Annotated in this window: 50 protein-coding genes (1 of these 50 only partly in view); 9 read left to right on the top strand and 41 right to left on the bottom strand. The window is 64.1% G+C overall.

The window, feature by feature from the left end:
* Window positions 1-37: 37 nt before the first annotated feature.
* Window positions 38-1,237, bottom strand: a complete 1,200-nt coding sequence (gene tyrS / locus HMPREF2581_RS17310) for a tyrosine--tRNA ligase (protein ID WP_003113167.1) — start codon at window positions 1,235-1,237, stop codon at window positions 38-40.
* A gap of 188 nt (window positions 1,238-1,425) precedes the next feature.
* Here tyrS and HMPREF2581_RS17305 point away from each other — a divergent pair, with 188 nt between their 5' ends.
* The gene (locus tag HMPREF2581_RS17305) at window positions 1,426-2,865 is read left to right on the top strand and encodes a peptidoglycan DD-metalloendopeptidase family protein (protein WP_003085274.1); all 1,440 of its coding nucleotides are present in this window, start codon (window positions 1,426-1,428) and stop codon (window positions 2,863-2,865) included.
* A gap of 2 nt (window positions 2,866-2,867) precedes the next feature.
* Window positions 2,868-3,959, top strand: coding sequence for an anhydro-N-acetylmuramic acid kinase (locus HMPREF2581_RS17300; RefSeq protein ID WP_003137422.1), 1,092 nt, complete (start codon window positions 2,868-2,870; stop codon window positions 3,957-3,959).
* 53 nt (window positions 3,960-4,012) lie between these two features.
* Here the strand turns inward: HMPREF2581_RS17300 and erpA are convergent, their stop codons facing one another.
* From erpA to argC, 4 genes are all read right to left on the bottom strand, one after another.
* On the bottom strand, window positions 4,013-4,363 hold the full coding sequence (erpA, locus tag HMPREF2581_RS17295; protein ID WP_003085254.1) for an iron-sulfur cluster insertion protein ErpA: 351 nt from the start codon (window positions 4,361-4,363) through the stop codon (window positions 4,013-4,015).
* Between the two features lie 77 nt (window positions 4,364-4,440).
* The gene (locus HMPREF2581_RS17290; RefSeq protein WP_003120826.1) at window positions 4,441-4,863 is read right to left on the bottom strand and encodes a bactofilin family protein; all 423 of its coding nucleotides are present in this window, start codon (window positions 4,861-4,863) and stop codon (window positions 4,441-4,443) included.
* On the bottom strand, window positions 4,864-5,583 hold the full coding sequence (locus HMPREF2581_RS17285; RefSeq protein WP_003137421.1) for a DUF6776 family protein: 720 nt from the start codon (window positions 5,581-5,583) through the stop codon (window positions 4,864-4,866).
* A complete protein-coding gene (argC, locus tag HMPREF2581_RS17280; protein ID WP_003137420.1) occupies window positions 5,583-6,617 on the bottom strand; it encodes an N-acetyl-gamma-glutamyl-phosphate reductase in 1,035 nt (344 codons plus the stop codon). Before argC ends, HMPREF2581_RS17285 begins: the two co-directional genes overlap by 1 nt.
* 290 nt (window positions 6,618-6,907) lie before the next feature.
* Between argC and hemJ the strand changes: the two genes are divergently transcribed.
* The 4 genes from hemJ to HMPREF2581_RS17260 all read left to right on the top strand — a co-directional run bounded on the left by hemJ (window position 6,908) and on the right by HMPREF2581_RS17260 (window position 10,380).
* The gene (gene hemJ, locus HMPREF2581_RS17275) at window positions 6,908-7,330 is read left to right on the top strand and encodes a protoporphyrinogen oxidase HemJ (protein ID WP_003085245.1); all 423 of its coding nucleotides are present in this window, start codon (window positions 6,908-6,910) and stop codon (window positions 7,328-7,330) included.
* A 16-nt stretch (window positions 7,331-7,346) separates the two neighbouring features.
* Window positions 7,347-8,315, top strand: coding sequence for an NAD(P)H-dependent flavin oxidoreductase (locus tag HMPREF2581_RS17270; RefSeq protein ID WP_003137419.1), 969 nt, complete (start codon window positions 7,347-7,349; stop codon window positions 8,313-8,315).
* Between the two features lie 121 nt (window positions 8,316-8,436).
* Window positions 8,437-9,519, top strand: coding sequence for a DUF805 domain-containing protein (locus HMPREF2581_RS17265; protein ID WP_011666538.1), 1,083 nt, complete (start codon window positions 8,437-8,439; stop codon window positions 9,517-9,519).
* A 60-nt stretch (window positions 9,520-9,579) separates the two neighbouring features.
* Entirely contained in the window at window positions 9,580-10,380 is an 801-nt protein-coding gene (locus tag HMPREF2581_RS17260) for an SDR family NAD(P)-dependent oxidoreductase (RefSeq protein ID WP_003085237.1), read from the top strand.
* A 39-nt stretch (window positions 10,381-10,419) separates the two neighbouring features.
* Here HMPREF2581_RS17260 and HMPREF2581_RS17255 read toward each other — a convergent pair whose 3' ends face one another.
* Window positions 10,420-11,901, bottom strand: coding sequence for an AAA family ATPase (locus HMPREF2581_RS17255; protein WP_003121853.1), 1,482 nt, complete (start codon window positions 11,899-11,901; stop codon window positions 10,420-10,422).
* 78 nt (window positions 11,902-11,979) lie between these two features.
* On the opposite strand from HMPREF2581_RS17255, the gene HMPREF2581_RS17250 reads away from it, so the two are divergent.
* Together HMPREF2581_RS17250 and coq7 are read left to right on the top strand one after the other, a co-directional pair.
* Window positions 11,980-12,318, top strand: a complete 339-nt coding sequence (locus HMPREF2581_RS17250; protein ID WP_003085225.1) for a histidine triad nucleotide-binding protein — start codon at window positions 11,980-11,982, stop codon at window positions 12,316-12,318.
* Window positions 12,319-12,417: 99 nt separating this feature from the next.
* On the top strand, window positions 12,418-13,065 hold the full coding sequence (gene coq7, locus HMPREF2581_RS17245) for a 2-polyprenyl-3-methyl-6-methoxy-1,4-benzoquinone monooxygenase (RefSeq protein ID WP_003085224.1): 648 nt from the start codon (window positions 12,418-12,420) through the stop codon (window positions 13,063-13,065).
* A gap of 54 nt (window positions 13,066-13,119) precedes the next feature.
* Here the strand turns inward: coq7 and speD are convergent, their stop codons facing one another.
* Window positions 13,120-13,914 carry an adenosylmethionine decarboxylase gene (gene speD, locus HMPREF2581_RS17240; protein ID WP_003085223.1) on the bottom strand — a complete coding sequence of 265 codons (795 nt, stop codon included), beginning with the start codon at window positions 13,912-13,914 and terminating at the stop codon, window positions 13,120-13,122.
* A 319-nt stretch (window positions 13,915-14,233) separates the two neighbouring features.
* The gene (locus HMPREF2581_RS17235; RefSeq protein WP_003085219.1) at window positions 14,234-14,656 is read right to left on the bottom strand and encodes an OsmC family protein; all 423 of its coding nucleotides are present in this window, start codon (window positions 14,654-14,656) and stop codon (window positions 14,234-14,236) included.
* Between the two features lie 271 nt (window positions 14,657-14,927).
* Between HMPREF2581_RS17235 and crp the strand changes: the two genes are divergently transcribed.
* Window positions 14,928-15,572: a cAMP-activated global transcriptional regulator CRP gene (crp, locus tag HMPREF2581_RS17230; protein WP_003085214.1), complete on the top strand. Its 645-nt coding sequence runs from the start codon at window positions 14,928-14,930 to the stop codon at window positions 15,570-15,572.
* Between the two features lie 61 nt (window positions 15,573-15,633).
* On the opposite strand, the gene trpC is transcribed toward crp, so the two are convergent.
* From trpC to HMPREF2581_RS17065, 33 genes are all read right to left on the bottom strand, one after another.
* The gene (trpC, locus tag HMPREF2581_RS17225; RefSeq protein ID WP_003137410.1) at window positions 15,634-16,470 is read right to left on the bottom strand and encodes an indole-3-glycerol phosphate synthase TrpC; all 837 of its coding nucleotides are present in this window, start codon (window positions 16,468-16,470) and stop codon (window positions 15,634-15,636) included.
* On the bottom strand, window positions 16,467-17,516 hold the full coding sequence (gene trpD, locus HMPREF2581_RS17220; protein ID WP_003085203.1) for an anthranilate phosphoribosyltransferase: 1,050 nt from the start codon (window positions 17,514-17,516) through the stop codon (window positions 16,467-16,469). The genes trpC and trpD overlap by 4 nt, the downstream gene beginning before the upstream one ends.
* A 1-nt stretch (window position 17,517) precedes the next feature.
* Window positions 17,518-18,123: an aminodeoxychorismate/anthranilate synthase component II gene (locus HMPREF2581_RS17215; protein WP_003117978.1), complete on the bottom strand. Its 606-nt coding sequence runs from the start codon at window positions 18,121-18,123 to the stop codon at window positions 17,518-17,520.
* Between the two features lie 418 nt (window positions 18,124-18,541).
* Window positions 18,542-18,772: a hypothetical protein gene (locus HMPREF2581_RS17210; RefSeq protein WP_003118930.1), complete on the bottom strand. Its 231-nt coding sequence runs from the start codon at window positions 18,770-18,772 to the stop codon at window positions 18,542-18,544.
* Window positions 18,769-19,071, bottom strand: a complete 303-nt coding sequence (locus HMPREF2581_RS17205; RefSeq protein WP_003113177.1) for a hypothetical protein — start codon at window positions 19,069-19,071, stop codon at window positions 18,769-18,771. The genes HMPREF2581_RS17210 and HMPREF2581_RS17205 overlap by 4 nt, the downstream gene beginning before the upstream one ends.
* Complete coding sequence (locus HMPREF2581_RS17200; protein WP_003137407.1) at window positions 19,071-20,123, bottom strand: pyocin knob domain-containing protein; 1,053 nt, start codon at window positions 20,121-20,123, stop codon at window positions 19,071-19,073. Before HMPREF2581_RS17200 ends, HMPREF2581_RS17205 begins: the two co-directional genes overlap by 1 nt.
* A gap of 14 nt (window positions 20,124-20,137) precedes the next feature.
* Window positions 20,138-20,848 (bottom strand): hypothetical protein, encoded by a 711-nt coding sequence (locus HMPREF2581_RS32990; protein WP_016254311.1) that lies wholly within the window; start codon window positions 20,846-20,848, stop codon window positions 20,138-20,140.
* 304 nt (window positions 20,849-21,152) lie between these two features.
* Window positions 21,153-24,812, bottom strand: a complete 3,660-nt coding sequence (locus HMPREF2581_RS17195) for a TipJ family phage tail tip protein (RefSeq protein WP_003137405.1) — start codon at window positions 24,810-24,812, stop codon at window positions 21,153-21,155.
* A gap of 58 nt (window positions 24,813-24,870) precedes the next feature.
* Window positions 24,871-25,473: a tail assembly protein gene (locus HMPREF2581_RS17190; RefSeq protein ID WP_003118924.1), complete on the bottom strand. Its 603-nt coding sequence runs from the start codon at window positions 25,471-25,473 to the stop codon at window positions 24,871-24,873.
* A gap of 54 nt (window positions 25,474-25,527) precedes the next feature.
* Window positions 25,528-26,298 (bottom strand): C40 family peptidase, encoded by a 771-nt coding sequence (locus HMPREF2581_RS17185; RefSeq protein ID WP_003137403.1) that lies wholly within the window; start codon window positions 26,296-26,298, stop codon window positions 25,528-25,530.
* Between the two features lie 2 nt (window positions 26,299-26,300).
* Window positions 26,301-26,996 carry a phage minor tail protein L gene (locus HMPREF2581_RS17180; protein WP_003118922.1) on the bottom strand — a complete coding sequence of 232 codons (696 nt, stop codon included), beginning with the start codon at window positions 26,994-26,996 and terminating at the stop codon, window positions 26,301-26,303.
* 7 nt (window positions 26,997-27,003) lie between these two features.
* A complete protein-coding gene (locus HMPREF2581_RS17175; RefSeq protein WP_003113186.1) occupies window positions 27,004-27,345 on the bottom strand; it encodes a phage tail protein in 342 nt (113 codons plus the stop codon).
* Window positions 27,338-29,173: a phage tail tape measure protein gene (locus HMPREF2581_RS17170; protein WP_003137400.1), complete on the bottom strand. Its 1,836-nt coding sequence runs from the start codon at window positions 29,171-29,173 to the stop codon at window positions 27,338-27,340. The genes HMPREF2581_RS17175 and HMPREF2581_RS17170 overlap by 8 nt, the downstream gene beginning before the upstream one ends.
* Before the next feature lie 46 nt (window positions 29,174-29,219).
* Window positions 29,220-29,474 carry a hypothetical protein gene (locus HMPREF2581_RS17165; protein ID WP_003113188.1) on the bottom strand — a complete coding sequence of 85 codons (255 nt, stop codon included), beginning with the start codon at window positions 29,472-29,474 and terminating at the stop codon, window positions 29,220-29,222.
* A 29-nt stretch (window positions 29,475-29,503) separates the two neighbouring features.
* On the bottom strand, window positions 29,504-29,851 hold the full coding sequence (locus HMPREF2581_RS17160; RefSeq protein ID WP_003113189.1) for a phage tail assembly chaperone family protein, TAC: 348 nt from the start codon (window positions 29,849-29,851) through the stop codon (window positions 29,504-29,506).
* An 11-nt stretch (window positions 29,852-29,862) separates the two neighbouring features.
* Window positions 29,863-30,357, bottom strand: a complete 495-nt coding sequence (locus HMPREF2581_RS17155) for a phage tail tube protein (protein WP_003113190.1) — start codon at window positions 30,355-30,357, stop codon at window positions 29,863-29,865.
* A 315-nt stretch (window positions 30,358-30,672) separates the two neighbouring features.
* Window positions 30,673-30,930, bottom strand: a complete 258-nt coding sequence (locus HMPREF2581_RS17145; protein ID WP_003137395.1) for a hypothetical protein — start codon at window positions 30,928-30,930, stop codon at window positions 30,673-30,675.
* On the bottom strand, window positions 30,927-31,289 hold the full coding sequence (locus tag HMPREF2581_RS17140; protein WP_003121852.1) for a hypothetical protein: 363 nt from the start codon (window positions 31,287-31,289) through the stop codon (window positions 30,927-30,929). The genes HMPREF2581_RS17145 and HMPREF2581_RS17140 overlap by 4 nt, the downstream gene beginning before the upstream one ends.
* The gene (locus tag HMPREF2581_RS17135; RefSeq protein WP_003129215.1) at window positions 31,286-31,915 is read right to left on the bottom strand and encodes a glycoside hydrolase family 19 protein; all 630 of its coding nucleotides are present in this window, start codon (window positions 31,913-31,915) and stop codon (window positions 31,286-31,288) included. The genes HMPREF2581_RS17140 and HMPREF2581_RS17135 overlap by 4 nt, the downstream gene beginning before the upstream one ends.
* Window positions 31,916-31,947: 32 nt before the next feature.
* Complete coding sequence (locus HMPREF2581_RS17130) at window positions 31,948-32,937, bottom strand: phage late control D family protein (RefSeq protein ID WP_003137392.1); 990 nt, start codon at window positions 32,935-32,937, stop codon at window positions 31,948-31,950.
* 57 nt (window positions 32,938-32,994) lie between these two features.
* Entirely contained in the window at window positions 32,995-33,201 is a 207-nt protein-coding gene (locus tag HMPREF2581_RS17125; protein ID WP_003101635.1) for a tail protein X, read from the bottom strand.
* Complete coding sequence (locus tag HMPREF2581_RS17120; RefSeq protein WP_003118916.1) at window positions 33,176-34,048, bottom strand: phage tail protein; 873 nt, start codon at window positions 34,046-34,048, stop codon at window positions 33,176-33,178. Before HMPREF2581_RS17120 ends, HMPREF2581_RS17125 begins: the two co-directional genes overlap by 26 nt.
* Window positions 34,049-34,057: 9 nt before the next feature.
* Window positions 34,058-36,295, bottom strand: a complete 2,238-nt coding sequence (locus HMPREF2581_RS17115; RefSeq protein ID WP_003137390.1) for a hypothetical protein — start codon at window positions 36,293-36,295, stop codon at window positions 34,058-34,060.
* A 169-nt stretch (window positions 36,296-36,464) separates the two neighbouring features.
* Window positions 36,465-36,809: a phage tail assembly protein gene (locus tag HMPREF2581_RS17110; protein WP_003085178.1), complete on the bottom strand. Its 345-nt coding sequence runs from the start codon at window positions 36,807-36,809 to the stop codon at window positions 36,465-36,467.
* A 14-nt stretch (window positions 36,810-36,823) separates the two neighbouring features.
* Window positions 36,824-37,327, bottom strand: a complete 504-nt coding sequence (locus tag HMPREF2581_RS17105) for a phage major tail tube protein (RefSeq protein ID WP_003085175.1) — start codon at window positions 37,325-37,327, stop codon at window positions 36,824-36,826.
* A 12-nt stretch (window positions 37,328-37,339) separates the two neighbouring features.
* Window positions 37,340-38,500, bottom strand: a complete 1,161-nt coding sequence (locus tag HMPREF2581_RS17100) for a phage tail sheath subtilisin-like domain-containing protein (RefSeq protein WP_003109051.1) — start codon at window positions 38,498-38,500, stop codon at window positions 37,340-37,342.
* A 42-nt stretch (window positions 38,501-38,542) separates the two neighbouring features.
* Window positions 38,543-39,001 carry a phage tail assembly chaperone gene (locus tag HMPREF2581_RS17095; protein ID WP_003137388.1) on the bottom strand — a complete coding sequence of 153 codons (459 nt, stop codon included), beginning with the start codon at window positions 38,999-39,001 and terminating at the stop codon, window positions 38,543-38,545.
* On the bottom strand, window positions 38,998-41,073 hold the full coding sequence (locus tag HMPREF2581_RS17090; protein WP_003137387.1) for a phage tail protein: 2,076 nt from the start codon (window positions 41,071-41,073) through the stop codon (window positions 38,998-39,000). Before HMPREF2581_RS17090 ends, HMPREF2581_RS17095 begins: the two co-directional genes overlap by 4 nt.
* Before the next feature lies 1 nt (window position 41,074).
* Complete coding sequence (locus HMPREF2581_RS17085) at window positions 41,075-41,608, bottom strand: phage tail protein I (protein WP_003137385.1); 534 nt, start codon at window positions 41,606-41,608, stop codon at window positions 41,075-41,077.
* On the bottom strand, window positions 41,601-42,488 hold the full coding sequence (locus tag HMPREF2581_RS17080) for a baseplate assembly protein (RefSeq protein ID WP_003085151.1): 888 nt from the start codon (window positions 42,486-42,488) through the stop codon (window positions 41,601-41,603). The genes HMPREF2581_RS17085 and HMPREF2581_RS17080 overlap by 8 nt, the downstream gene beginning before the upstream one ends.
* Window positions 42,485-42,811 carry a GPW/gp25 family protein gene (locus HMPREF2581_RS17075; RefSeq protein WP_003085143.1) on the bottom strand — a complete coding sequence of 109 codons (327 nt, stop codon included), beginning with the start codon at window positions 42,809-42,811 and terminating at the stop codon, window positions 42,485-42,487. Before HMPREF2581_RS17075 ends, HMPREF2581_RS17080 begins: the two co-directional genes overlap by 4 nt.
* A 152-nt stretch (window positions 42,812-42,963) precedes the next feature.
* Entirely contained in the window at window positions 42,964-43,521 is a 558-nt protein-coding gene (locus tag HMPREF2581_RS17070) for a phage baseplate assembly protein V (RefSeq protein WP_003085141.1), read from the bottom strand.
* Window positions 43,518-43,895, bottom strand: partial view of a hypothetical protein gene (locus tag HMPREF2581_RS17065; protein WP_003101620.1) — the 3' portion only. Its footprint extends 138 nt past the window's final position; only the last 378 of its 516 coding nucleotides appear in the window; the start codon falls outside the window, past its right edge; its stop codon occupies window positions 43,518-43,520. Before HMPREF2581_RS17065 ends, HMPREF2581_RS17070 begins: the two co-directional genes overlap by 4 nt.

The raw sequence follows: 43,895 nt of genomic DNA, 5'->3' as shown, positions 1-43,895 counted from the left end.
GGAGATAGAAACTGGCGTCAACACTTATTTGAAAGAATTATTCAGCTTTCAGCGTGATGCGCGCGAAAGCCTTCTTCCCTGCCTGGAACACACGGGTTTCACCCAGCGCCAGCATGAAGGTGCGGTCGACGACCTGCCCATCCACCTTGACGCTGCCGGCACCCAGGAGATCGCGAGCCGCAGCCGCATTCTTCACCAACCCCGCCTTATTAAGGACAGAGGCAACGGGCATATCCTCGGGGGACGACAGCTCGATCTCCGGCAGGTCCTCCGGCAGCTCGCCCTCCTTCAGGCGATTGCCGGCCGACTTGTGTGCGCTCGCCGCCGCCTCCTCGCCATGGAAGCGGGCGACGATCTCCTCGGCCAGCTTGATCTTGATGTCACGCGGGTTGGCGCCCGCCTCGACGTCCTTGCGGAAGCTATCGATCTCATCCAGGGAACGGAAGCTGAGCAGTTCGAAGTAACGCCACATCAGCGTGTCAGGAATGGAGACCAGCTTGCTGTACATGACACCCGGCGCTTCCTGGATACCAATATAGTTGCCCAGCGACTTGGACATCTTCTTCACGCCATCCAGCCCTTCCAGCAACGGCATGGTCAGGATCACCTGGGCCTCCTGACCATAGGCGCGCTGCAGCTCGCGCCCCATCAGCAGGTTGAACTTCTGGTCGGTGCCACCCAACTCGACGTCCGCCTTCAGCGCGACGGAGTCATAGCCCTGGACCAGCGGATAGAGGAACTCATGGATAGCGATGGGCTGATTGCTGGCATAGCGCTTGCTAAAGTCATCGCGCTCCAGCATGCGCGCAACGGTGTACTGAGAGGCAAGACGAATGAAGTCAGCCGGGGTCAGCTGGTCCATCCAGGTGGAATTGAAGGCTACTTCGGTCTTGGCCGGGTCGAGGATCTTGAAGACCTGGGACTTGTACGTCTCCGCATTCTCCAGAACCTGCTCGCGCGTCAGGGGAGGACGGGTAACACTTTTCCCACTGGGGTCACCGATCATCCCAGTGAAGTCACCGATGAGGAAGATCACCTGATGCCCCAGGTCCTGGAACTGGCGCAGCTTATTAATAAGCACGGTATGGCCAAGATGCAGATCGGGAGCGGTCGGGTCGAAGCCGGCCTTGATCCGCAAGGGCTGGCCACGCTTCAGCTTGGCCACCAGTTCCGCCTCTACCAGGATCTCGTCTGCACCGCGCTGGATCAGCGCCAGCTGCTCTTCAACCGACTTCATTTACAGGTTCTGCCCAATTGCCAAAATCGAAAGGGAACCAACCATACAAGATCGCAGACTAAAAACAAATTTTGCCGACCGTCAGGGGGACGGAGCCAGGCCAGACGCGACTTTTGGCTTGATTCAAGGAGATTTTGGTTATATTTTAGGCAGTTATTTATTCACAATCCAAAAACACCAATCACGCCATGACGCAATCCGATCAGAAAGCGCCGCCGTATTACCCGAAAAGCCACTTGTTGGCCGCCAGCGGTGTTGCAGCGCTCCTCAGTTTGGCACTACTGGTGTTCCCCTCGAGCGAAGTCGAGGCCAAGAGGACCACGCTCAATCTGGAGCTTGAAAGCAACACCGATCGCCTCCTTCAGGAGAAAGACGACCTCCTGCCGCAATCGGTCACCAATTCCAGCGACGAAGGCACGCCTTTCGCTCAGGTAGAAGGCGCCTCCGACGACAACACCGCCGAGCAAGACTCGGACAAGCCGGGCGCATCTGTAGCCGATGCCGACACCAAGCCCGTCGATCCCGAGTGGAAGACCATCACCGTCGCCAGTGGCGATACGCTGTCGACCGTATTCACCAAGGCAGGCCTTTCCACCTCGGCCATGCACGACATGCTGACCAGCAGCAAGGATGCCAAGCGCTTCACCCATCTGAAGGTCGGCCAGGAGGTCAAGCTCAAGCTCGACCCCAAAGGAGAGCTGCAGGCGCTGCGAGTCAAGCAGAGCGAACTCGAGACCATCGGCCTGGACAAGACCGACAAGGGCTACTCCTTCAAACGCGAGAAGGCCCAGATCGACCTGCATACCGCCTATGCCCATGGCCGCATCACCAGCTCGCTGTTCGTTGCCGGTCGTAACGCCGGCCTGCCCTATAACCTGGTCACGTCGCTGTCGAACATCTTCGGCTACGACATCGACTTCGCCCTCGATCTGCGTGAAGGCGACGAGTTCGACGTGATCTACGAACAGCACAAGGTCAACGGCAAGCAAGTGGCGACCGGCAATATCCTCGCCGCCCGCTTCGTCAACCGTGGCAAGACCTACACCGCCGTGCGCTATACCAACAAGCAGGGCAATACCAGCTACTACCGCGCCGACGGCTCCAGCATGCGCAAGGCATTCATCCGTACGCCGGTGGATTTCGCCCGCATCAGCTCGCGCTTCTCCCTGGGCCGCCGCCACCCGATCCTGAACAAGATCCGCGCGCACAAGGGCGTCGACTACGCTGCCCCCATCGGCACACCGATCAAGGCCACCGGAGACGGCAAGATCCTCGAAGCCGGACGCAAGGGGGGCTACGGCAACGCCGTGGTGATCCAGCACGGCCAGCGCTATCGGACCATCTACGGACACATGAGCCGCTTCGCCAAGGGTATCCGCGCCGGTACCAGCGTGAAGCAGGGCCAGATCATCGGTTACGTAGGCATGACGGGCCTGGCCACCGGCCCGCACCTGCACTACGAGTTCCAGATCAATGGCCGTCACGTCGATCCGCTGAGCGCCAAGCTGCCCATGGCGGACCCGCTCGGTGGCGCAGATCGCAAGCGCTTCATGGCGCAGACCCAGCCGATGATCGCGCGCATGGATCAGGAGAAGAAAACCCTCCTGGCCCTGAACAAGCAGCGCTGATCGTGCCGCGCTACCTGGGGTTGATGTCCGGAACCAGCCTGGACGGCATGGACATCGTCCTGATCGAGCAAGGTGATCGCACCACCTTGCTCGCTTCCCATTACCTACCCATGCCGGCCGGGCTGCGCGAAGACATCCTCGCCCTGTGCGTCCCCGGTCCCGATGAAATCGCCCGCGCCGCCGAAGTCGAGCAACGCTGGGTCGCCCTTGCAGCACAGGGCGTGCGCGAACTGCTGCTCCAGCAGCAGATGAGCCCCGACGAAGTCCGTGCTATCGGCAGTCACGGTCAAACCATCCGACATGAACCCACTCGCCACTTCACGGTGCAGATCGGCAACCCCGCCCTGCTGGCGGAGCTGACCGGCATCGATGTCGTCGCCGACTTCCGCCGCCGCGACGTCGCAGCCGGCGGCCAGGGCGCCCCGCTGGTACCGGCCTTCCATCAGGCGCTGTTTGGCGATGATGACGCCTCCAGGGCGGTCCTGAACATCGGTGGCTTCAGCAACGTTTCGCTGCTCAGCCCCGGAAAGCCGGTACGCGGCTTCGACTGCGGCCCGGGCAACGTGCTGATGGACGCCTGGATTCATCACCAACGCGGCGAACATTTCGACCGGGACGGTGCGTGGGCCGCCAGCGGCCAGATGAACCACGCACTGCTGGCAAGCCTGCTGGCGGATGAGTTCTTCGCCGCGCGTGGCCCCAAGAGCACCGGGCGCGAGCGCTTCAACCTGTCCTGGCTGCAGGAGCACCTGGCTCGTCACCCTGCCTTGCCGGCAGCGGATATCCAGGCAACCCTGCTGGAGCTGAGCGCGCGCAGCATCAGCGAATCGCTGCTGGACGCCCAGCCGGACTGCGAAGAGGTGCTGGTATGCGGCGGCGGCGCCTTCAATACGGCGCTGATGAAGCGCCTGGCCATGCTGATGCCCGAAGCTCGGGTCGCCAGTACCGACGAATACGGCATTCCCCCTGCCTGGATGGAGGGCATGGCATTCGCCTGGCTAGCCCATCGGTTTCTCGAGCGCCTGCCCGGCAACTGCCCTGATGTGACCGGTGCGCTCGGTCCCAGAACTCTGGGCGCGCTGTATCCCGCCTGAAACGAAAACGCCGCGCATATAAGCGCGGCGTTTTCGTAGCGGCCCCATCGACGTCAGATCGAGAACGACTGTCCGCAACCGCAAGTCGTGGCGGCGTTCGGGTTCTTGATGACGAACCTCGAACCTTCCAGGCCTTCCTGGTAGTCGACTTCCGAGCCCGCCAGGTACTGGAAGCTCATCGGGTCCACCACCAGGCCCACGCCATCGCGCTCGATCACGGTATCGTCATCGGCGATATCTTCGTCGAAGGTGAAGCCATACTGGAAGCCCGAGCAACCGCCGCCGGTGACGAACACACGCAGTTTCAGGCGAGGATTGCCCTCTTCGTCAATCAACGTCTTCACCTTGTTGGCTGCGCCTGGGGTAAAGAGCAGGGGCGTAGGGGTGAAGGTTTCGATGCTCATGTTTCCGAATCTCCCGGCTTGAGGCCGTGCGTTACAACATTACGCCCATTATCCTCTTGTCCCAGAAAAATGGTCAACTAATCCACAGTTTCCACGCTGGCAGGCAGTTCCAGCGGGCGCGGACTGGCCTCGGTCATCGGGCACAGGCGGCCCTCGATCTGGGCCCCCATGGCGGTTTCGATCAGCCCATAGTGAAGATTGCCCTTCACCCGGGCCTGGGCCCCCAGCTCCAGGCGTTCGATGGCATGGATGTCGCCATCCACCTGACCGTCGATGATCACATGGGGGGCCCGGATTTCGCCATCGACTCGACCGCCGGCGCTGACCCGCACCAGCCCTTCGTGCGCCTGCAACGCTCCGCGGACGGTGCCGTCGATCTGCACCGCGCCCTTGAGGTTCATGTCACCGACCAGTTCGGCGCCGCTGGCGATCAGGCTGGTCTGCCCGGTGAAACGCTGGACGTCGGCCCGGCCTTTGTTCTTGCTCCACATAATGCTCACTCACTGCTTCGGCCAATCGAAACGGCGCTGTAGCGGTTTGGACTGGCCATTTAGCTCCGCACGTACGTCGATCAGCTTCGGGATGAAGTTCTTCGGCAGCTCCAGCTCGGCGAAACGCCCCCCTTCTGGGATCGACTGGAAATGCCGGAGGGAAATCGACAGCCCTGCCTTGCCCAGTTCCGGCGAGAGCTGTTCGAGGTCGTAGGTAGCGTCCTTGCGCGCCAGCTTGCCGCTGATGCGGACTTTCAGCCGCCCATCCAGCTTGCGGTCGTCCCTGCCCAGGCGGCTGAGCATCACCTTATAGCGGAAGCGCTGCGGGTCGTCCGTGCCCTGCACCTCAAAGGCACGGATTTCCAGCGCATCCGCCTTGCTGGCCGGCGCGACTACCCCCTTGTAGAACGCGATGTCCTGTTGCTGCTTGAACACCTGGTCCTCAAGCAGCTTGATGGTCTGCCGGCTCTGTTCGGTGGCCTGCTGGCTGAGGCGTTCTCCGCTGCGCAACACCTCGATTTCGGTACGCAGGCGCTCCAGCTCGGCCTTCTGCTCGCCGATCAGGGTTTCCTGGCGTTGCGCATCGGCCTCGCTGCGAGCGGCGTCCGCCCCGGTCGACCAGCGACCGCCGAGAAACGCCAGCGGAACCGCCAGCAGCAGCGCACCCACCCCGAGGCGGACCAGCCAGGCCCGCCGTGGATCACGGAACTGGAGTTCCCAGCCGGACATCAGGGGAGCAGGGCCGCATGCGAGAGGCCCAGGCGCTCGTCCAGCCCGAACAGGATGTTCATGTTCTGGAGCGCCTGACCCGAGGCGCCCTTGACCAGGTTGTCGATCACCGACAGCACCACCACCAGGTCGCCGCCCTGGGGGCGATGCACGGCGATTCGGCAGACATTGGCGCCACGCACGCTGCGGGTCTCCGGATGGCTGCCGGCCGGCATCACGTCGACGAAGGGTTCGTCGGCGTAGCGCTTCTCGAACAGCGCCTGGAGGTCGACCGAGCGATCCGCGACATGGGCATAGAGGGTTGCATGGATACCGCGGATCATTGGCGTCAGGTGCGGTACGAACGTCAGCCCGACGTCGCCGCCGGAGGCCCGACACAGGCCCTGGCTGATTTCCGGGAGATGCCGATGCCCCTTGACCGCGTAGGCCATCATGCTTTCGCCCGCCTCGCAGAACAGCGAGCCAACCTTGGCGCCCCGACCGGCGCCGCTGACCCCGGACTTGCAATCGGCGATCAGCCGCGAGGCGTCGGCCAGGCCGGCCTCCAGCAGCGGGATCAGGCCCAGTTGGGTCGCGGTCGGGTAGCAACCCGGCACGGCGATCAGGCGGGCCTGGCGGATCTTCTCGCGGTTCACTTCCGGCAGGCCGTAGACAGCCTCGTCGAGCAGCGCCGGAGCGCCATGCGGCTGGCCGTACCAGCGCGCCCACTCCTCGGCGTCCGCCAGGCGGAAGTCAGCGGACAGATCGATGACCCGGGTCCCGGCGTCCAGCAGTTCGCCAGCCAGCGCGTGCGCCACGCCGTGCGGCGTGGCGAAGAACACCACGTCGCAGGCGCCGAGGCGCTGCACGTCCGGCACGCTGAACTGCAGGTCGTCATAATGACCTCGCAGGTTCGGGTACATGTCGGCGACCTTCACCCCCGCCTCGGAACGCGAAGTGATCACTTCCACCCGGGCCTGCGGATGCTGCGCCAGCAGGCGCAGCAGTTCCACGCCCGTATAACCCGTACCGCCAACGATGCCGACCTTGATCATCTGTCCATCACTCCGCGCGCTGAGGCAAGCTAGCCAAAAGAGGCCAATGATAAGAGCCGAGCGCCGGCATGAACAGCGCTGGGCGTCCGGCTTTGCGACCGGTTCGGCCCTTCGGTCGGCAGTCTAGCCCGCGGGGTCGTCGGGCAGAAATTGCTGCGAGGCCCTATCCGAATGTTCCTACCTGTTATGCGGCCATATCTGCCGGCAAATCAGACAGCGGCAAGCCGCCAGGGTGACGCGTTCCAGCCATCCCTCTACTATCGGGGCACCGTGATCAAGAGGATGTCCTGATGTACCTGTGGCTCAAAGCCTTCCATATCATCGCCGTAGTCTGCTGGTTCGCCGGCCTGTTCTACCTGCCGCGCCTGTTCGTCTACCACGCCATGAGCGAGGACCAGACCAGCCGGGAACGCTTCTGCGTCATGGAGCGCAAGCTCTACCGGGGGATCATGATGCCCTCGATGCTCGCCACCCTGGTCCTTGGCCTCTGGATGCTCTATCTCACCCCCGGCTGGCTGAGCCAAGGCTGGCTGCACGCCAAGCTGACCCTGGTGGTCCTGCTGATCGGCTACCACCACGCCTGCGGCGCCATGCTCAAGCGCTTCGCCCGCGGCGAGCCGGGGCGCAGCCATGTGTTCTACCGCTGGTTCAACGAAGTGCCTGTACTGTTCCTGCTGCTGATCGTCCTACTGGTGGTGCTCAAACCTTTCTGACCCAGGAGTCCTGTCCATGTCCTTGCCCGCCCTGCTCGACCAACGCCTGCGACTGCCGATGGTGGCCGCGCCGATGTTCCTGGTATCCAACCCGCAGTTGGTGCTGGCCTGCTGCCGCAGCGGCATCGTCGGCAGCTTCCCGGCGCTCAACCAGCGCGAGAGCAGCGGCTTCGAGGGTTGGCTGGAGGAAATCGGGGCCGGCCTGCAAGCGCTGGACAATCCCGCGCCCTATGCGGTGAACCTGATCGTCCACAACACCAATCCGCGGTTGCAGGCCGACCTGCGGATCTGCGTCGAGCACCGCGTACCGATCGTCATCACCAGCCTCGGCGCAGTGCGCGAAGTGGTAGACGCTGTGCATAGCTACGGCGGCCTGGTATTCCACGACGTCACCACCCGCCGCCACGCCGAAAAGGCCGCCGAGGCCGGGGTCGACGGCCTGATCGCGGTGGCGGCCGGCGCGGGCGGCCACGCCGGGACCTGGAGCCCTTTCGCGCTGGTCGCGGAAATCCGCCAGTTCTTCGACAAGACTCTGCTGCTGGCCGGCTGCATCAACCACGGCCACGAGATTCTCGCCGCACAGATGCTCGGCGCCGACCTGGCCTATCTCGGCACCCGCTTCATCGCCACCCGCGAGAGCAATGCCTCCGACGCCTACAAACAGATGATCCTGGAGGCACGCGCCGCCGACATCGTGCACACCCCGGCGGTGTCCGGCGTACCGGCCAGCTTCATGCGGCAAAGCCTGGAGGCCGCCGGCTACGATCTGAAGCGCCTGACCGACAAGGCAGACATGAACTACGGCGAGAAACTCAAGCCGGTGAACGACGAGGCCAAGGCCTGGAAGACCGTGTGGTCCGCCGGCCAGGGCGCGGGCAACATAGACGACTTGCCCGGCGTCGACGAGTTGGTCGCCCGCCTCGACCGGGAATATCGAGACGCCCTGCGGAACATGGATCGCCTGGCCAACCGCTGGCCGCGCTGAAACCGCCAGGTCACGGCGCCCCGGCTTGTGCGGGAGTTCTCATCTCGCGCTTGTGGGCGCCAAGGCCGCCGATTAGGCTGTCGGCTGCATTTCTCTCACCCCAGCTGACAAGGATGCCTGCATGACCGACCAACGCTTCAAGATCGTCTTCTCCGGCGAGCTGATGCCCGACGCATCGCTCGAAACCGTGAAGGACAATCTCGCCCGCCTGTTCAAGAGCGAACCGGGCAAGATCGACGCCCTCTTCGGCGGTCGCCCGGTGGTGCTGAAACGCGAACTTCCAGAGGCCGAGGCGGAGCGTTACCTGACCGCCCTGCGCCAGGCCGGCGCCAATGCCTACAAGGAAGTCGACCTGGCGGCCAGCCTGAGCCTGGTGGAAACGCCCGATCACAACCCCCAGGTCGCGGAAGAAACCCCAGCGCAACACCTGCCTCCCATGACCTGCCCGAAATGCGGCCATGAACAGCCCAGCGGAGCGGAATGTTCGGCTTGCGGCATCATCATCGAGAAGTACCTGGCGCGCCAGGCGCAGCTCGGCGAAAACGCCGCGCCTGCGGCCTCCGCGGCCGCGGGCGCGGGCGCGTCTCCCTACACACCACCCAGCGCCCAGGTCGGCGAAGCCCTCCCCGAGTTCGGCGAGCTGAACGTGTTCACCACCAACGGCCGGATCGGACGCCTGCGCTATCTCGGCTGGTCGATGGCGATGACGCTGTGCTTCCTCGTCATCATGGGCCTGGGCTTCCTGCTCGGCGAAACCGTCGGCGTGGCCGTCACCGCCCTGGCCTCGATCGCCTTCATCGTCATTGCCGTGATGATCGGCGTGCAGCGCCTGCATGACCTCGGCTGGTCGGGCTGGCTCTGGCTGCTCAACTTCGTCCCCTTCGTCGGCAGCGTGTTCGGCATCCTGATGCTGGTCCTGCCCGGCAGCACCGGCGCCAACCGCTACGGTCCGCCGCCGCCGGCGAACAGCACCGGGGTGAAAGTCCTGGCCAGTCTGATCATCCTGCTGCCGATAGTCGGTATCATCGCCGCCATCGCCCTGCCGTCCTACCAGGGTTACCTGGAGCGCGCGAACTATGACGGCGGCGCCAGCGCTCCAGCCGACCCGTACACCACGGACGAGCAGGCCGCCGCAGCGGCGGCCGAAGCCGATGAAGCCGCCACGGCGGCGGCAGAGGCCATGGAAGACGACGACCAACAGTAGCCACGCAACCCCTCGCGACGGGCGGGGTCCAATTCCCCGTCCGTTTCGGAGAAGTCTCGAATGCCCCGTTATGCCCTGATCACCGGCGCTTCCAGCGGTATCGGCCTGGCCCTAGCCGAAGCCCTGGCCCGGCGCGGTCGCGCCCTGATCCTGGTGGCGCGCCAGCGCGACGCGCTGGAGAGCATCGCCTATGAGCTGGCGCAGCGTTTCGGCGTGGAAGTGCTGTTCCGCACCTGCGATCTTTCCGAGCCGCTGCAACTGTCAGGGTTGTTGCACGAACTGGAACAGGGCGAACGACAGATCGACCTGCTGGTTAACAATGCCGGGATCGGTACCTCCGGCCCCTTCATCGACCAGGAATGGGCGCGGGAACAGGAGCTGATCGAACTCAACATCCTGGCCCTGGCCCGCCTTTGCCACTCCCTCGGCGCCCGCATGGCGGCGCAGGGCGGTGGCCAGATACTCAATATCGCCTCGGTGGCCGCCTTCCAGCCCGGCGCCTGGATGAGCAACTACTACGCCAGCAAGGCCTACGTCCTGCACTTCTCGGAAGGCTTGCGGGAAGAACTGAAAGGGCGCGGCGTCAAGGTCTCGGTGCTGTGCCCTGGGCCAACCCGTACGGCATTCTTCCGGGAAGCCGGGATGCGGCTCGGCAGGCTCGACCGGAGCAAGCTGATGATGACCCCGGAGGAAGTCGCGCTGCTGGCCCTGCGCGGGCTGGACAAGAACCGCGCCCTGATCGTCCCCGGTTGGCGCAATCGCCTGCTGGCGCTGAGCCCACGCCTGGCGCCACGCTGGCTGGTGCGCCGACTCGCCGCGCGGATCAACGCCTCGGCGGTACCCTCCGTCCCACGGGGTTGATCGGCCTCTCCTCGCAGGGCAACGAGGTTAGCCGTCGGCTCAGTCTGCCGGCACCGCCCGCCCCTTGGCCCAGGTCCGCAGCGCGGCGAGCTTTTCCGCCATCAGCACCGACAGCGGCGAGGTTCGCGACAGCTCCCTGAGCAACAGCTCCTGATCCACCGCCTGCTGTCGCGCCTGCCCGGCGTACAGTGCCGCCACCACCGCCTGCTCGATCTCCGCCCCGCTGAAACCCTCGCTGGCAGCCGCCAGCAGAAGGAGGTCGAACTGTGCCGGCTCCAGCTCGCGGCGTTGCAGATGGATGCGGAAGATCTCGGCGCGAACCTCCGGCGTCGGCAGGTCGACGAAGAACAATTCGTCGAAGCGTCCCTTGCGGATCAGTTCGGGCGGCAGGCGGTCGATAGCGTTCGCGGTGGCGACCATGAAGACCGGCGCCTCGCGCTCGGCCATCCAGGTCAGCAGGGTACCCAGCACGCGCTGACTGACGCCGTTGTCCTGGTCGCCGCCAGAAATGCCCTTCTCCACTTCATCCATCCACAGCACGCAGGGCGCCATCTGTTCGGCCAGGCGCAGCGCCTCGCGCAGGTTGCGCTCGGTTTCGCCGAAGTACTTGTTGTAGAGACAGGCGAAATCCAGACGCAGCAACGGCAAGCCCCAGAGGCCGGCCACCGCCTTGGCCGCCAGGCTCTTGCCGGCGCCCTGCACGCCGACCAGCATCATGCCCTTCGGCTGGTCGCCAGGCTTGCCGGCGAGGAACGCCGACTGACGCTCGCCGAGCCAGCGCTTGAGCGCGGCAAGCCCGCCGACCTCGGCGAAGCGCGCGGTGTCGTACTCGAAGCTCAGCACGCCCTCCAGGTCGAGTAGCTGGAACTTGGTGCGGTTCAGCTCGGGCAGGTCCTCCTGGGTGATCGCCCCATCGTTGCAGATCACGTTGCGCGCCAGCAGCCGCGCCTCGGCATGGCTGAGCCCACGCAGGTTCTTCACCACCTGCTGCAGGGTGCGGTTGTCGGTGCGCACGCGGGCACCACGGTTGCGCTCGCTCCAGCGCGTCGCTTCCTCGCGGACGATGCCGAGCAGTTCGTCCTCGCTGGGCAGGGACAGCGAGAACCGCGCGGCGAAGCGCTGCACTTCGGCCGGCAGCTTCAGCGCATGGGACACCAGCACCACGGTCGGTCGATGATTGCCTTCGGCCATGGCGATTTCCTTGAGCAGGCGCACCAGGGTCGGGCTGTCGCCAAGGAAAGGATGCAGGTCGCAGAGCACGTAGAGATTCGCCTGCTGATCGTGCTTGATCAAGCGCAACGCCGCGACCGGGTCGCGGCTCTCCTCCCCGCCCAGCGGCTCGCCGCCGAAGCCCAGGCGCTGCACGCCCTCGGTCACCGACCAGGCATACAGGCCAAGGCCGCGCCTGACCGCCAGGCCGGTGAGGGTTTCCATCACCTTCGGCTCGTCCCAGGACTCGATCAGGATCAGCTTGACCCGGGAATCCAGGACCAGGCCGAGGTCGTGTATGTCGTTCTTCACTGCGGCTCCTTCACGCTTGGGCGGTCGCGACGGGCACCGCTACACTCGGGAAAGCACCCGAGGCCGGAGGAATCGCCCATGGACTGTCTGTTCTGCAAGATCGTGGCGGGGGAAGTTCCCGCGCGCAAGTTCTACGAAGACGAGGAAGTTGTCGCGTTTCACGATATCGGCCCGCAGGCGCCGGTGCACTTCCTGGTCATCCCGAAAAGGCACATTCCCACCCTCGAGCACCTGACCGAGGCAGACCGGCCGCTGGCAGGCCATATCCTCTTCACCGCCCAGCGCCTGGCCCGGGAGCAGGGCTGCGAGGAAGGCTTCCGTGTGGTGATGAACTGCAACGACCTTGGCGGGCAGACCGTGCACCACATCCACATGCACGTGCTGGGTCAACGCCAGATGCACTGGCCGCCGGGCTGAGTCCCTGCTGGCGCTGCGACATCGCAGCCCGTCCGCAACATCCTGCTATCAGCGCACTTCCGGTAAACTGGTGCGATCTTTCGTTTCCGGAGGTGCGCCATGTCCGCCGACCGCCACTATTCGCCCATCGACCGTTTCCTGCTGCAGGCCGACTCCGCCCTGCGCACCCTGCTGCCGTTCAGCGGCCAGCCGGCGCGACCGTCGCCGGCCATCGTGGAACCCGATGGCGAACTGAGCGAGGAAGACACCCGCCATATCGCCGGCCTGATGCGCATCAACCACACCGGCGAGGTCTGCGCCCAGGCGCTGTACCAGGGCCAGTCGCTGACCGCCAAGCTGCCCGAGGTCCGCGAGGCGATGGAGGAAGCCGCCGAGGAGGAGATCGACCACCTGGCCTGGTGCGAGCAACGCATCCGCCAGTTGGGCAGCCGTCCCAGCGTCCTCAATCCGATCTTCTACGGCCTGTCCTTCGGCGTCGGTGCCGCCGCCGGGCTGGTCAGCGACCGGGTCAGCCTGGGCTTCGTCGCCGCCACCGAAGACCAGGTGTGCAAGCATCTGGACGAACACCTGGCGCAGATTCCCCAGGAGGATCGGAAATCCCGTGCCATCCTCGAGCAGATGCGTATCGACGAGGAACAGCATTCGAGCAACGCCCTGGCCGCCGGCGGCCTGCGCTTCCCGGCACCGGTGAAGCTGGGCATGAGCCTGCTGGCGAAGGTGATGACCAAGAGCACCTACCGCATCTGAATCGCACGCATGAAAAAGCCCGCTCGAAGCGGGCTTTTTCTTTCTCGTGTGCGATCAGCGCGGCATGTTGCGCGCGTAGAAGATCTCCAGCATTTCGTGCTTGAGCCGTTCCGTGACCTGCTCGCGCTGCTCCGTCGAGAGCGTCCGGGTAGCGTCGCCGAACAGGTAGTTCTCCAGTTCGAAGTCCTTGAGCAGCATCTTGGTGTGGAACAGGTTCTCCTGGTACACGTTCACGTCGGTCATCTGGTAGGCCTCGCGCGTGTCGTCGGAGAGATAGTTCTGGATCGAGTTGATCTCGTGGTCGATGAAATGCTTGCGCCCCTCAATGTCGCGGGTGAAGCCGCGGACCCGATAGTCGACCGTGACGATGTCCGAGTCGAACTGGTGGATCAGGTAGTTCAGGGCCTTCAGCGGGGAGATCACTCCGCAGGTGGACACATCGATGTCCACGCGGAAGGTCGCGATGCCGTCCACCGGATGGATTTCCGGGTAGGTATGCACGGTGATGTGGCTCTTGTCCAGGTGCGCCAGGATGGTGTCCGGCAGCGGGCCCGGGGACTCTTCGATCTGGCTGTCGGTCGGAGTGACCGGCTGCTCGGAGATCAGGATGGTCACGCTGGCGCCCTGGGGGTCGTAGTCCTGACGCGCGATGTTCAGGATATTGGCGCCGATGATGTCGACAACATCGGTAAGAATCTGCGTCAGACGCTCCGCGTCATACTCTTCGTCGATGTACTGCACGTAGGCCTGGAGGTCTTCGGGCGTCTCGGCGTAGCAGATGTCGTAGATGTTGAAGCTCAAGGTCTTCGTCAGGTTGTTGAACCCGTGGAGCTTGAGTTTGCTTTTCACCGTGGGGAACTCTCTCGGTTGCTTGCGGCTCTGCCGCAGGGTTGGGGCATGCCCGTCAGATGCGAACGACGCACCTGCGTAGGACGGTTAACACCTCTTCGCGATGGCGATTGTGGTTTGTTGAGTTGCACGGGCGCCGGCTGGCGCCATTGGTCACCCGACCGGGATGGCTCGGGAAACGTCTATCAGAGCGGAAGAATCTTCCGAACTGAACGGCCGCCCGACGGAATCGCGCGGCACGAAAAAAGGGGCGCATTATGCAGAGCCAATCAAGCCTCCGCCAGAGTTTGCGCCCCTTTTATGATGACCGGATGTCGTCTCAGCCGAGTTCGACGATCTCGTAGTCGTGGGTGATCTCCACCCCGCCGCGACCGAGCATGATCGACGCCGAGCAGTATTTCTCCGCCGACAGCTCCACCGCGCGCTTGACCTGGGCCTCCTTGAGACCGCGGCCCTTGACCACGAAGTGCACGTGGATCTTCGTGAACACCTTGGGCTCCTCGTCGGCCCTTTCGGCCTCGAGGAAGGCTTCGCAGCTCTCCACCGGCTGGCGCGCCTTCTTCAGGATGCTGACCACATCGAAGTTGGTGCAGCCGCCGAGGCCGATCAGGACCATCTCCATAGGGCGCACCCCGAGGTTGCGTCCGCCATGGTCCGGCGGACCGTCCATGACCACCACGTGGCCGCTACCGGACTCGCCGAGGAACATCGCCTCGCCCGCCCACTGGATACGCGCTTTCATCGTTCAGACTCCCGCCGGCAAAGGGCGCCAGCTTAGCACAGGGCCCAAGGACAGTACGGGATCACAGTCCTGATAGCTGCGTCGCAAAATCACATCGACCTTCATGGTCCGTCTGTTAAGCTGGACGCGGTTTACTGGCACACTTCCTGATCTGCCCGGTTGGGGGGAGCTCTCCGCTGAGCTCCCGGGCCCTGGCAGGTCTCTCCATAAGAACTCAAAAAAACATCGCCTTGTACGTCAGGCATATTCTTTATTCTTTCGGGACTCGGGCATGGTAGCTATTACCCACACACCCAAACTCAAACACCTAGACAAGCTGCTCGCACACTGTCACCGCCGCCGCTACACCGCAAAGAGCACCATCATCTATGCCGGCGATCGCTGCGAAACGCTGTTCTTCATCATCAAGGGTTCGGTCACCATCCTCATCGAGGACGACGACGGCCGCGAAATGATCATCGGCTACCTCAACAGCGGTGATTTCTTCGGCGAGCTGGGATTGTTCGAAAAGGAAGGCAGCGAACAGGAACGCAGCGCCTGGGTTCGTGCCAAGGTGGAATGCGAAGTCGCCGAGATCAGCTATGCGAAGTTCCGCGAACTGTCGCAGCAGGACTCGGAGATCCTCTACACCCTCGGCAGCCAGATGGCCGACCGCCTGCGCAAGACCACCCGCAAGGTGGGCGACCTGGCCTTCCTCGACGTCACCGGACGCGTCGCCCGCACCTTGCTGGACCTGTGCCAGCAACCGGACGCCATGACCCACCCGGACGGCATGCAGATCAAGATCACCCGCCAGGAGATCGGCCGGATCGTCGGCTGCTCGCGGGAAATGGTCGGACGCGTGCTGAAGAGCCTGGAGGAGCAGGGCCTGGTGCATGTGAAAGGAAAGACCATGGTGGTCTTCGGCACCCGCTGAACAGCACCCATGAAAAAGGCCGGTCGCAACCGGCCTTTTTCATGGGGTTCGACAGCGCGGATCAGTCAGGATCGGCGCCCAGCACCACACCGCCACGCTCCTGGAAGAACAGGCGCTTCAGCTCGAGGCCAGGATCGTCGGCCCGCATGAACGCCTCGCCAACCAGGAAGGCGTAGACCTCGCTGACTTCCATCAGCTCCACGTCGGCCCGGTTGAGAATACCGCTCTCGGTGACCACCAGGCGGTCGCGGGGAATTTCCGGCAACAGGTCGAGGGTGGTTTCCAGGCTCACCTCGAAGGTGTGCAGGTTGCGGTTGTTGATGCCCACCAACGGCGTGTCCAGGGTCTTCAGTGCACGTTCCAGCTCGGTGCCGTCATGCACTTCGACCAGTACGTCGAGACCGACCGACTTGGCAGTCGCCGCCAGTTCGGCCATCAGCACGTCGTCCAGCGCCGAGACGATCAGCAGGATGCAGTCGGCACCGATCGCCCGCGCCTCGACGATCTGGTACGGATCGATCATGAAGTCCTTGCGGACCACCGGCAGCGCACAGGCGGCCCGCGCTTCCTTCAGATAGGCATCGGCGCCCTGGAAGAAGTCCACGTCGGTGAGCACCGACAGGCACGCCGCGCCACCCGCCTCGTAGCTGCGGGCGATCTCCGCCGGGACGAAGTGTTCGCGCAGCACGCCCTTGCTCGGCGATGCCTTCTTGATCTCGGCGATCACTGCCGGCTCCTTGCGCTTGGCCCGCTCCAGCAGGGCATTGGCGAAGCCGCGCGGCGCATCGGCGCTACGCGCCAGCCGCTCGACCTCGGCCAGGTTGACGCGCGCTCGGCGCTCGGCGACCTCCTCGGCCTTGCGGGCGAGGATCTTCTGCAGAACCGTCGGCACACTCACTGTGCGTTCTCCTCTCTGTAAACGGCGGTGAAGGCCACCAGTTCGTCCATCTTCTCCCGTGCCAGCCCGGTGTGCAGGGCATCGTGGGCCAGTTGAATGCCCTCGTGCAGGCTGGTCGCCAGATCGGCAGCGTACAGTGCCGGGCCGGCATTCATCACGATCAGCTCGGCGGCCTTCTGCCCAGCCTCGGTCTTGCGCCGCCCCAAAGCGTCGCGGATCAGTTCCAGCGAGGCCTGCGGACTGTCGACCTCCAGCCCCATCAGGGTCTGGCTCTTGATCCCGAAGTCCTCGGGACGCACTTCGTACTCGCGTACCTCGCCGTCCTTCAACTCGGCAATGTGGGTCGCCGCGGCCAGACTGAACTCGTCCAGCCCGTCGCGCGAATGCACCACCAGCACATGCTCGCTGCCGAGACGCTTGAGCACTTCAGCCAGCGGCTTGCACAGTTCCTGGGTGAACACCCCGACCACCTGGTGCCTGACTCCCGCCGGGTTGGTCAGTGGGCCAAGCATGTTGAACAGAGTCCGCAAGCCCAGCTCGCGGCGCGGACCGGCGGCGTACTTCATCGCCTTGTGGTGGACCTGGGCGAACATGAACCCGACGCCGACGGTGTCGATGCAACGCGCCACCTGTTCGGAGGTCAGTTCCAGGTAGATGCCGGCGGCTTCCAGCAAGTCGGCGCTGCCGCTCTTGCCGGAGACCGCGCGGTTACCGTGTTTGGCGACCTTGCCGCCAGCGGCGGCGACCACGAAGGACGCCGCCGAGGATACGTTGAAGATGTTCGCGCCATCGCCGCCGGTGCCGACCACGTCGACCACATGCTTCAGCGTAGGCAACTGCACACCGTCGGCCAGTTCGCGCATCACCGCCACCGCGCCGACGATCTCGTCGATGGTTTCGCTCTTCATCCGCATGCCCATCAGGAAGGCGCCGATCTGCGCGTCGGTGCACTGCCCGGTCATGATCTGGCGCATGACCGCCTGCATTTCCTCGGTGGTCAGGTCGAGCTGGTTGACGATGCGATTGAGGGCTCCCTTGATATCCATCTCAGTTGCCCTCCCCACGCACACCGCCCTGCTGGCGGAGGAAGTTTGCCAGCAACTCGTGGCCCTGCTCGGTGAGGATGGACTCGGGATGGAACTGCACGCCCTCGACATTCAGGGTCTTGTGGCGTACACCCATGATCTCGTCGAGCGATCCGTCGGCATGTTGGGTCCAGGCGGTGATCTCCAGGCACTCCGGCAGGCTCTCTCGCTTCACCACCAGCGAGTGGTAGCGCGTCACCGTCAGGGGATTGGCCAGGCCGGCGAACACGCCGAGGTTCTTGTGGTGGATCGGGCTGGTCTTGCCGTGCATCACCTGCCGCGCCCGCACCACTTCGCCGCCGAAGGCCTGGCCGATGCTCTGATGGCCAAGGCAGACACCGAGCAGCGGCAGCTTGCCGGCGAAGCGCTCGATAACGGCCAGCGAGACGCCGGCCTCGTTGGGGGTGCAGGGACCGGGGGAAAGGACGATGCGCTCGGGCGCCAGGGCCTCGATCTGTTCCACGCTCAGTTCGTCGTTGCGCACCACCTTGACCTCGGCCTTGAGTTCGCCGAAGTACTGCACCAGGTTGTAGGTGAAGGAGTCGTAGTTATCGATCATCAGCAGCATGCTGGCTGTAACCTCTTGATTTCATTCTTATGCGAATCGCATCACCCGGCTTTCGCCACACCCGTTTCCCGGCGTGCTCGCGGAGGAAGGGGGAGTGGATCGTCGGCATTATGCCTGTGGAAAACGGGGGACGCAGGGAGACGTGACCGGCCAGGCCGGCGAAGAAGAAGTCAGGCGCGCCAGCGCCAACGGGCGAATGCCTTGATGAGGGAGGTGATGATGCTGCTGAGGTGGATCACGATAGCGGTCTCACGGAGCCATGTTGGGGAACATAGCCCAGTGGGGAGGATGGGTGCAACAGCGGGATGTCGGAAGAAAGAGGCTTAAGAAGCGGAAATTGTTTACCAAGCAGAGGCCCGACAGTAGCGATCTAAAATGGCGAAGCCTACACGAGGCAGGCTTGCGTCCATCAGCTAGGTCAGATGCGCGGGAGCGGATATCTGGCCTTGATCTCTTCGACCTTGGCAAGCCAGGCGGCGTAATCCGTCTCCACACCTGCACGGATCGAATCGAACTCCACTTCCGTTTTGATCGGATCGCTTTCCAAACGGTAGGCCTCGGCACGTCTGGCCAACACAGCATCATATTCTTGCTGAACCCGCTCTCTGGAAACCTGATCCGGTGTTTTCATCATTTTCCAATCGATCACTTGGGCAACTCCACGGTTCCGTCTTCAACGATATGGATGGGGACAGGGAATTTGGCAGCTTCGCTGTAGCTCCCCCGGATGGGAAACACCAATGTCAGGCATATCTCTCCGCCTGCCCTGGTAACCCTCCCGGAAAAAGGCCCCTCATGGATGGCAGAGGCTGGCAGATATCCCCCCTCCGGTAACTGCGAGAAGTCGTACATGACACCCGAGACGGCTATCGAATCTCCGGAAACCATGACATCCATATCAGTCGAGTCCTCGGGCAGGACTACAACCGGACTGAGTTCGATACGCATCAGTACCACCTCCCCACAGCCATCACCGTAATGGTGTCGTTAGCCCCCAGTGCCTGCGCCGTCGCGAAAGAAACAGAGCTGCTACCGTTGAGATAGGCTCCACGAACCCCCTGCCCTGCAGTGGCAGGCCATCCGCTGGAGGGAATCCAATTGCAGGTCACCCCGGTATTGAAGCCCGTAACGAAGGCAGCTGGTAGCTGTATCACGTTAGCTCCAAACGAAAGGCCCGGTTCGGATCTTGCCGCTGCCATCTGGGTACCATCCGCAAAGCGAACGTACCAGCCGTTGGAAGTTGTCCCGCTCTCCATCACAGCCCCGGTGGGCTTACCCGTAACAAGTCGCCTCGTTACGGTCCCCACGATATTGTCTGTCGTATAAAACCTGACCCATTCCTTCCAGGTTCCATTGGTACAGCTCCTGTACCAAACCTCTGGGAGGTTGGTATTTCTCACGAAGAACAGCTGATAGCGGGTACTGGCGTCGAATACCATCGACAGAGCGACATGGCCGTTCACACCGCTGATATTGTTGTTTCCGAGAGGCACGTTGTAAGTATTGGGGGTTATCGAGAACCATCCGCTTTCGTTCACCGTGTCCATATCCAGGGCCATGGGGGCTTGGGTCTTGGAAACACCTCCCAAAAACCCCAATGCATTGCCTACGGTAGAGGCTCCATTGATAGCACGGCCAACTTCGGTGATCCCCATGTCAGCCTGCGCCTGCGAACCGGTAGACGCTATCGCCCACGGCTTTATGCCCGCAAGGGTCGCCCCCCAGTCCATCGCAATCTGGTTGAAACGATCTGATAGGTCCTTGTCGTAGCCCAGAATCGGCGCCACTGCATAGGGCTGGCCGCTGGCCGTGCTGCCCTGGTAGTTGGGTTTGATCGAGATGACCGTCGAACTGGCGACGTTTGTGACCTCGTACCAACAACCATCGGGGCCACGAAATGCATCGCCGACCCGGGCATTGGACGAGAACTGTGTGCCAGTACCGGTAACGGTCGGGCTATTTGCGGTCACCGCTACGGTGCCACTGGAATACCAAGTCATAAAAAACCTCGAAATTAATAACCAGTCACATCTACCACCAGATATCCGGCATAGTTAACCCCTGCAATCGCTGGCGTTATTGAGCCAAAGCCCGTGTAAAGATCAGTCGAACGATAATAGATCCTCACCGCATCATCTGTCGGTGTAGCCATGCAACTGCTCTTCAGCGTAATGACAAAAATCGGATGATCGACTGTGCCACCAGAATCAATCCTGGTGTAATTTGCGCGCAACGTTTGAATCAGAGCAACCTTTTTTCCTGGGTAAGCTTTTGAGAAGACACCATCAACGGCCAGAGTTTCATTTATATAATCCAAAACTCGCAGATATTTATATCTTGAGTCATACACAACACCGCCACCACTTGAATTTCTGATTCGCAAACCGATCACACCACCTTCAGTGGTTTGAATAGGCGTACAGAAAAGGAAATAGTCAAACGTAGCCTGCACACTTGGCGAGCCAGCATAAACTCTAAAGGTTGTCGCATCCAGCTTCTTCCAATAAACCCCGGAAGGCTGCGGATACTCTCCAGCGGTCCCATTCCACCTTATAGCAAGCACTGCACTGGCTCGACCCGAGGGCACAACTACATCCGCGTAGTAGCCGATGCCTGAGTCCAGCTTTGAGGTTGTCAGCGTCCCCTTGGCGACCATCTGAAGATTCTGATATGAACTATCGATAACCAATATTTTTTCAGTATTTCTCGCCTTAAACCCAATCATCAATAGACCCCATAAATAACATCACAAGCAACTGCCAACCAAGATGCATAAGGCCCGGGAAAGTCCCATGAAATTACATCTCCAGAGATTCTCACCCGTGGATACCGATAATTGTTTGCTATATTTAAACTTGGACGCGGAGCTTCAAGGATGCAAGCCCACCCAGAACCCGACGAAAAATCGGAGACAGTCAGCGATCCAGAAGCTGTCCCCGTATTGAATGTACCGATAACCCTGGTGAGACGATCAGTCACTTCGACCGTAACCTGTCCTGTACTTACGTCACGAACTCTCAGACCGACCGTCACGACAGCAATCCCAGTTCGACGACAACAACCCCAGTTGTTGTATCCGTCAAGTACATGCCAGTCGGAGTGAGTTTGAGGGAGTAGCCAGTCCCTGCACCATTCAATTCGAATTTTCCACTCTTGCCTAACTTCCAGCCAGACGATCCGGAAATATAGTTCGTCGACTGCACGTCATCGGCGATCTTCAGGAACGACACGGTGCCCTCCTGAATCATCGCGTTGTTGATAAACATCTGGCCGCCAACGATCGAAACCGGCGCCACTGTCTGCCCGCTGGAACTGTTGAACCAGAGGAACCGATCAGCCTGGAACGCCATGGTCGTCACGCTCGTACCGCTGTCGAAGCCCAGTTGCCAGCCAGCGGCGTACTTCTGCCCGTTGGCATGCGCCTGGAGCTTCACGCTGTAGAGCGCCTTGACGTTTCCATCCAGCGAGGTAACCGCTTGAGATGTGGTCTGGATGTTCGCCTCGTTGGTATCGGTGCGCGCGCTGACGGTATCCACCCGCTGCCCCAGGGCGCTGTCCGCGTTGGCACGGACGGTCTGTTCGGTGCTGATCGCCGAGGCGTTGCTCGCAACCTGGCCGGTGAGCTGATCCAGCCGCTGGACGGTTACAGCATTGTTCGACGCAACGACCGACTCGACGGTTGCGATCCTGCCCTCCGCCGTCCCGGTCCACGCCTCAAGCAAGCTCGTCCGCTTCGCCTGCGCTTCGTCCTCGTTCGCCCGCACGGTGACTTCGGTGGCAGCTCGAGCAATGGTGTCCCAGCCCTTCAGCGCATCCGCCTTCTCTCCGGTCGCCGGTTCCCCGCGGGCGGCAGCTTGCAGCACATCCAGATTCGATGCCGCTGCTTCGATCCTGCCGTCGAGTTCGCTGATTTCAGCGGTATGGCTCGCCACCTGCTGCGCCAGCCCGTTGGCAGTTTCCAGCGACTGGCCGATATCGGACCAGTAGGCCGCGTTCGGCGGCGCCGTCTTCGCCGGCACAGCCTTCAGTGCCTGGTACAACCGCTGCCCCTGTCGCACCATTTCGTTCTTCGCGTAGACCTTGGTCGGGTCGTACAGCAAAACGTCGGCGAGGTCGCCGACCTGCTTCTGCAAGCCCCCGATATCCACCTGCATCCGCTCGATATCGGAGAAGAATTGCTGGCCCAGCGCCGACTCGACGTACTCCTGGGTGATCAACTGGTTGTATTCGCTGGCGTCGCTGGAGCTGGTGCCGGTGACCCAGTTCGACCAGGCGCCGACGTTGCCGCTACGGTCGATCAAGCGACCGCGGAACGCCAGCCGTTCGCCGGCCGGTATCGGCGATACCAGGTGGGTATTGCCTGGGTAGGCGAACAGGCCCAGCGCCCGTGCGGTCTCCTCGCTGCCGCCGGGCGTGGCGGACTGCTGGATCTCGGTGTAGGCGGTGTCCGCTGCGCCGCTGGCCGGGAACCCCCACTCCAGGCCGATGCGCCAGGGGCCGGCCACGCAGCGCAGGTAGGCCAGCGCCGGCGGCGGCGTGGTCTTGCCCTCAAGAGCGGTCTCCACACTGCTGGCGTAGACCGAGCCGACCTCCATCACGTTCAAGGCGCGTACCCGCACCAGATAGCGACCGGCATAGATGCCCGGCACGTCGAAACCGAGCGCCGAGGTTCGCGGCACCCGCACCCAGTTGCCCGAGTCCTTGCGCCATTCGGCCTCGTAGGCCACCGCGTTCGGCGCGGCATCCCAGGAGGCCGACAGGCTGGTCACCGCCAACCCCTGGTCGACCTTGGTGAAAGCCTTGATCCGCACGTTCTGCGGCGGCGCCTGCACGCCCGGCGGAATGCTGGTGACCGGCGGCAGCTCGATGCGCGCACCGTTGTCGATGGCGTCGAACTTGCTCGCGTTGTGTTGCAGCGCGGTGATCTCGAAAAGATTGTCCTCCGGCCGGGTGATGCTCATGATGCGGAAGCGCTGGGTGGTCAGGCTGTTGCTCTGCAGCGCCCACTGCCCCTGGGGCCGAGGCGTCTCCGAATAGGCGGCGGTCACGGTCAGCACGCGGCCTACCACCGACTGGACGCTGCGCGCCTCGGCCTTGCCGTTCGGCAGGTTGACCAGCAGGCGATCGCCGGGTCGGGCCTCGACGTCGCGGTCGAGGGTCAGCGCGCGGCCATCCACCGCGCTCAGGCGTCCGCCGATCTGCTTGCCGGACTTGACCGGGTCGGCTACGGCGATGATCTTCCCCGGCGCCAGCCCACGGCCATCCATGCCGGTGCGGAAGGTCACCGCGTCCTGCTCCAGCTCCTCGGTCAGCAGCGCCCACTGGCCACGCCGCTGCGCCTCGCCCTCGGAGGTGCAACCGATCGCGGTGATCTCCAACTGGCTGATGCCGTAGCGGCGCTGCGCGCGGTCATTGTTCACCGCTACCGGTTGGCTCTGGTAACCGTTGCCCGGATTGTCGTAGTTGACCAGGGCCAGGGTGTGGCGATCGCGCTGGCGGCTGCTGCTGTAGTTGAAGTGGCTGCCGTCGTCGCCACGCACGGTGTTCGACGGCGAGAAGGTGTAGGCCTCGTCCTCCGGCATGTCGGATACCGCCACCATTTCCGCGCCGGACCAGTAGGACATGCCGCGGAAGATCGCTGCCAGGTCGCGCAGCACGGTCCAGGCTTCGGCGCGACTCTGCAGGTACAGGTTGCAGCTGAAGCGCGGCTCCTGGCCGCCCTTGCCGTCGGGCACCGACTGGTCGCAGTACTGGGCGATGCGGTACAGCGACCACTTGTCGACCATGCTCGCGTCGATCCGCCGACCGAGGCCGAAGCGCTTGTGCAACACGATGTCGTACCAGTGCCAGGCCGGGTTGCTGGTCCAGGCCGACTTGAACGAGCCGTCCCAGGTGCCGCTGTAGCTACGGGTCTGCGGATCGTAGTTGCTCGGCACCCGCACCCGCCGGCCGCGCGCTTCCACCGATATCTGCGGAATGCTCTGGAACTGGCTGGCATCGAACTCGACGAACAGCAGCGCGGTGTTCGGGTAGCGCAGCTTGGCGTCGATCACCTCGGTGATCGCCTCCACCCGCATGGTGTCGGCGACGCGGTTGTTGTTCTGGTTCGGCGTCAGGCGGCGCACGCGCACCTGCCAGCCGCTCCGCGCCTCCGGCAGGTCGACACGGTGGGAGCGCTCGTAGCGGCTGGTGGACTTGTCGTCCAGCGAAGCCTTCAGCGCTTCCTGCCAGGCACCGCCGTCGACGGCGATGTCGATCGCGTAGTCGATGCGGTAGCCGACCACGTCACCGTTTTCCTGCTGGCGCTGGATGGCCGGCCAGGACAGGCGCAGGCGCACCGCCGAGAGCTGGGTGTTGTTCACCGCGCGGACCCAGGGCGCGTCACTCTTGAGTTCGACGCCGACCGCCAGTTCGTTTTCCACGGCGGGCACACCGGCAATGTGTTCCTGGTCCACCGAGCCCGGACGGAACTCCCAGGTCACTCCGGGGAAGTTCACCGAGCCGTCCGCCGCCAGCAGCGGCGTATCGTCCAGGTAGATCGAACGGCCGTCGACGCCACCGTCGAACTCGCCTTCGCCCAGTGCCAGGAGAATCTTCGCCCGCGCGATCGAGCGCACCGAGTCCGGCATCTCCACCGGCTGGCGCGGCTTCTTGCTGCCACCCTTGTGGCCCGTGATGGTCTTGTTCATGACGTTCCTTCAGGCAAAAAAACGCCCGCGCATGGCGGGCCTGTTACGGCGTTGCCGGCTACAGCCGGTCCTCGGCATAGATGCCGGCGCTGATCACCGCGCCGCCGATGCGGCGCTTGCCGTAGAGCACGCCGACCGGATGGCCCTGGGCGATGGTGTTGACCGGGCCGCCGAAGGCATAGCTGGGGGCGTTCTCGGGGGCCTCTCGGCCCTTCAGGCCCTTGGGTTGGGGGCTGAGCATCTGCATGACGCCACCGAGCATCATGCTGGCGCCGGCAGAGATCAGAAACGTGCTTGTCCCGAGCGTAAGACTCGTTGCGAAGACACCTACGGCAATGAGTGCAGCTCCTAATACCGTCTGAAACAATCCGGACTGCTTGCTCCCGATCACCAACGGCACGATGCGGATATCCTCGCGTCCGCGCATGTCCAGTTGCTCGCCGGACAGGTTGGTACGCCCACGGAACACGGCGAAGGTCAGCCCTTTCGATTCCGCCTCGCGCATGAACGTCTCGAATCCCTCCATGGTGTGCTTCAGGGCGCTCATCGCCTCGCGTACCGTGCCGCTTTCCAACAACCGGCCGTGCATGCGGCCGAAGCGCTTGCCCAGAACCCCGTACAGACGGATGGTGGTGAGGCCCTGACTCAGGGTGTCATTCATGGACCTGTTCCTCTCGTAAAGAGCCGATTCCGACGGCTCGCTTGAATATGTCGTTCACTGCGGCATCCGCATGTGCCGCAAGACCAGGCGCGTGCGTTCGATCCAGGGTCCGCCGAACACGTCGCGGGTCGACAGCCGTCCGTACAGGTGGTGCAGCAGGAACGGTCCGTCGCCGCCGAGCGCCTGGACCGGCTCGCTGTCCAGACGCCAGTCGTTGCCCAGGTAGATGCCCGCATGGTTAGGGTGCAGCGCCCTTCCGACCTGCATCACCAGCATGTCGCCGCGGCGGATTCCGGCCAGCGGCACCGGCCGGAATCCAGCCGCCGCATAGTGCTGCTCGTAGAGGCTCTCGCCGGTTTCCCACCAACCGTCGCGGCGCGGATAGTCCGGAAGCTCCAGACCTGCCTCGCGGCGGTACCAGTCGCGACAGAGGCTCCAGCAGTCGAGCACGCCGTGGGCGAACTCGCGGCCGAGCAGCGGCGCCCGATAGCCCTCCGGCGCTAGATGCGCGACATCGCCTTCCGGCCAGGACAGGATCACCCAGGGCAGACCATGCAGTTCGCAACTGACCCGATCGGCCATGCTCGGCGTGGCCGGAACGTCCGGGTGGCTGTGGACGATGGCCAGGACCTCGCCCTGGTCCTCGGCAGCGCACCAGTCCTGGTGATCGATCACGAAGTGCTCGCTGGGCGATCCGGCTGCGTTGCGACAGGCCACGTAGCGGCGTTGACGCACACCGCGAACGATCAGCCCGCAGCATTCGCGCGGATGCTCGCGGGCGGCGTGTGCGGCGATGGCCCGCTGCAAGCTGCGGCTCAGTTCCATGCTCACATCCTGACCAGGCCGGCGCCGGCGAAGCCGCCGTGGGACAGCGGGTTGTCCGCGCCGAAGCGCAGCTTGCAATCGCTGACCCGGCCGCCGCAGCGGTCCAGCGCCGGATCGTCCACCGGATTGCCGTCGGCATCGAACATCGCCGTGCCGGTGTAGTTGCAGTCCTGCCCGCGGTACTCGTTGGTGATGCACCAGTGGCACAGCGAGGTGATCTGGCGCGCCGGGATCTGCTGGCCCTGGAAATCCGGCGGAGCGGACAGCTCCCAGGTCACCTGGACGCTGTTCTCGGCGGTCTTCTGCTCGAGGAACCAGATGTTCAGGCGCTCCTGGGAGGGGTCGGCCTGCGGGTTGCCTTCGGCGAAGTTGGCCGCATCCAGGTAGTGCGCATAGGTCTCGCGCACGGTCAGGCGCGCGCCTACCAGGCCATCGAAGAACAGGCAGAGCGCGCTGATGCTGCCGTCGATGTTGCCCACGCTAAGGGTCGGCGAACTGGCCCGGCCGTCGCCGCGCTGCTCGAAGCCGCGCGCCTCCAGCGGCCAAGCTTGGTAGGCGTTGCCCTGCCAGTGGATCGGCCCCTGCTGCAGGTGGCCGTGGAAGCGCAGCATCTCGCCGCCGAACCCGGTGCAATCCAGGTCGAACAGGCGCACCAGCGCCCCAGGCTCGAGGGCCTGGTCATCGGCTGTGATGGTCATGCTTACCTCACGGATTGAAGACTTGCTGGAAGGTGGTGTTCAGGGTGAACACGCCGTTGCCGCGCGGTCGCAATTGCCAGCCCTGGGCGCGCACCCGCACCGGTTCGCCAGTGGGCAAGGTCCAGAGGAACGAGCGGTAGCCGCCGTGGCGCTTGAGGAAATCGCGGATCGGGCCGATCAGCGCGAGATCGCCGGTACGCGAAACCTGCCAGGTCTCGCTGAGGTTGTTCAGCCCGTCGCCGAGCGCCTGGCTGTAGCCGCCGCCGTACTGCACCTGGCGTACCAGTTGGTTCGCCTGGCCGGCGGAATCGATCGAGATGTCCCAGGTAAAGCGTTCCAGATCAGCCATTCACCATCCTCCATACCAGGCCGCCGGGGCGCAGCTCCTGCGCCACCACGTTGCGCGCGGCATCGTTGATCATTCCCGCCAGCTGCTGTCCCGTACCGTCGTCGCCGCTGGCCGTCGCCGCGCCCTCGCGGCCGCCGCCCAGGCTGACGCTGGTGGAGAAATTGAAGACGTTGCCCCCCTCGCCGCCGCCGAGCGCGCGCACGCCGAGCACGCCATCGGAACCGCGACTCAGCGGCATGATGGCTTCCGGCCCACGCTCGCCGATCAGCGCCGGACGACCGCCGGCCATGCTGAACAGCGCCGGCGCGCTCTGGATGCCATCGTTGAAGGCACCGCCCCTGGCGAACCCAGGCATGCCTCCGGCGCGTTGCTTGCTGACCCAATTGGCCATGTCCGAGCCGGTGTAGTCGGAAATCCGCGAGCCCGCCGTTGCGCCGCTACCGAAGAACCCGCTGACCGCACCGACGATGCCGCCGATGATCTGCAGCGTCGCCTGCCGCGCGGCGATCCGCGCCATATCCTGGATCACCGAGTCGGCGAAATCCTTGAACGACAGCTTGCCCGTGGTGGCAAAGGTGAACAGGGCGTTCTCCATATTGGTGAAGGCGTTGGTAAACAGCATGTCCATCATTCCCGAGACGTCCTGCGCCTGGTCGCGCAGGCTCGCCCAGGAGGCGTCCATCTGTTCGACCCAACTGCCCACCGGCTTGCCAGCGGCCGAAGCCCCTCCAGCCGAGACCTTGGAACCGTCCCCGGTCTGCCCGGAAGCAGTGGCCACCATCGCGCCGACATCCATCGCCGCTGCCGGCATTGGCGCGGCACCCTGGGCCGCGGGAGCGCCCGCTACCGCTTGTCCCGCAGCTGCGCGGGCCTTTTCCAGTAGCGAGGTATAGGGTTTCTGGCTGGCCAGTTGCGCCTCGGTGATGCCGGCCTTGCCATTCATCCAGCCGAACAATCCGTCCAGGGCGAGCATTGAAAGCTGCCGCGCGGCGATCCGGGCGACATCGTCGATCACCGTCTTGGCGAAGTTGCTCAAGGACAGCTTTCCGCTAGTGGCGAAATTGAACAGCGACTTCTCGAGCTTCTCCGACGCATTTCTGAACAGCTCGTCGGTCATCCCGGAGATATCCTGCAGCGGCGCGCGGTAGGCGCCCCAGACACTGTTCATCTGCAACAGCCACTGCTTGAAGACCTGCGACTGGAGCGACGGCTGTTCCTTCTCGTCGTCGCCGGCCTTCGCCTGTCCCTTGCCCGCCTTGTCGTCGACCTTGGGCTTCTCGGTACCGACGCTGGCGACCCAGCCAAACAGCCCGTCCAGCAGCATCAGCGTCATCTGCCGCGAGGCGAGGCGCGCGGCATCGGCGTAGGCGGCCTTGCCCACGTTGGCAAGCGACAGCTGGCCGGTCTCGCTGAGATTGAGCAGCGCCTTGTCGAGCTTGTCGGAAGAGTTCTTCAGTAGTGCTTCGTTGAGCTTGGACAGATCCTGGAGTGGTTCGCGATAGCTCTTCCAGGCTTCGCCCAGCTCCTTCTGCCGGGTCTTCCACTCGGCCAGTACTTTGTCCTGGGCGCTCTGCACAGGCTTCTTGGCCTGACCCGCCTGGCGACTGGTCCTGCCCAGCATGTCCAGCGCCTGGTCCAGCACGCTGCTGGCAATCAGTGCCGAACTGTCCAGGCTTTTGCCGATAGCCTTGCCAGCCTTTTCCGCGCGCGCCTCCATGGCACGCATTTTCTGATCGTTGATCCTGCCAACCTTGTCCATCCCGGCCCTGTACCCTTCGCTGCGAAGGACCAGGTCGAGCGTCAGGCTGCCGTCGGTATTCGTGGCCATGATTCATGTCTTCCAGAAAAAGACCCCGCCGCAGCGGGGTGGCCTGTCATGCCCATTGATCCATCGCCTGATGCAGCGAAAGGGGCTGGAGAGCCATATGCGGACGGAACGCGTCGGGATCGGCGTCCGCTCCCAGCGCATGCCCGAGCAACGCAGCGATCCGAGCCAGCGCAAGCTCCAGCCGGTGTCCCGGATGGAGCGAGCCGCGCTTGTTCAGGTAGGCGACCCAGGCGCGGTACTCGGCGTAGCTGAGCCGCTCCTTGGCCTCGGCAATGGTCGACCCGCCGACGCCGTTCAGCACCAGCTCGTGCCAAACCTCGTCGGCGGGGGTCAGTTTTTTTCCGCGTCCTCGACCCGGTTGACCTCACCGACCGCCTGCAGCAGCAGGAAGCCCAGCGCCGGGTCGAGGTCGTAGGCCTGTTCGTAGGTCAGGCTTTCCTCTCCCGTCTCGCCCAGGCGAATGCATTCGGCGAGGTAGCGCGCGTTGCGGCTCTGCTGGTCGCCTTCGGCGGAGAACAGGCGCTCCACCGCGCCAAAACTGTTGCGTCGGACGAACACCTGGAAGGTGTCGCTGACCGCCTTCTTCCTGCCGGCGGGAACGCGGGTCCAGGTAATCTCCTTGCGCACCAGCGCCGACTCGATGAAACCGCCCGCCGCACGAAGTTCGTTGAGATTCATCTACGCGCTCCTCAAGCCGACTTCGGCGTCCACTTGCCGGCGCCGGAACGCTGGATGGTGGCCTGGGTAGCGACCAGCGTGTTGCTGGCGAAATCGAAGGGGAAGTCGCTGACGTAGCCTTCGAAGGTGAACCAGGTGCGCGCCGGCGGCAGCACGAAATCGTCGCCTTCGGTGCTGACGGTCGGCTTTACGTCGATTCCGTCGGACCAGCCGATGGCCCACTTGACGCTCGTCTCGCCATCTTTCTCGGACAGCTGGAACAACCGAACGTGACTGGCCAGGCGTGGATCGGCGTTGATGCCGAGGGTCGCCTGGCCAGGGGTGCGCAGGCCTTTCTTGTACTTGCGCGAAGTGTCGCTCAGGCACGGGTCTTCGATCTGGTCGGCCGGATTGCCGCCCGGGTTGAACGAGGTCACGCCTTCGATCTCCAGGACGGTAGCGGCACCGGTACCGGATACCGGCGGAACCAGGGCGTAGATCTGGGTACCTTGAGTCAGGATGGACATGGAAAACTCTCCTTTATGCACATGAAAAGACCCGCACCAGGCGGGTCGTCTGGCCCCGTCCCCAGGACGGTCGGCCGTGGCGCGGTACGCGGTCGGCGAGGAGCCTCCACGTCCCGAGCCGTTGTCGGATGCAAACGAAAAAGCCCGGCACACGGGCCGGGCTCTGAGGTTGCAGGTGGCATCCCTGGGGGGACACACCTGTACAAGCATGACTACGTTGTACCGGCCGATTCCTGGCTCGACAACGCTGCGGAATCAATACACGGCAATATGCGCCGGACACACGTCCATCGACGTCCATATGCGCCCAGTGTCTCAGCGGCAGGCACGCAACGCCGCCTGCAATTCGAGTTCGTAGCCCTGCCGCTGGCGGCGCTCGGCGAGCAATGCGCGAACCTTGGCCTGCAGCGAATCGCCAGCCTGCAACGTGGCGCTGGCCCAGCTCGGCGGGCGCACGTCAGGTACACGGCAAGGCACTGCCAGGGGAACCTCGACGCGCACGGGGCGAGGTGTCGTCGGCGAGGCTGCGCAGCCCGCGAAAAGCAGACAAAGCCCCAGCAGGAGACGAGTCATAGTCCCAGCTCCCGGTCGATCGCCGCACCTGCCGCCTGGCAGTCCACACCAATGTCGGGTTCCTGGAGCAGACGCACGGCGGCGGCATACTGCTCCGCGGCCTGCGCCCTGGCCTCGCCGAGTGCCTGCTCGACGTCCTTCGCGCGCCTCTCGGCGCTCGCCCGCACCGCCGCCAGCGCGCGCTGCTGCTCATCGAGCAAAGCCTCGAGCTGGCCGCTGGCGACGCGGCTGGCAGTGAGTTGGCCCAGGGCCTCCTCCAGTTGCGGACGATAGTGGCGGGCAACCAGGCCGCCGCCGAGCAAGGCGCCGGCCAGCAGGACCAGCAACACGGCCGGCAGGAGCAGAGCGAGCCGGCTCATGACAGCACCGCCCTGGCCCGCTGCCACAACGCCAGGCGCTCCGCCTGGCCATTCAGGCCGCCGTTGATGCGGCGGGTGATGGCAGCGAACTCGCCGCGGTCGGCCAGCTCGTTGAGCCCGTGACCGGCCCACCACCAGGCAGCGCTGCGGGCCGCCGGCACGGGCTGCTCCAGGCGCCAGGGCTCGGCTTCCAGCGGCTCGCCGAGGGCCTCTCCGACCAACCGGTAGTTGGCACGCCCGGTGATCTGTAGCAAGCCACGCCCACGGAAGCGCCAGCCATCGCCGGACGCTTCGTCGCCATTGCCGTTGCGCGTGGCGTAGGTGTTGTCGGCAATCGCCTGCGGATTGCGCGCCAGCCGCAAGGCCAACGCGTTGGGCTGCCCGTCGGGGCCGAGATAGCGACCCGGCCAGGTCGCCGCCAAGCCTTGGGCGCTGTAATTGAGGTTCTCCACCAGCCGGGTCAACTGGCTGCTTTCGTGGCCGACCTGGGCGAGAAACGCGGCACACCGCGCCGGTGTGTCGATCTCCCTCTCGTCCATGGCCCGTTGCAACGCCACAACGAAAACGCCCGCGACGAGGCGGGCGTTGGGAAAAATGCGCAGCAATTGCTGCTCGGTCAGTTTCATCGATCCTCCTGCACTCCGATGGGTTTCAGGCGTCACCCCTTGCCGCCTCGGCCGCCGTTGCATTGCACGACAGTGGTCCATCCGCTGGAGCTGTAGGTGTGCTCCACCGAGTCGATCAGGAACTCGCCGTCGATTCCCGCCTTGAAGCCTTGGAGCAGCAGGCTGCGCTCGGCGAACAGGTCGCCACGCCCCGGCAACTCCAGGCGCACACTGGCACTGGAGCGGCTGAAGCTCGCCAGGCGAGCCTTCGCCGCCTGCTCGGCCTCTCCACGGCTGGCATAGAGATGCCGGTCGACATGCTCGCCCGTAGCCGTAGCCGGTGCCTTCGGGTTCTTCAGCTCGACGCTCTTGACCTCGCCGCTGCCGGGCAATTGGTAGCGAGTCTTCACCGTTCTCATCAGGCTGCGGTCGTCGTAGGTAACGTCGAAGCTGCCGACGTCAGCACGTCCCAACACCAAAGGTTCGATCCGACGCCCCGTGGCGCTCTGCCCGCTCTGTCGCGGCAGCACCATGAGCATGCCCTCGGCCAGCTTGGCGGTGCAGTCGTACTGGCGCGCCAGACGGGTGACGAAGTGGTAGTCGGACTCATTGACCTGGTCGACCCGGGCGATCGCCACCTGCAACGGACACTCCACGCGCCAGCCGTTGCGTGCGCCAACATCGCGGCAGACCTGAGCCAGGGTAGTGCCCTCCCAACCGCCGCTGCGTATCGTCTTGCCACTGCCGCGCATGTCGCCGGCCTTGGCAGTGACGGTCAGGCAGTCCGGCGGACCAGCCCACTGCAGGGTGTCCACGGTAAAGCGCCCCATGCGCATCAGTGGCTCGCCGGCATAGCCGAGATGAACCTCCAGCACCGCACCGCGCCTGGGTAAGGCCACCTGTCCATCGCGATCGTCGAGCCTCAAGGTCAGGCTGTCGGACTCCATGCCCGGCTTGTCCAGCAAGGTCAGCTTGAGCAGGCGGTCATTCAGCCGCTGGGTGACGTCGGTGCCGTCGGCAACGATACGGAAACTCGGTTGCACCTGATCTCTCCAGAAAAGAAAAACCCCGCCAAGGCGGGGTTGCGGGTGAGCGGTCGATCAATCCCACAGGCGCACCTGTTCGACATTGACCACCGGCATGTCAGGGAAACTGATCAGCAAGCCGGCGCGGAATGGCTGCTGCTCATCGGCCAGCCCGGGATTGGCGTCGAGGGTCGCCTCGACGCAGCCCAACAGATGGCCATAGACGTGGTAGCAGAGGCTGTCCAGCATGTCGCCGTCAGCGGTTCGGCAGGTCGTCGCCATAGCGCTTGAACTCCAGGTCGAAGGTTTGTTTGCGGGGAGCGCCGTTGCCCAGCAGGGCGCTCTGGTTCTCGCTGATCCGCACCAGACACCAGAGGCCCATCTGCACCTCGCCGTAGCCGCTGCTCAGGATCAGCGGCTCACGCCGCTCCGCCAACCGGCGCAGCGCTTCGAGCTGCTCCAGACCGACGACCTTTTCCTGGTTACCTACCTGTCGACGCAGCGGGAATACCGCCCCCTTGAGCAGGATGCTCTCCTCGCCCATGCCGACGCTCTGCAGCGCCGGCCGCCGACCCAGGCGCACCTGCCCGCTCCAGTTGTAGGCACTGTTGCGCTGCAGGGCGTCGAAGGCGGCAGTATTCAGGTTGAAGTAGAACGGTTGGGCATTGGCGGTCAGCGGCTGCAGTACCAACAGGTGCGGCAAGGGCGCTGCGGCCTCGCTCGGGGGCGTCGCCGAGGGTGCCAGCAGCCACGACGGCAGCACCCCCGCCAGCGTCGGACTGATGTCGCCAGCGACCTTGCCGACCGCCTGCGCGGCACTGTTTACCTGCACCTTCAGCGCATCCACGCGTTCGTCGATACCAAGCAACGCCCGGCTCGCCCGGTCATAGGTGGAGACCACGCGGTTCACCTTGCCCTGCGCCTGGCCGATGCCGCGCATGGCACGCTGCAGCCGGGCAGCCATTTCCGGCGATACGCCGGGCAGGTTCTCCAGCTCCGCGGCTGCGCCGCGGATCTCGCTGATCGCACCGTTCACCGGAGCGACCACCTTGTCCAGACTCTTGCGTCCGGACTCGCCGGCGCGACCCAGGTACCTCAGGCCGGCCTGCAATTGTTCCAGATATGCCATGGGGACTCCTTAGACCATCGCCGGATCGTAGAGGCTGCGCCGCTGCCGCTCGTCGGCGAAGTCGACAAGCATGCGTTGCAGGTAGGGCAGCAACTCGTCGGCCAGGCGCTGCGGCTCGTGTACGTTGCCTTGCACCGTCAGGTTGATCTGCGGCGCGAAGGTCCAGTTGGGCGCAGCCGCGACGGGCTCGGCCTGTGGTGCGGGCACCGTCGGCTTGTTGTCCGAGTCCGCCGGCGGATCGCCAGCCAGACTGCGTCCCAGACGCCCCCCCAGTTCGCTACCGCCCCAGGCGCCGATAGCGCCGCCAACCAATCCACCGATCAGCGTACCGACCACCGGCACCACCGAGCCGATGCTCGCTCCCAGAGCGGCGCCAGCCAGGGAACCAGCCAGGGAGCCACCGGCCTCGCCATAGACGATGGTCTTTTCGCTCTCCGACAGGTCGCTGGAGTAGACCTCAGCAACATCGATCAACGACGAGGCCACTTGCAGCGGCGCGTTGCGTATGGGCAAACGCGACAGGCGCGGCAGCTTTCCTGCCATCGCCCCCAAGCCTCCTCCGGCCGAGAAGCCAAGGGATGGAAGGGAGCGGGCCTTCACCCCACCGCCCTTGCCTCTCTTCCTGCGTGGTGTTTGACCGCGCTTTCGTTGTGCCGGCCTCCTCGCGGACTCCAGCGTAGAGTCGCCTCCCGGCACCGGCCAGTTGGTAACGAACACGCGTTGTATTTCACTACCACCCGATACCCGGCCTGCACCCCGTTCGATCAGGTCGCCGACGGCAGCGATCCCTCGCCGACCGAGCCGACCGCCACGCAGCACGTCGATAGCGCCGCGCCCTCCCTTGTAGGCGAGATACCCGGATAACACCGCACCTGCGGCGGCGGTAAGACCGGCCGTCGTCCGCGGATAGGCTTCGAGCAGCTCCGCAGTCGACTCGCCGAGTACCGCGCTCCCCTTGGCCAGGTTGTCCAGATATGGATTCAGGGCGCTGCCCAAAGCGGTCTGCGCCCTCTCCCAACTGTCGCTGGAAGCCTTCCACAGCTCCTGGGACATCCCCTCGCGACGCCGCGCATCGCGCTCCGAAGAGCCAGCGGAAGACTGCTGGGATTCGAGCAAGCCCTGGAACTCGCCGCGCGACGCTCGATAGGCTTCAAGCGCCGGCGACGCCACGCCGGCGCTGAGCTTGCCGCCCTTATCCCGATAGCGCGCAGCCAGCTCCAGGTTGGCCTCCAGCAGACTCGCTCCGTCCTTGCGCAGCGCTTCCAGGTCCCGGTCGTAGTCCTGGCCATAAGCGCGTTTCAAGCTGCCGCTGCCGACGAACTCCAGCCAGGCCTTCATCCGCACGTCCGCTTTGTCTGGCGTGGTGTTCTTTGCTTGAATCTCCAGCAAGGCCCCCAGTGCACCGACATCGCCGGCCGTGGCCTCTCCCGCATTGCCCAGCGCTGACAACAAGGCAGGCAGGCGACGCGCCAGGGCCTCACTGCCGACTCTGCCTTTACCCAGGACGACCAGGCGGTCGAGGGAGGCGGACAATTGCTCTGGCGAGTCCGAACCCTGGGCCAGTTGCAACGCTCGAACCAGCCCCGCAACCTCGGCTGAAGCAATCCCTTGGCCAAAGCCGAAGCGGCCCGCCAGTCCCAGATTCATTTGCGCGGCGGCGAACCCCATGCCGGTGGCGTTCAAGTGCTCCAGCATGTCCAGCGTCGCCGTGCGTCCCAGGCCGCTCTGGCTGGCGCTGTCCTGGATCAGGGATGCCAAGGCTGGCTCCCGGCCGACGTCCAGGCCGTTGCGGATCGCCAGGTCGCGCAACCGCGCTTGATAACCGGCAGCCGTCTTGCTGGCTTCCACGACCAGTCCGGAAAATGCGCTAGCCAATGGCATTGCCTGGCTGGCCTGCTCCAGCCGTTGCAGGCCGCGGACCTGCATATCCAGGCCACGCTGCATCTCGCCCAGTCGAGCGTAGGCATCGCCCGCGGCCCTGGCCTCGATGCCGAGTCGCTTCAGTTGCTCCTGGCGTTCGCCAAGCTGCCGGGCATGCTCAGCAACGCCGCGGTCCCCGACCTTGCGCATATCGGCGAGTTCTCGCTCCAGGCGTATGGCGTCTCCCAGCACATCTCTCAGGCTGGACGCCTGGCGGGAACGTTCCTGGAGACTGTCGAGCCGTGCCTTGACGGTCTCGAATGCCTTGCCCAAGGAGGGGTCGGCGATGCCGCCGATGGAGACCACCAGGTCCATGTCTTTACTCATGACGGTTCGTCTCGTCTGTTATCGATGTCCGCCTCCGCGGACCTACTGAAGTAGCGCGGGCGCCGCTCGCCTGGCGGACGACGCCGTCGCTCACTCCTCGCCCTCGGCGAGCCACCAGAGCAGGTCGCCCAGGGTCATGCGCTCCAGTTCGCTGGCCTGGAAGCCCAGCTCAATGGCCAGGCGCCTCGCCAGTTGACGCATACGCGAAGGTGTCGTCCGTGTCGTCTTGCACCAGGCGAAAGTAGGCTCCTTGCAGCCGCTGGTAGTCGCTCAGCTTCAGCCCCTCCAGGTCCTGGCGGCTGACCTGCGCCAGCGAGGCGAACAGTTGCAGTTCGCGCTCCTCGGCATCGTCGCCGGCCACCTTGCCGGCCAGGCGGATATCACGCACGGTGGGTGCACGCAGGGTCAGCGTGTCGACGCTGACCCCGTTGCACTGTGCCGGACGCGAGAGACGAACGAGGGCGGCGTCGGCATCCAGCGTCAGCCAGCCCGGCAGTCGATTCTCTTGGGTCATGTCCGGAGCTCCTCTTACAGGCCGAGGTCGTTGCGCATGCCGGCCAACTGGTCGACACCGTTGATCGCGCGGACACCGTTGACCGGATCGATCTCGTAGACCTCGCGGCCATCGACTTCCAGCTTGTAGTAGCTGACCGCAACGGCGTACTTGAACTCGGCTTTCTCGCCGGCCTTCCAGTCGCCCGGGTCGACCTCCTTGAGCAGGCCGCGCAGGGTAGCCACCACTGGCACGCTGGCGCCCTTCTGGCCCTTGAAGGAGCCGCGGAACACGCCATTGAAAGCGCTCTGGTCGGCCAGGCCGAAGAAATTCAGTGCTTCTCGGCGGGCACCGTTGGTGGAGAACTTGGCCTCCATCGCCTCCAGGCCCATGTCGATGGATACCGGCGCATCCATGCCGCCGGCACGGTATTGCTCGGTCTTCACAGCCAGCTTGGGCAGGGTCAGGGATGGCACGTCACCGGCGAAGCTCACGCCGTCGATGAACAGGTTGGTATTGGTCAGGGTTTGCGGAATCATCACGGGCGCTCCTTAGGCGACATCCAGAACTTCGGTGAGCCACTGATCGGTCACCTCGACACGGAAATTGGGGTTCTCGGCAGGCGGCACATCGGTGAAGCGGATGTTCCAGTACACCTTGCCCTGGGCCAGCTGGCTGGCGCTGTTCAGGTCCGGGTCGGCATAGACCTCGAAGTTGATCACCGCGCCCTGGTTCTTCAGATCGCGCATGAAGGCGCGCAGGCCCTCGGTGACATCCTTCACGTAGGTCTTGGTGATGCCGCGGTCCACCGCCCACTTGTGCCCGGCGAGGATCGCATCCATCACCAGGTCCATGGTCCGAACGCGGGTGACGAAAGCCCACTTGCTGTCGCTGGACAAGGTGCGGTTGCCCCACAGGCGATAGCCATCGTCGCGAATGATCGTGGCGATATTGGCGTTGTTGAGCAGGTTGGCGCGACAGGTCTCATCGCCGTCGAGGAACTCCACCGGACGGCTGGTGCCGGTGATGCCCTTGATCTCCTTGTTCGACGGCGAGGACCAGAAGCCGTACTCGGCGTCGGTCCAGGCGAACAGGCCGGCGGCGTAGGCCGAAGCCGGGGCCTTGCGTGCGGCATTGGTGGCGCTGTCCCAAACCTGCACGCCCGGGTCGACCATGAACAGGCGCTTGCTGCCGAAGTTCTTGGCGTAGGCGACGGCCGCCTCGTCGGTGCTATTGGGACCATCGAGAATGGCGATGGCCCGCAGTTTCTCGGCCAGCCCGTCCATGGCGGTGGCCACCGCTTGCTGGGCCGAATGACCCGGCGCAACTAGTAGACGTGGCTGGGCATTGAAGCGGCTCTTGCCGTCTAGCAGAGCCTGAAGTCCGGTGCGCTCGCCGGCGGCGCTGACACCACCTATGACGGCGCTGGCCTGGGCCTCGGGAGTCTCCGCGGCTTCCACGCCCACCGCCACGATCACGGCCTGGGCACGGTTATAGATGGCCTCGCAGGCCAGGTAGATAGACGAGCCGATGCCGAACGCCGCGGCGGCGTCCTTCTTGCTGGTGAGCAGCACCGGAACGTTGGGCTTGGCGCTTGCCTGCGCCCCCGGCGTGAACACATCGCAGAGGCCGATGACGGAGCTGGCCGGCAGCGCGATGGTGCGCGCACCGATATCGACGTTGGTTACCGTAACGCCGTGGAAGAAACTCATAGGTAGATCTCCATTAATGAAAAACCCCGCACGAGGCGGGGTTCAGGGGGTGACATAACGTCTGAGCCAATCTGGTACGGACGGACGTCCGCCACTGTCGGGAAATAAAGGCTCTTCCGGCCAATCCCGTAAGCTGGCTCTGTACGACATGAGTTCATGGTATTGGACAGGGAGTAAGGTCGTTTCCTTTCCGGTTTCCAATTGATCTCGATGGCGAACAACTAGGCCGTCGGTCGCCAACAGCTGACTATCCCGCCATCTCCGCTCATGGGCGCTACGTTGCTGACGGGAAAGCGGAGGGCGCTCGATCGCTACTGGGTTCCCCTTCACGTCGGAACTGATTGCTCGGCCTGCCGCCTGTTCGTTCATCAGTTGTTCATGTAGCTCTGCGCTGACCCACTCGCCATCGACTGGCCAGCAGCCTGCGTATTCATAAACCTCTCGCAAGGAGGCCGGATAGAATGCCACCTGGCTTGGAGAGAAATAATATTCGCCCTTCATCGTCCAAATGCCTCCCATGAAAGAACCGCCTGAGCAAAGTAGCCATTGCGAATCACCGCGGTAGTGGTAGTCGCTCCACGGAAACCTGTACTGGCATCCGTTCCCGGATGGAAAGCACTCGTCTGATTCGCATATCCGCCGAGGCATAGCGTAGGGAAAGGAATCGGGAACGTAATCGAAGCATCGGCATCGGCGGGGCAAGTGACCTGCCCCCATTGCCTAATGAGGCCAGTGTCATTGTCCCGCCACCATCCGCTCGCCCCAAGGGAAGCAGTCGCAGGAACCCCTGCTCCGATAGTGCTACGTGCTCCCGCTGCCGTATTCGAACCGACGCCGCCACGTGCCAGGGGGAGAATGCCCGAAGTAAGCTGTCCGACGTCATGGTTATGTGCAGATGGTGGAAAAGTGGCAGGTTTTCCCGGTAACGCATTCCAATAGAACCCCGACTTCAACAGATAGTCACTGGGGTTGAAGTCTCCGCCATGCCACATGCGACGCCAGGGAAACCAGGTATTTGAATGCCGGCACCGGAAATAGAAACTCTCACCATCGTAGGCTTGATACGTCTGATAGATGAAATTGCTACTCGCGGCGTACACATGAAGCAGGCCGGCCCGAACTATAGGGTAGTTGGCTCCACTGGCAGCTTGGGCAGTAAAACTCTGGCTCCACCACCCTGAGGTCACCATCGAATCCAGGTTGACGCCTCCAGGCAGTTCACCATCGGCCTCTTTGGTGAAGGAACCTCCAATGTCGCAGCGCTGCCAGGGCAACCACTCCCGGATGCTAGGGTTGGCCGCGTAGGACACCCGTACATACATCTCGGATGTAGCGTTGTAGCTCGTTGCAATCTGCGAAGCATTGCCGTTCTGATCCGGATAGAACATCGACTGGATGTAGAAGTATCGTCCGGCAACAGGTCCGTTCGCATGATTGGTCAGCATCAACGGCACGGTCGCGGTGTTCGGATCGCTACTGTTCGAGACAGCAGTAGCCAACCCGCGCGCGAATACCGGCAAACGCTGCTCGGCCAGCACCCCGCTGACCAGCTTCGACGCATCCAGCCCGGGAATGTCCGTCGCCGCCAGCGTCATTCCAGCAGTCACCCTTCCCTTCGTATCCACGGTCACCTTCGGATAGCTGCCCGCCGCCACACCGGTAGCGGAAAGACTCAGCGGCGCAGAAACATTGGCACTGCCGTCGAAGGTCACCGACCAGGAGGCATCGCCACTGGCTGCCAGGCTGCGCGGTGCGGCCAGCCTGCTGGATGACACGGCGTTGCCATCGACTCGCAGCGCATCGGTGATGCCATAGCCGGCCAGGGTGGTGGCCTTGTTCGCTTTCTGCGCCAGTTTTCCGTCGGTATCGGCCTTGGTATAGGCATCTCCGATCGCATAGCCGGCCAGGGTGGTCGGATTGCTGCCCTGGGTGACCACCCCGTTGGCGTTCACCGTGACCGAGCGATAGCTGCCCGCCGTCACGCCGGAAGGCGCCAGGCCAATGCTGCGGTCGGCAGAAAGATCGCCCCCACCGACCAAGCCATTGCCAGCCAGGATCTTGCGGCCCTTGAAATCGGCAGCGACCTTTTCCTTCACCCAGTCCTGAGTGGCGTAGATGATGCCGTTGTCGATCAGCAGCTGGACATTCTCCAGGCCGGAGAGCGCGATGTTCACCCGAATGGTCTGGGTCCGCGCACTGCCACTTTCCATCGCAGCCTTGTAGCTGGGCGGGCAGTTGGATACCGCGACGAACTTGCCGTCGGCATCCTGCAGGCCGATCTCGCGGATCCAGAAGCCACCTACCTCAACTGGAAGCACCACCTCGGCAACCAAGGTATTGGCGTTCTTGTCGGAAACGAACAGCCGATTCAGCTGGGCCCGATGGCGTTGGTTGATCAGGCTCTTCTGCGCCACCGAAGGCAATGGATCCGGCGTGTCGCCCGGCGCACCGCCAGCATCGCCGATCAGCATATGAGTCGGCTGCCATTTCTTGCCTGCTGCGCTGGCCGCAGCCAGCGCAGCGGCACCTATGTCGGTGAGCAGGCCACCGTATTTCGGAGTATTGGTCGTCATGTCACTGTTTCCAGGGGAAGATTTCCAGGGTGTCGCCGTCGGTCACGGCCAGTCCGTGACGGGACCGGATTACCGGGGTGATGCGCAGGTCCAGGCGGGTCAGGTGTCGGCTCACCGGGCGGACGTCATCGAGCAAGCGCTCCAGCTCCAGTACGGTGCCTTCGTCGATGCCACGGTCGCTGACGTCCACGGTGATCTCGAAGGTCCCCGGCACGCCGGTCGGGCTTCGCTGCCACCATTCGGTGACCTCGCTCAGCGCACCGATCGGCTCGACCACTTGGCGCAACGCTGTCAGCGTGCCTTTGCGCTGGTGCAGGACGAAGGACGTCGCTACCGCATTGCGCTTGGCCTCGTCGCTCCAGTCCGGGTCCCAGCGGTCCACCGAGCGCGTCCAGGCCAGGTAGGGCAGCAAGGCCGCCTCACAGCGTGCCGGATCGTTAAGCTCACGAAGCGGCACCGGCAGTTCGGCAGGCAATACATCACCCAGAGAGCGTTCCAGAGAACTCCTGTTTGGCGGCAGCAGTCGGCTACTCATCGACGCCTCCCAAGGTGATCGCGTACCCCGTGCAATAGGCCGCCTGGGTTTCATCCAGGACCACGTCGGCCGCAGGCTCCTGCAGTTCGACGCGCTGCACGCCTTCGACATGCAGGGTGGCGAACAGGGCCGAACGCCGGATGTCGCGGCCCAGGCGGCGCTGGGCGGAAATGTAGTCGCGCAGCGAAGCCTCGGCGGCGGCACGGATCAGCTCGGCCTCGGGGCCGGGAAACAGGTAGAGCTGCGCCTTGACCTGATAGGGAACGATTCCTGCCGAGCGCACCGTTACCCGATCCGCGACAGGACGCACGTCCTCCGCGTTCAGCGCCAGGCGCACTGCCTGCAACACCGCTTCCGGTGCCTGCCCGTTGCCTTCCACCCCGAGCACGCTGATCAGCACTTCGCAGGGCGCCGGACTGGTCGCAGAGGCATCCGCCACCCTTCCATCCGCGCCCAGCGCATGGGCTATATAGGCGTTCCGCGGTCCTGCGACGGATAGCTGCTCGAACGCGAGCTGGATGCGATTGCGCAGCGACTTGTCGCTCTCGTACTGCGCCTCCACCGGCGGTACCGCCTCGGGCTGAGCGGGCCTGATCAGCAAACGCTGCACATTGAAGCCGGCACCGATCTGGTCGAGATCGGCACCGCTGGCGTATGCCAGCATCACCGCCCGCGCCGCATCGTTGATCCGCGCCCGCAGCAGCAGTTCTCGATAGGCCGCCAGTTGCAGAAGCTTGAGAACCGGATCCGACTCCACCTCCGCTGTCCATTCGCCAGCCATGGCTTCGCGGAAGTCGCCCAACAGCTCTTGGTAAATCGTCTCGAAATCGAGGTTTTCGATAACCTCTGGCTCCGGCAACTGGGAAAGATCGATGATCACGCCGAGACCTCCATATTGATGTTCTCGCCCTCGAACACGCCGCTCAGGAGCAGATCCACGCGGCCATCGACGACCGCGACGACTCGCACGGCAGACAATGCGATGCGCGGTTCCCAGCGCCCCAGGGAACGGGCTACCTCGGCCTGCACGGCGCTTTTCCAGCCTTCGCTCACCGGCATGTCGACCATCCGCCGCAGCTTGCTGCCGTACTCGGGGCGCATGCGCCTGCTGCCCAACGGGGTGGTCAGGATGTCCTCGACGGACTGTTTAAGATGAGCCAGGCCGGACAGGGGCAGCCCGCTACGGCGATCCATCCCGATCATCGCCCCGTCCTCCCGCTCCGGCAGCGACAGGCCGCGCCTGGCTCCGAATGGCTGTGAGTGTTGCCCATGGCGAACTCCGCAAACGAAAAGGCCCGCTCGCGCGGGCCGGTTGAATGTTCGACGGACCGCCCTTCGGCAGCCCCGTCGTATGTTCAATGGGTGTGGTGGTTGCTGTTGCCGGCGGTGTCGATGATCGAGCCGCCGCCGAGGATGTCTCCGCTGACCGTCAGTGTCCCGGCGATCTCCACCGGTCCTTCCAGGCTGATCTTCGGCGCCTTGAGACTGACCGCCCCGTCGCTGACCCGCACCTCGCTGGCGCCGACCCTCACTTCCACGGTGCCGCTGGGCAGCTCGACGCGGTAGCGATGCGCAGCCCAGTCGTAACTCAACGAGGCGCCGTCGTCGAAACGCCAGGTCTCACTGCTGGCGCTGTTGTCCGGCGCCGTGCCCGCATCGCCGTACAAACCGGGAATAAAGGTACCCATTGACACTCCGCCCGACGGACTGAGCAGTACCCCCTGTTCGCCTATGCTCGGCGCACGCCAGTGGCGAACCTTGCCGGCTGCCAGGGAGTGCCAGCGCAGCCAGCCGCTGGTCCAGTCGCCGGAGCGCACCCGTACCCGCGCCGCTGCCAGGTCCACGGCGACCACCACGCAGGGCAGGATCATCGCGGCGAGCATGCGGTCATGCTCCGCACTGACATAGCTCATGCCAACGCCTCCGGAGCGAAGTAGTCCGGCTCATGGCCGGGGCCGGTCTGCGGGTCGAAGCCCAGCATCAGGCTGCCCGGCGGCTGGTCCTCCCAGGCCCACTCCGGGTCTCCGAGACGCAGCGACTGCGTCCACTCGACCAGCCAGACACGCAGGCTCTTCAGCTCCTCGCGACTGCCGTCGACGGCCGAGCGTACGAAGCGCGCCGGTTCCAGAGACAGGTTCCAGGTCTGCTCGCGCAATGTCCGAACGATTCCGCAAGCAATGGATACCGCCTGGCGATCGGCACCAGGCGGCACCATTATCCGCGCCTGCAGGCGGCACAGCAGGGCACTCTCGCCGGTACCGGGATCGCGCTCGGGCAGTAGCTCGGC

Source organism: Pseudomonas sp. HMSC057H01, assembly GCF_001836405.1.
Lineage (GTDB): Bacteria > Pseudomonadota > Gammaproteobacteria > Pseudomonadales > Pseudomonadaceae > Pseudomonas > Pseudomonas aeruginosa.
Note: the sequence above shows the minus strand (reverse complement) of the source record. Positions and strands in the feature narration are given on the sequence as shown.

Coding starts and splice junctions, on each gene's coding strand:
- tyrS (WP_003113167.1), bottom strand. CDS start 1,237: ATGAAGTCGGTTGAAGAGCAGCTGGCGCTGATCCAGCGCGGTGCAGAC.
- HMPREF2581_RS17305 (WP_003085274.1), top strand. CDS start 1,426: ATGACGCAATCCGATCAGAAAGCGCCGCCGTATTACCCGAAAAGCCAC.
- erpA (WP_003085254.1), bottom strand. CDS start 4,363: ATGAGCATCGAAACCTTCACCCCTACGCCCCTGCTCTTTACCCCAGGC.
- HMPREF2581_RS17285 (WP_003137421.1), bottom strand. CDS start 5,583: ATGTCCGGCTGGGAACTCCAGTTCCGTGATCCACGGCGGGCCTGGCTG.
- argC (WP_003137420.1), bottom strand. CDS start 6,617: ATGATCAAGGTCGGCATCGTTGGCGGTACGGGTTATACGGGCGTGGAA.
- hemJ (WP_003085245.1), top strand. CDS start 6,908: ATGTACCTGTGGCTCAAAGCCTTCCATATCATCGCCGTAGTCTGCTGG.
- HMPREF2581_RS17270 (WP_003137419.1), top strand. CDS start 7,347: ATGTCCTTGCCCGCCCTGCTCGACCAACGCCTGCGACTGCCGATGGTG.
- HMPREF2581_RS17265 (WP_011666538.1), top strand. CDS start 8,437: ATGACCGACCAACGCTTCAAGATCGTCTTCTCCGGCGAGCTGATGCCC.
- HMPREF2581_RS17260 (WP_003085237.1), top strand. CDS start 9,580: ATGCCCCGTTATGCCCTGATCACCGGCGCTTCCAGCGGTATCGGCCTG.
- HMPREF2581_RS17250 (WP_003085225.1), top strand. CDS start 11,980: ATGGACTGTCTGTTCTGCAAGATCGTGGCGGGGGAAGTTCCCGCGCGC.
- coq7 (WP_003085224.1), top strand. CDS start 12,418: ATGTCCGCCGACCGCCACTATTCGCCCATCGACCGTTTCCTGCTGCAG.
- HMPREF2581_RS17235 (WP_003085219.1), bottom strand. CDS start 14,656: ATGAAAGCGCGTATCCAGTGGGCGGGCGAGGCGATGTTCCTCGGCGAG.
- crp (WP_003085214.1), top strand. CDS start 14,928: ATGGTAGCTATTACCCACACACCCAAACTCAAACACCTAGACAAGCTG.
- trpD (WP_003085203.1), bottom strand. CDS start 17,516: ATGGATATCAAGGGAGCCCTCAATCGCATCGTCAACCAGCTCGACCTG.
- HMPREF2581_RS17215 (WP_003117978.1), bottom strand. CDS start 18,123: ATGCTGCTGATGATCGATAACTACGACTCCTTCACCTACAACCTGGTG.
- HMPREF2581_RS17205 (WP_003113177.1), bottom strand. CDS start 19,071: ATGCGTATCGAACTCAGTCCGGTTGTAGTCCTGCCCGAGGACTCGACT.
- HMPREF2581_RS17200 (WP_003137407.1), bottom strand. CDS start 20,123: ATGACTTGGTATTCCAGTGGCACCGTAGCGGTGACCGCAAATAGCCCG.
- HMPREF2581_RS32990 (WP_016254311.1), bottom strand. CDS start 20,848: ATGATTGGGTTTAAGGCGAGAAATACTGAAAAAATATTGGTTATCGAT.
- HMPREF2581_RS17195 (WP_003137405.1), bottom strand. CDS start 24,812: ATGAACAAGACCATCACGGGCCACAAGGGTGGCAGCAAGAAGCCGCGC.
- HMPREF2581_RS17190 (WP_003118924.1), bottom strand. CDS start 25,473: ATGAATGACACCCTGAGTCAGGGCCTCACCACCATCCGTCTGTACGGG.
- HMPREF2581_RS17185 (WP_003137403.1), bottom strand. CDS start 26,298: ATGGAACTGAGCCGCAGCTTGCAGCGGGCCATCGCCGCACACGCCGCC.
- HMPREF2581_RS17180 (WP_003118922.1), bottom strand. CDS start 26,996: ATGACCATCACAGCCGATGACCAGGCCCTCGAGCCTGGGGCGCTGGTG.
- HMPREF2581_RS17175 (WP_003113186.1), bottom strand. CDS start 27,345: ATGGCTGATCTGGAACGCTTTACCTGGGACATCTCGATCGATTCCGCC.
- HMPREF2581_RS17170 (WP_003137400.1), bottom strand. CDS start 29,173: ATGGCCACGAATACCGACGGCAGCCTGACGCTCGACCTGGTCCTTCGC.
- HMPREF2581_RS17160 (WP_003113189.1), bottom strand. CDS start 29,851: ATGAATCTCAACGAACTTCGTGCGGCGGGCGGTTTCATCGAGTCGGCG.
- HMPREF2581_RS17155 (WP_003113190.1), bottom strand. CDS start 30,357: ATGTCCATCCTGACTCAAGGTACCCAGATCTACGCCCTGGTTCCGCCG.
- HMPREF2581_RS17145 (WP_003137395.1), bottom strand. CDS start 30,930: ATGACTCGTCTCCTGCTGGGGCTTTGTCTGCTTTTCGCGGGCTGCGCA.
- HMPREF2581_RS17140 (WP_003121852.1), bottom strand. CDS start 31,289: ATGAGCCGGCTCGCTCTGCTCCTGCCGGCCGTGTTGCTGGTCCTGCTG.
- HMPREF2581_RS17135 (WP_003129215.1), bottom strand. CDS start 31,915: ATGAAACTGACCGAGCAGCAATTGCTGCGCATTTTTCCCAACGCCCGC.
- HMPREF2581_RS17125 (WP_003101635.1), bottom strand. CDS start 33,201: ATGGCGACGACCTGCCGAACCGCTGACGGCGACATGCTGGACAGCCTC.
- HMPREF2581_RS17120 (WP_003118916.1), bottom strand. CDS start 34,048: ATGGCATATCTGGAACAATTGCAGGCCGGCCTGAGGTACCTGGGTCGC.
- HMPREF2581_RS17115 (WP_003137390.1), bottom strand. CDS start 36,295: ATGAGTAAAGACATGGACCTGGTGGTCTCCATCGGCGGCATCGCCGAC.
- HMPREF2581_RS17110 (WP_003085178.1), bottom strand. CDS start 36,809: ATGACCCAAGAGAATCGACTGCCGGGCTGGCTGACGCTGGATGCCGAC.
- HMPREF2581_RS17105 (WP_003085175.1), bottom strand. CDS start 37,327: ATGATTCCGCAAACCCTGACCAATACCAACCTGTTCATCGACGGCGTG.
- HMPREF2581_RS17100 (WP_003109051.1), bottom strand. CDS start 38,500: ATGAGTTTCTTCCACGGCGTTACGGTAACCAACGTCGATATCGGTGCG.
- HMPREF2581_RS17095 (WP_003137388.1), bottom strand. CDS start 39,001: ATGAAGGGCGAATATTATTTCTCTCCAAGCCAGGTGGCATTCTATCCG.
- HMPREF2581_RS17090 (WP_003137387.1), bottom strand. CDS start 41,073: ATGACGACCAATACTCCGAAATACGGTGGCCTGCTCACCGACATAGGT.
- HMPREF2581_RS17085 (WP_003137385.1), bottom strand. CDS start 41,608: ATGAGTAGCCGACTGCTGCCGCCAAACAGGAGTTCTCTGGAACGCTCT.
- HMPREF2581_RS17075 (WP_003085143.1), bottom strand. CDS start 42,811: ATGATCGGGATGGATCGCCGTAGCGGGCTGCCCCTGTCCGGCCTGGCT.
- HMPREF2581_RS17070 (WP_003085141.1), bottom strand. CDS start 43,521: ATGAGCTATGTCAGTGCGGAGCATGACCGCATGCTCGCCGCGATGATC.